Below are 57,671 nucleotides of genomic sequence, written 5' to 3' on the forward strand. Positions count from 1 at the left end.
AACCGTTGCCTCATCCCGGCAATCTTTGAAGTAACAATAATGAAAACAGGTCTGACCAAAAGGGCCCTGCCAGAAAAAGGTATCCTCGGTTTCCGCGTCCAGGAGGGGCAGCCGGATATCCTTGATGCGATAACTGTCCTTTCCCTTAAAATTTTTCACCTTTCTCTTATGATAGAAACGTGGATTTTTCCCCAGGAGTGTCGATAGCATACGATCCAGGCAGAACAGGAAAAATTCCCACCACGTATCGACTCCAGATCGCACGCCTTGAAAAGCACCCCGAACGACCTTCAACTTGCGCAACATGACATCGCTCATCCAAACAACGCTCCAGTCCTTAGTCTATTTCTCGATTTGCGTGCTCTTGACAGGCTGCAAAACCCAAGGCTGGTCCAGGGCCAATATGCCCGGGCTCTCTCCAAGGCGATAGGGGGAGGGGTAGAGCCGCCCGGATATCTCGAACGAGAACTCGGGAGGCGTCGCGTGAATGTTAACTATACGCTCCCGATTGAATAAATTGACCTCCATCTTCACATGGTAGTTCCCCACATTCAGTAACGAACAATTCAACGGAACCCGAAGAATGAAATTTCCCTGGAGTGGCGGGAGCTCCTTCTCACCTCCCATTTGGTCCGTCTGATAACCATAACAAACCAACACCCCGTTTACCTCATATAGGCAATACCCAACCTCCAGCGCCGGGTCAGGGACCTCGACAAAGCCCTCGATCTCGACCCAAACCCTGTCCTTGCGCTCCATGGGGCCTGAAATCGCCTTTCCGTCCTCTCCATAGAGGCCGAAGCGCAGCGGCTTGAACCAGGGGTTCTCGAAGAGGTTGCCGGGGTTCCTCCACTCGGCGACGGCACCTGCCTCTTTCGAGACGTTCAGGTATTTCCGTACCCCGACGGAGACGTCCGGCGTGTCCAGCGCCACCCGGCCTCGCTCCAGGCACACCACGCGATTGCAGAGCTGCGAGACGGCCCCCATGTTGTGGCTGACGAACAGGATCGTCCGGCCCTGCTTGTGGCTCACTTCGTCCATCTTGCCCATGCACTTCTTTTGAAACTCCGCGTCACCCACCGCCAAGACCTCGTCGATCATCAGGATCTCCGTGTCCAGGTGTGCGGCCACGGCAAAGGCCAGGCGCACGTACATGCCGCTGGAGTAGCGCTTCACCGGCGTGTCCAGAAACTTCTCCACCCCAGCGAAGTCCACGATGGCATCGAAGTTTCGCCGAATCTCCGCCTTGCTCATCCCCAGGATGGCGCCGTTCAGATAGATGTTCTCCCGCCCCGTCAGCTCGGGGTGAAAGCCCGTCCCGACCTCCAGCAGGCTGGCGACGCGCCCCCTGAGGGATACGCGCCCCGTCGTGGGTTCCGTGATGCGGCTCAGGACCTTGAGCAGCGTGGATTTGCCCGCGCCGTTGCGTCCGATGACCCCGACGCGCTCCCCCTCGTTGACCTCGAAGGAGAGGTTCGACAGCGCCCAGAAGTCCTCGACAGCTGGATTTTCCTCCCTCGCGCTCCTCGCGAAAGGATGGCGGAACCTGCGGCCCAGTCGTTTCGCCCGGTCGACCAGCACGTCCCGCAACGCAATGTAGCGCTGCGGCGACCTGTGCGCCAGCAGGTACTTCTTGCCCAATTCCTCGATCTTGATAACGGTGTTTGGCATGGATAACCCCTTGCGGGCAGCGGTCAATTCCCCGCCACGGATTCAAGGTCCTCGAGGGAGAGATTCGTCAGCTCCCGGATGTCCTGGATGGACATGCCGCGCTCTCGCATCTTTCGAGCGGCCTCCAACATGGCCTCGTGCCGGCCCTTCTCCAGGCCTCTCTCCAGGCCTTTTTCCAGGCCCCTCTCCATACCTTCTTCCCGGCCCCTCTCCAGACCTTCTTTCATCCCTTCGTCCAGGTACAGGTCCCGATAATATTTCTCGATGAACGTCACCACCGGCATCTCGTCCTCTCCCTCCATTCCCCTCAACATCGTCGTAAACTCGCCTCTCAGCGTTTCGTCGTTCAGTGCAATGATACGCGCAAGAAAGAGCAACAGGTCCCTTCGATCCCCCAGGGGCCAGCCCTTGCGGAACAACAGATGCGTCAGCTCCCGAAGATAACGGTACTTCTGACGTTCTTTCCCCCGGCTGAGAACTGCCCGTTTGGCAGCGCAAAGCGCCAGATCGAACGGGTTGTCGCTATCCAAAAGCTCTCCTTCGTTCAACGCGCTTATATCGAGACAATTATAGCAATAGCGAATCGACGTTCCATACAGGGACGACTCGTAAACTCGCGCCTCACCCTGTGGACGGGAACCCGTCAGCAACGCCAGGGCTACCGGTTCCCGCAGATAGTGGTCGAAGATCATGCTGCGATAGTGCGCCATGCGAAAGGGGATATCCCCGCCCCCCGACCCCTGGACCTCTATGTGGAGCAAAACCCACGCATCGCCGCCGTTTTTCAAGGGAACATCCAGAAGATAATCGGCAAAACGAGGGGAACGGTGGAGTTCCAGGTCCGAGGTCTGCAAAAGATCGCGAAACTCCTTATCCAGAAACCTCGGTTCCTGAGAGAGGTCCGCGTCGGCATAGAGCTCCGGAAGCGCCCTCGACAGAAACGGGCCAAAGAAACGTTCGATCAAGTCCTTCCAGAACCCATCGTAATCAAAGTGTTCCATCGCTCAAACCTCGCTCGTTTGTCGCCGCAACTTCCCCCGGCTCCTCCGACGGACCCCGTCTCAGATGAAGTCCGCAAAGAAGCGTTCCGTGCGGCGGAAGAACCAAACTCCGCTGACAAAGGCCAGGACGGAAACCGCCGCGGAGATCAAGAAACCCGGCAGGTAGAGCGAGCTTGCCGTCCCCTGAACGCACCAGCGAAACCCGTCGATCACCCCGACCATGGGGTTGAGGCTGTAGAGCAGGCGCCAGCGGTCCGGCACCACGGAGCTGGAGAACCCCACGGGCGAGACGTAGAGGCCGAACTGAACCAGGAACGGGACGATGTAGCGAAAGTCCCGGTACTTCACGTTCAGGGCCGAGAGCCAGTAGCCCACGCCAAGCGCCGAGAGCGTCGCCAGGAGGAAGAAGAACGGCATCAACAGGATGGCGGGGGAAGGAGCGAAGCCGTACCACAACATCAAAAGGCCCAGAAGGGCCAGCGAGATCAGGAAGTCCACCGCGCTCACGATGACCGAACTGGTCGGCACGATCAAGCGCGGAAAGTACACCTTGCTGATCAGGCGGGACTCCGCTATCAGGGAGTTTGAGCTCTCCTGCATCGCGTTGGCAAAGTACTGCCACGGCAGCATCGCGGAGAACACCAGGATGGGATAGGGCACGCCCTCGCTGGGCAACCTGGCCAGCCTGCCGAACACCACGGTGAACACCACCATGGTCAGGAGGGGCCGGATCACGCTCCAGGCGACGCCGATGACCGTCTGCTTGTAGCGCACCAGGATATCGCGCCAGGCCAGAAAATAGAACAGTTCCCGATAGCGCAGAAGCTCCCGGAAAAAGGCTCCCGTCGTTCGATTGGGCTCGATGATCAGGTCGAAACCGGCATCCGTGGACTTGTCAGTCATGTTACCCCGCATCCCTCACTTGCTTCTGCAGAACTCCATCCTGCTCGCCCCAGACGAACAGGGACTCCTCGGGACGCAGGGTCCCGCGCAGGGTCTCGTACTCTTCCGGGGTCAGGACGAGTGCCCGAACCTTCCGTGAGATCAGGCTCTCCACCTTCTCCACAAGCTCGCCAAGATACGCCCGATCGACCGTCCCCACCAGGATCAGGTCGATGATCCCGCTGTCGATCCCATGGGCGTAGTCGCCCGTGATCAACGCTGCACGCACGGAGCCCATGCGCCGGACGATCCCCTCCACCACCTGATCGATCCCCAGCACCTTGCGCACGATCCGATGCAGCTCCGGAAAGAGCGGGTGGCTCCGGCAGGCTCGGTAGGTGCGCTTGCGCCCCTCGGCAGGGACCTCCTCCAGGAACCCCGCAGAGCACAGCCGATTCAACTCCACCCGCACGGCGTTGGTGGACTCTCCAAACTCCTCGGCCAGCCCACGAAGGTAGGACGTGACATCCGGGTTCAGGAAGAACTTCACAAGGAGCTTTATTCTCGTCTTGGATGGAATCAAAGAATCGATCATCATGTGAGCAATTTTATTACTCAAGAATAGTCTATGTAAATAGGCCTTAATGCCTAATCAAAGGGACGCCTTGCGGCGTCCCCTCACGTCTACCCGTCTACCAACCCTTTGTCGGCGCGTTAAAGTCCGGCAGCCTTGCGAAGCTCCTCTGCCCTGTCCGTCTTCTCCCAGCAGGGCAGGTGCGGCAGGTCGATGCGGCCCATGTGCCCATAGGCGGCGAGGGCCCGATACTGGGGCCTGCGAAGGTCCAGGTCCCGAATGATCGCGGCGGGGCGGAAGTCGAAGCGTTCGCGGATGAGCTCGACGATCTTCTCGTGGCTGATCCTGCTCGTGCCGAAGGTCTCCACGTTCAGGGAGACGGGTTCCGCCACGCCGATGGCGTAGGCCACCTGGATCTGGCACTTGTCTGCAATGCCGGCGGCCACGACGTTCTTCGCCGCATAGCGCGTCATGTACGCGGCGCTGCGGTCAACCTTCGTGGGGTCCTTGCCTGAGAAGGCGCCACCGCCGTGGGGAATCCATCCGCCGTAGGTGTCCACGATGATCTTGCGCCCCGTCAACCCCGTGTCGGCCATCGGGCCGCCCTTTACGAAGCGCCCCGTCGGGTTGACGAAGATGCGGGTGTCCGTGTCGAGAAGGGCGTCGGGAACGATGGGGTTGATGACGTGCTCGATGATGTCCGCGCGAATCTCCTTGAGGCCGGCCTCTGGGTGGTGCTGTGCGGAGACGACGATCGTGTCCGCGTGAACGGCCTTGTGCCCCTCGTAGCGGAGGGAAACCTGGGTCTTGCCGTCCGGGCGGAGGTAGGGGATCGTCCCGTCGCGCCGAACCTTGGTCAGCTGACGCGCCAGGTTGTGGGCCAGGGCGATGGGCATGGGCATGAACTCCTTCGTCTCGTTGCACGCATAGCCGAACATCATCCCCTGGTCGCCCGCTCCGATCTTGGAGATGTCCTCGTTGGAGAGCTTGTCGCGGACCTCGATCGCGTTGTCCACGCCCTGGGCGATGTCGCCGGACTGCTCGTCGATGGCGGTCAGCACTGCGCAGGTCTCGCCGTCAAAGCCGTACTTGGCCCGGGTGTAGCCAATCTCCTTGACGATCTCGCGGGCCAGCTTCGGAATGTCCACGTACGTGGAGGTCGTGATCTCGCCGGAGACCATCACCAATCCCGTGGTGCAGAGCGTCTCGCAGGCGACGCGGCCGTTGGGGTCGTCCTTCAGGATCGCGTCCAGAACGCCGTCCGATATCTGATCCGCAACCTTGTCGGGATGTCCCTCCGTCACGGACTCCGAGGAAAAAATGAACCTGTCCTTATCTGTCATGTTTCTGCCTCCCTATCGAAAATCAGGGCCGCCTCGCGGCACAAAAAAGCGCCCTCCCTCACGCAAAACAAGGAAGAGCGCGTTAAAAACTATTCTCTTCCTCTCATCATCCAGCCCTGCGGGCTGCTGGTATTGGCACCTGATTCGACAGGTTGCCGGGCTTCATCGGGCCAGTCCCTCCACCTCTCTTGATAAGAGTGTTCTCAATAAAGTTTAAAGCCAATAACTGGGCGTATTATACCGCCTCGTGCCGCCATGTCAAGAAATTCCATAGATCGCAAAACCGGGAGTGCGGCACCCCTCCGATCGACGGGCTACTTCGAGTACAACTCCACCGCCAGAATCTCGTTGACCTCAATGGGGAGCTCCTCTCGCATAGGCTCCCGGATCAGCTTGGCGCTGAACTGGTTCTTGTCCTTCTCAAGGTAGGGCACGCTGAAGGAGGCCAGCCCCTGGAAGTTGTTCTGGAAGGTCTCGTTCGTGCGGGACTTCTCCTTCAGGCTGATCACGTCGTTCACCTTGACGTTGCAGGACGGGATGTCCACCTTGACGCCGTTCAGGAGAATGTGGCCATGGCTCACCATCTGGCGCGCCTGACGGATGGAACGGGCAAAGCCGATGCGGTAGACCAAGTTATCCAGGCGGCACTCCAGGTTCTTCAGGAGGGCAACGCCGGTCATCTCCGTGCTCTTCTTCGCGATCTTAAAGTAACGGGCAAACTGACGCTCCAGGATGCCGTAGTAGGCCTTGATCTTCTGCTTCTCCATCAGCTGGAGGGCGTACTGCGACACCTTCTGACCGCCGCGGGCGGGCTTCTTGGTGTCCACCCTCTTCATCGCCTTGGGGTGGCCGCAGACGTTGACGCCCAGGTGGCGGGACAGCTTGAAACGGGGTTCTCTCCGAGTTGCCATAAAGACACTCCCTCACTCAAATTTTATCTAAAACTTCAGCGGGCCCCAAGGCCCTGTTCACACCCAAACCAAGTTGTTAGATCATCAACAACTTTTTGAGTTTATCACCTGTCCACGAAAATGTAAAGGTCAAAAACGTCTTCCCTTCGCGATTCCTGCCCTGTAAGCCCACACTAGATGCTGCTGTCCTCGATGAACGCAGGCCAGAAGTTTTCTATCGCCTCTTCGTAGGCTTCGAAGGGGGGCAACTCGACGACCTCATCGATGAGGACGTACTGCTCAAAGCCGCCCAGTTCCAGTTCTCCAACCCAGTTCTCCGCGTCACACACCTTGTTGTGCGAGTAGACGCCCGCCACGCCGTTCACCGTCCTTCAGGTCCTCTGCGTTCCATCATTATACCAGAATGCTCAAGAACCTCCGTTCAGGCGCGCACAGCACGCCTCCTTCCCCATGGCGAACAGCACCAGCGGCAGTGGCGGCCCCTTGTCGGCGCCCGTCAAAAAAAGGCGCAGCGGGTGGAAGAACTCGCGCCCCTTAAGACCCTGTCCCTTCATGAAGGCGCCCAGGGCGGACTTCAGGGCCTCCGGGCTCCAGTCCTCCGCCCCCGCAAGGGCTGCGGCGAGGGCCGGCATCCAGGGAGAGCGCTCCCCTTCGGGAGGTTGGGTCAAAAAGGCAAGGGCGTCGCGCAGGTCGGGCAGGAAGGGCGTCTCCTCAAGCATGTCCTCGATCAGCGGCGCGAGGCGATCGGCGCAGGGGCAGAGAGTCGGCGTCGCGGCGGCGAGGTCCAGGGCCAGCCGGGCTCCACCCCGCCGCTCCATGGCCCGCCTCTGCCAGTAGAGCAGGTGCCCTTCGTCGTGGACCGGCGAGGATCGGACGATCGCCGAGAGAGAGAAGGACGCCGGCAGACGGCTCAGGTCCAACAGCGGCGCGCCCTCCGGCGGCGTCCAGCTCAGCGTCGCCAGGTAGGCGATCAAGGCCTCGGGCAGGAACCCCCGTTCGCGGTACTCGCGAATGGGGGTCGAGCCCGTCCGCTTGCTCAGCTTCTGCCGGTCCGGCGAGAGGACCATGGGGATGTGGGCAAAGGCCGGATGCGGCCATCCCATCCGGTCCAGGATCGCGAGTTGGCGCGCCGTGTTGGGGACGTGTTCATCCCCCCGGATGACGTGGGTGATACCCATCAGGTGATCGTCCACGGCGGAGGCGAACAGGTAGGTCACGGTGCCGTCGTTCCGCTCAAGGACGAAGTCACCGATCGAACCGGCGGGAAAGGACTGCCGCCCACGGACGAGGTCGTCGAAGGCGAGGTTCTGGTCCGGCAGCGCCAGGCGCCAGCAGGGCCGCTCTCCGCCGGCAACGCGGCGGGCGACCTCCTCAGGGGTGAGCCTGCGGCACCGCCCGTCGTACCGCGGCGGTTCTCCCCGCGCCAACTGGTCCCGTCGCAGGGCGGACAGCCGCTCCTCCGAGCAGAAACAGGGGTAGACTGCCCCGATCGCCCTCAGACGATCCATCCCGCGGCGATAGAGGGCCCCGCGTTCGCTCTGCCGGCAACTCGTGTTTGAGGGCACGCCCGGCCCCTCGTCCCAATCGAGCCCCAGCCAGCGCAGGTCGTCGATCAGCGCGGCCTCGAACTCCGGCCGCGAGCGCTCCGCGTCCGTGTCGTCGATGCGGAGGATGAAGCGCCCTTCTTCCCCTGCGGAGCGGGCACACAGGAAGTTAAAGAGCGCGGTACGCGCACCGCCGATGTGCAGCTCTCCCGTCGGGGAGGGGGCAAAGCGCGTACGGATCACCTTGTCCCGTCCCCGTACAGCGTGGCGGAGGCCCAGCAGGTCATGGAGCCTCCAAGGCCGGGGTCCCCCGTCCCCTCGGCGGACTTCGCCTTGAGGCTGACGCAGTTGGGCAGATCCGGGTTCAAGATCGCGGAGAGTCGCTTTCGCATCTCCACAAGGTGGGGGCTGAGGCGCGGGACCTGCGCCTGGACCACGGCATCCACCCAGGCGATCGTCCACCCCGCCTCGACGACGAGGTCCACGGCCGTCTTGAGGAGCTCCATGCTGTCCGCATCCCGGTACTCCTCGCTGCTGGCGGGAAAGAGCGTCCCGACGTCGGGCAAGCCAGCCGCTCCCAGGATCGCGTCGGCGACGGCGTGGGCCAGCAGGTCGGCATCGGAATGTCCCAGGAGCCCCAAGGGGGAGTCCTCGATCAGGACGCCGCCCAGGATCAACGGGCGTTCCGGGACCAGGCGGTGGACGTCGTACCCCAGCCCCGTCCGGACGGTGGGGGCGCGCCGCCCCTCCGCGATCCTCTCCGCGATGTGCAGGTCGTCGGGCCAGGTCACCTTGAAGTTCAGGCGCTCCCCCTCCACGCAGTGCAGCTCCAGGCCTGAGGCCAGCCACGCCTCGGCCTCGTCCTTCGCGGCGGGGCCGCGTTCCCGCAAAGCGGCCATCAGGGTCGGCCTGTAGAAGGATTGAGGCGTTTGGGTCATGTAGAGGCCATCGCGATCGACCGCCTCCACCCGCTCCCCGTCGATTCGCTTGATGGCGTCCGATGCCGGAAGGACGGGGACGGCCCCAACGCCCTCGCTGGTCTCCTCCATGAGGCGGCGCATCAGGGAGATGCTGATGAAGGGACGGGCCGCGTCGTGGACCATGACGTAGTCGAAGGACGCCGCGTTAAGGCCGCTGAGGACGGACTCGGCCCGCGAGGCGCCGCCGCCCGCCAGGCGCAGCGGGATGCGGGCGCTCTGGCGCCAGGGCGGCGGGGTCACCTCGCCCCTGGGAAGGACCAGAACGATCTCCCCGATGCCCTCCTCCGCCATGGAGGCCGCCATCTCCGCGCTCCACCGCCACATCGGCCGTCCCCCCAGGAGGCGGAACTGCTTTCGCTCCCCCCCCATGCGGCTGCCGCTGCCCCCTGCCACGATGACGAACGAAAACCTCTTCATTTTTCCTCTCCGCTCCCATTCCCTGTGGACACGGCCGTGCGCGACTCGAGCGCCGTGTGCAGCGTCATCCTGTCGGCAAACTCGATGGAGCCGCCGACAGGCAGGCCAAAGGCCAGGCGCGAGATCTTCATCCCCTCGCGCATCCCCGGAGCCCCCCTCAACGCATCGAGGAGGGTGTAGTACGTCAGGTCTCCCTCCATGCGGGGGTTGGTGGCGATGATGACCTCCTTCGCGTCGAGCTCCCGAATGTGCGACAGGAGGGAATCCACGCTCTCCGGGCTCAGGTCCTCGTCGTCGAAGGGGGAAACGCGGTTGTCCAGCACGTGGTAGAGGCCGTTGTAGATCCCCGCCTGCTCAAAGGAAACCAGATCGTCGATGTCCTCCACGACGCAGAGCGTTTCCCGGTCCCGCAGCGCGTCGCTGCAGATCGGACAGGGGTCCCCGCTCGATACGTTGCCGCACCTGCTGCAGACGCAAAGCTCATCCTTCAGGGTGGCGATGCGCCTCCCCAGGTCCTGAAGCTCTGCAGAATCCCTCTTTAAAAGGTAAAAGACCATCCGCCTCGCGCTCTTGTTTCCGACGCCGGGGAACTTCGTGAAGGACAGGATCAGGTCCGCGATAGGGTCCAAGGCCGCCGCCTACATTCCGAGCCCCATGGCGCCGAGGGCACCGGTCACGCTGCCCATCCTCTGGGCGGCCAGCTCCTTGCTCTGCTTCAGCCCCTCGTTGACCGCAGCCGTGACGAGGTCCTCCAGCATCTCCCGGTCGTCGGGCTTGATGACCTCAGGGTCGATGTGTATCCCCACCAGGTCCCCGCTCCCGGTGAACACGGCCTTCACCATGCCGCCGCCCACGCTGGCCTCCACGGTTTCCTCCGCCAGCTTTTCCTGTATCTGCATCATCTGCGCCTGCATCTTCTGGGCCTGCTTCATGATATTGTTCAGCTTCATCGAACCAACCTCCAAGGCAAAATGTCGAGCCGGAAAACCTGAAAGCATTTTGAAAGTATAGCGTCTTTTTCTGTTCCACGCACCATAAAATACAACGAGTCCTGAAAAGTAACCCTGCGCCCGCTATAATACGACCGAACGACGCCCCGCAAGCGAAGGGCGCGGGCGTTCGAGAAGGGAGAGGGGGCCATGAAGTTCCTGGCTGGGGAAAGGATATTGTGGGACGGCGCGATGCTGGAGGGGCACGCCCTGCTCTTCGACGACAGGGTCCTTGCGTGCCTTCCTGAGGACCGGACCGACGGGATCGAGGCGGAGCGCGTCGAGGCCGGGGGACGGTACGTCCTGCCGGGCTTCGTCAACGTACACGTTCACGGGGCCATGGGGTACGACGCCATGGATGCGACGGATGAGGCCCTAGACGCCCTGAGCCTGGCCATGGCAAAGGAGGGCGTCACGGCCTTCCTGCCCACCTCCGTCACCGCTCCGATGGGAGAGATCGACGCCGCGGTGCGCGCCGTGCGCCGGGGCATGGGGCGCACCCTGCCCGGCGCGGCCATCCTGGGGATGCACCTCGAAGGACCGTGGATCGACGAGGCCATGCGGGGCGCGCACCCTGCGGCCTTCATCGGCCGCTCTCCGGACGTCCCATGGGTGGCGGAGCGCGCGGACGTCCTGCGCATCGTCACGTTCTCGCCGACGCTGGACCCACAGCACTCCTTCACGCGCAGCCTCAGGGGGCTGGGCATCGTCCCCTCCCTGGGGCACACCACGGCGGACTTCGACCTGGCGCTCTCCGCCGTGCGGGCGGGGGCGCGTTCCATCACGCACCTGTTCAACGCGCAGCGCGGCCTCCACCACCGAAGACCGGGGATGGTCGGGGCCGCGGCGGTCTCCGACGCCATGTGCGAGTTCATCGCGGACGGACGGCACGTCGTGCCGGAGCTCTTTGAGCCCGTCTGCCGGCTCATCGGGACGGACCGCCTCATCCTGATCACGGACTCCATGCGCGCGGCGGGCCTGCCCGACGGGGACTATCGCTTCGCAGGCGGCGTCGTGATGGTCCGGGACGGCCTGCCCGTCAACGGCGACGGGACGATCGCGGGGAGCGTCCTCACGATGAATCGCGCCCTCAAAAACTTCCATCAGGCCACGCGGCGCCCCCTGTCCGAGCTCTCGGCAACGGTCTCGCGGAACCCGGCCCGCCTCCTGGGCCTGACGCGCAAGGGGGAGCTTGCAGCCGGAATGGACGCGGACATCGTCTGTCTCGACGACGATTTCAACGTCAGGGCGACCTTCGTCGAGGGCCGTCAGGTCTTCGGCGCATTCGGCGCATAAAAAGGCCTCCCGTCCACTCCGGAGCGTCAAGCGCCGGAGGGACGGGAGGCTTGAGGACCGTCAGCGGCGAGGCGGAAGGACCTCCAGCCAGTACCCGTCCGGGTCCTGAATGAAGTAGACCCCCATGGCCTCGTTCTCAAAACAGACCCAGCCCTTTTCGCGATGAAAGGCGAGGGCCTTGTCGTAGTCCTCCACTCGGAAGGCCAGGTGAAACTCCTCCTCGCCCAGGTCGTAGGGCTCCCTGCGCTCCCTCATCCACGTGAGCTCCAGCGTGAAGTCGGTCGTCCCATCGCCCATGTAGACGAGGACGAAGTCCCGCCCCTCCTTGCGTCGGACCTCGCGCAGGCCAAGGGCCTCCTCGTAGAAGGCCACGCTCCGCTCCAGGTCCAGGACGTTGAAGTTGACGTGACAAAATTCTGCCCTCAAAGCCGTTCCCTCCCTCAGCCTGAGATTTGCCGAACGCCCTTATTCCGCCTCGGGGGGCACGACGGCGATCCGAAGCTCGTCGAGCCGGGATTGCTCCACGACGTCCGGGGCCTGAGAGAGCAGGCATTGAGCCCGCTGGGTCTTGGGGAACGTCATGACGTCCCGGATGGACTGCCCGCCGCAGAGGAGCATCACCAGACGGTCCACGCCCAGGGCGATGCCGCCGTGGGGGGGCGTCCCGTAGGAAAGCGCGTTCAGGAAGAACCCGAATCGACGTTTGGCCTCCTCAGGCGAGATGCCGAGGCACTTGAAGAGCCGGGCCTGCACCTCCGGATCGTGGATGCGGATGGAGCCTCCCCCCACCTCGTTGCCGTTCAGGACGCAGTCGTAGGCGCGGGCGAGGGCCTTCGACGGGTCGCGCTCCATCAGGTCTCCCTCTTCAAGGACGGGGGAGGTGAAGGGATGGTGCATCGCCACCCAGCGCTTCTCCTCGTCGCTCCACTCGAAGAGCGGGAACTTCGTCACCCAGAGGAAGCGCCACTCCTTTTCGTTCATGAAGCCGCGGGATCGGCCCAGGTCGAGGCGCAGAACGCCCAGGATGGTGCAGGCCCTGGCGCGGGAGGCATCCGCCAGCACGAACAGAGCGTCCCCGTCCTTCAGGTTCGCGATCCGGCAGAGCTCCTCCAACTCCCCTTCGGTGAGAAACTTAACCAGAGGGCCCTTCAGAGCTCCCTCCTTCATCTGAAACGCCGCAAGCCCCGATGCGCCGAACTTCCTGGCGCGGTCCTCGAGGTCCATCAGCTCCTTGCGCGAGAGCGCCGCCCCGCCCGGCAGAGGCAGCGCCCTCACCACACCGCCGCCGTCCAGCACCTGTTTGAAGGGCTCGAAGGAAGCCTTTGCAAAGACGGAGGCCACGTCGCAGAGCTCAAGGGTGACGCGCAGGTCCGGCTTGTCGCTCCCGTAGCGGTCCATGGCGTCCCAGTAGAGCATACGTCCAAAGGGCGTCGGAACGTCCACACCAAGGACCTCCTTGAAGAGCCCCTTCATGTAGCCTTCGATGAGCTCCATGACGTCGTCCTCGACGACGTAGCTCATCTCGATGTCCACCTGCGTGAACTCGGGCTGGCGGTCCGCCCGGAGGTCCTCGTCCCGGAAGCAGCGCGCGATCTGGTAATAGCGGTCGAAGCCGCTGACCATCAGGATCTGCTTGAAGAGCTGGGGGGACTGGGGCAGCGCGTAGAACGTCCCGGGGGTGACGCGGCTGGGGACGAGGTAGTCGCGGGCCCCTTCGGGGGTGGCCTTCGTCAGGATGGGCGTCTCCAGCTCAACGAACCCCTGCCCCTCCAGGTAGCGCCGCGTGAAGGCGTTGATTCGGCTGCGGGTGCGCAGGTTGTTCTGCATCCTCTCGCGCCTCAGGTCCAGGTAGCGGTAGGTCAGGCGCAGGTTCTCGTCCACGTCGTCCGTCGCCTCCCCCACCTCGAAGGGGATGGGCGACGCCTTGGACAGGATCAGGAGGTCCTGGGCGACGATCTCCACCGCGCCCGTCTTCAGCCCCGGATTCTCCGTGCCCTCGGGCCGTATCCGGAGCTTGCCCCGCACCGCGACGCAGTACTCGCTCCTCAGCCCGCCCGCGGCCCCGTGCACGTCTCCCGCCTCAGGGTTGAACACCACCTGGACGGACCCCGTATGATCCCACAACTCGATGAAGATGATGCCGCCCAGGTCACGCCGCCGGCGCACCCATCCGTTGGCCCGAACCTCTCTGCCCGCGTCTTCCCTGGAGAAATCGCCGCACAGCTTCGTCCGCTGCCACGACCTGTCAAAAAAATCCCCTCTTGCCGTCTCGCTCCCGCTGGAACTCGCCATCGCATAAGCTCTCCTCTATGACAAAACTATAACCACTGCAAAAGAACAATCCGCTTGGGTCCCTATTATACTATATCCGCTGCCCTACGCCCTTCCCCTGGCCAGGAGGTCCCATAGCTCCTCGTGCATGTCCAGCCGATCCTCCGCGCCGTCGCCCTTCGTCGTGCCAAATTGTCCTATAATGCTTGAAGGGATACGCTTCTGAAGGAGGGCGGCCTGAGCAGCCCCCACCCCTTCCTCCGAGACGGCGGCGATCAGCATCCCCGACGAGATCAGGCGCATGGGATCGAAGCCCAGGGAGGCCGCGGCCCGTCGCGTGATGGGAGAGATGGGGACGGCGTCGCGGTCGAGCGTCAGCGGAAGCCCGGCAGCCTTGCAGACCTCCAGGAGGGCTCCCTCCAGGCCGCCCTCCGTGGGGTCGTGCATGTAGTGCGAAAAGTCCCGAAGGGCCCTGGCCGCGGGGACGACGGAGAGGTCCTTCCTCCAGGCGCGGACCGTCGCCAGCTCCTCCGCGCTGAGGCAGCCCAGGAGGTCCGGCCTGTCGTGCGCCAGGATGGACATCCCCTCAAGCCCGGCGTGACCGGTCACGAGGAGCCTGTCGCCCGGCCGTATCCGGCTGATCCCCAGCCGACAGTTGGCGGGCCCCATCATCGTCCCCACGATGACGGGCCAGTCGTAGCGGTCCGACAGTTCCGTGTGCCCGCCCACCACGGCGATTCCCATGGCGGCACAGGCCTCATGCACCTCCCGCATGATCCGGCCGACCATGGCAACCCCCTCTCCCGCCGGAACGATCAGCGTCACGATGAGCCAGGACGGCTCGCCGCCCTTGCAGACGACGTCGTTGGCGTTCACGTGGACCAGGAGCTCCCCCGCGCCCTCCGAGGCCCCCACGATGGGATCGGACGCCACGACGAGGAAGCGCTCGGCGTCCGGCCACCGGATCAGCGCAGCGTCCTCGCCGAGTCCGCCTCCGACGATCAGGTCCTTCCGGGGCGCTCCCGCATAGCGCAGCACGTTCCGGCGGAGCTCGTCCGGCGGCAGCTTGCCCAGCATGACGCCTTCTTCAAACTGACTCATGGAACAATCCCTCCCCATCCTGAAAAACTTTTTGAGAGCCGCGCAGCCCCCACTTCTCATGTCTTTTCGGCCCGCTGCCGGGCGCAGGCTCCAGGGCCTGCGGTGGGTCAACGCGGGTTGGTATTGTAGCAGAGGAACGCAAACCCGCATAGCCGCACGCAGGGGTCTTGCCATGAGCAAAGCCGCCCCCCAGGGGGCGGCCTGCGTTCGCTTCCTCAACAAAGAGTTTGGACGGCGGGTTCCCTACTTGGAGAGCAACGTCAGCATGACGCCCGCCGCCACCGCGGTGCCGATGACGCCCGCCACGTTGGGCCCCATAGCGTGCATCAGCAGGAAGTGGCCGGGGTACTCCTCCTGGACAACCCGCTGCACGACGCGCGCTGCCATTGGGACGGCCGAAACGCCTGCGGAGCCGATCATCGGGTTGATCTTGCCGCCCGAGAGCACCTTCATGAGCTGACCGAAGAGGACCCCACCAACCGTGCTGAAGATGAAGGCGATCAGGCCGAGCAGGACGATGATGAGCGTGCGGGCCTGCAGGAACTTGTCGGCCTCCATCGTGGAGCCGACGGCGAGGCCCAGGAAGATCGTGGTGATGTTCAGGAGCTCGTTCTGGGCCGTCTGGCTCAGGCGTTCCGTGGCTCCGCACTCGCGCAGCAGGTTGCCGAACATCAACGTACCAACCAGAGGCACGCAGGCCGGAAGCACCAGGCCGGCCACGATGGTGCAGATGATGGGGAACAGGATCTTCTCGCGCTTGCTGACGGGGCGGAGCTCGCTCATCACGATGCCGCGGTCCTTCTTCGACGTGAACATCCGAATGAACGGAGGCTGGATCAGCGGGACGAGGGACATGTAGCTGTAGGCCGCAACGGCGATGGCGCCCAGAATCTCCTCCTGTCCCAGCTTCATGGTCAGGTAGATGCTCGTGGGTCCGTCCGCGCCGCCGATGATGCCGATGCTCGCGGCCTGCTTGATGTTGAAGGCCACGTCGAGGCCGAAGCTTTTGGCGATGGGGCCGACCCAGTTGGCCCCGATGAAGGAGACGAACACGCCGAACTGCGCGGCAGCGCCCAGCAGGAACGTGATCGGGTTCGCGATGAGGGGGCCGAAATCCGTCAGGGCGCCTATCCCAAGGAAGATGATGATGGGGTATATCTCGTACTGCGCGCCGAAGTAAACGGCCCGCAGGAACCCAAGCGAGGGGTTTTCCGCCGTGGGCAGGTCCATGATGCCGGACAGGGGCAGGTTGACCAGCAGGCAGCTGAAGGCGATGGGAACGAGGAGCAGGGGCTCAAACCCCTTGCCGATAGCCAGGTAGAGCAGGACGAAGGCGACGATGATCATGACGAGGTTGCCCGTCCCCGCGGGGGAGAACAAGACCGCGAACCCTGATGAGTCAAAGAGCTCGCGCAGCGCTGTGACGTACATTTCCATGCTCCGCATTCCCTCCTGTATTAAGGGCCCTCGGACGCTTTGCCCGAAGGTCCCGTTCGACAAAGAACCGCACTCGAATCCATCGCTTGAAGCAGCATGAATTAAAATAACATAAAAGGACAAAAAATGCACGCAGAAACGGCGCTGAACATCGAAACGAAACTCCGGCGCGCCCTTTGAGCGCGTCGATCGAGAACTGATCGAGAACTTATATTTCCCTGTCTTATATGCTAGAATGTTTGATTTAGGATTCCTTGTCCTGGCTTCTTTATCAGCGTTGCGGCCCTGGACCGCCGCTTTGTCACGACAGCGCGAGGCAAATTTTTTGGGGGACGGAGTGTCGATTGTAATGAAGAGGAACCGAGAGCTCGCCAAGGGCTATTCACCCGATGCCATCGAGGAGAAGTGGTATGCGTTCTGGCTGGAGAAGGGGCTGTTCAATGCGGAGCCCGACGCCTCCAAAGAGGCCTTTTCCATTGTGATCCCCCCCCCGAACGTCACGGGGTCGCTCCACATGGGGCACGCCTTCAACAACACCTTTCAGGACATCCTGTGCCGGACGAAGCGCATGCAGGGATACAGCGTCCTCTGGCTCCCCGGGACGGACCACGCGGGCATCGCGACGCAGAACGTCGTGGAGAAGGACCTGGCCAAAAAAGGCCTGACCCGCCACGACCTCGGGCGCGAGGCCTTCGTGAAGAAGGTCTGGGAGTGGAAGGAGGTCTACGGCGACCGCATCATCAAGCAGATGAAGCGGCTGGGGAACTCCTGCGACTGGCGGCGCGAGCGCTTTACGTTCGACGAGGGGCTGTCCCGCGCCGTTCGGGCGGTGTTTGTGCGCCTGTACAAAAAGGACCTGATCTACAAGGGCAAGTACATCATCAACTGGTGCTCCCGCTGCCACACCGCCCTCTCCGACCTGGAGGTGGAGTACCGGGAGATGCCCGGAAAGTTCTATTACGTGCGCTACCCCTTCGTCGGCGAGGAGGGATCGCTCCTCGTGGCGACGACGCGCCCGGAGACGATCCTGGGAGACGTGGCCATCGCGGTGCATCCGCGATCGGAGCAGTACCGCGGCATGATCGGAAAAAGGGTCCGCGTCCCCCTGACGGATCGCGAGATCCCCATCATCGAGGACAACATGGTGGACCCGGAGTTCGGGACGGGCTGCGTCAAGATCACGCCGGCCCACGACCCCAACGACTTCCTGGTGGGACAGAGGCACGACCTGGAGCAGATTCAGGTCATCGATTCCGAGGGCGTCATGAACGAGAACGCCGGCAGGTATCGGGGTATGACCCTGGAGCAGGCGCGCGAGGCCGCGGCGAAGGACCTCGACGCGCTGAGGCTGCTGGAGAGGACCGAGGAGATTAAGCACTCCGTCGGTCACTGCCAGAGGTGCGGGACCACCGTGGAGCCCTACCTTTCCGAACAGTGGTTCGTCCGGACGAAGCCCCTTGCGGAGCGCGGCGTTCAGGCCGTCAAGGACGGCCGCATCACGTGGACGCCGGAGCAGTGGGAGAAGACGTACTTTCACTGGATGGAGAACATACGGGACTGGTGCATCTCCCGCCAGCTGTGGTGGGGACACCGCATCCCGGCCTGGACCTGCGCCGACTGCAGGCACGTCACCGTCGCCGAGACGGACCCCGCGGAGTGCGAGAAGTGCGGCAGCCGAAACATCGCGCAGGACGAGGACGTGCTGGACACCTGGTTCAGCAGCGCGCTCTGGCCCTTCTCCACGATGGGCTGGCCCGAAAGGACCCCGACGCTCGACTACTTTTACCCCACGTCGCTCATGGTGACGGGGTTTGACATCATCTTCTTCTGGGTGGCCCGGATGATCATGATGGGGCTTGAGTTCATGGACGAAGTCCCCTTCAAGGACGTCTACATCCACTCCCTGATCCGGGACGAGAAGGGCGACAAGATGAGCAAGTCGAAGGGCAACGTCATCGACCCCCTCGTCATGATCGACCAGTACGGCGCCGACGCGCTGCGCATGGCCCTGGCGGCGCTCTCCACTCAGGGGCGGGACATCCTGCTCTCCTCCGACAAGATAGAGACCTACAGGCACTTCATGAACAAGCTGTGGAACGCGGCGCGGTTTGCCCTGATGAACCTCGACGACGAGCCCCAGCCCATCGACCGGGCACGGCTGCGCCTCCAGGACCGCTGGATACTCACCCGCTGCCAGGAGGTGACCCAAAAGATCACGAAGTGCATCGACGGCTACGACATCGGCGAAGCTGCCCGAAGCCTCTACGACTTCACCTGGGGCGACGTCTGCGACTGGTACATCGAGATGTCGAAGCCCGCGCTGCGCGGCGACGAGGGGCCGGAGCGCAGGCGAACGGCACAGGGCGTGCTGGATGAGGTCTTCAAGACGCTCCTTCCGCTGCTCCACCCCTTCATCCCCTTCGTGACGGAGGAGCTGTGGGCCGCGTTCGGCTGGGGCGACACCTCCATCATGAGGGCTCCGTGGCCCCGGCCTCAGGAAGCGCTCTGCTTTGCCGACGCCCGGACCTCCATGCGCGCGCTGCAGGATACGGTGTCCGCGCTGCGCAACCTGCGGGCGGAGGCGCACGTCGCTCCCCAGCAGTGGATGAGCCGCGCGGTGATCCGGGTGGACAACCCCGCCGTCGCGGAGATGCTGCGCGACAACCTGGGGCAGCTCTCAGGCCTCTGCCGCGTTCACGAGGTCGCGATCACTCCGCTCTCTGAGCCGCGGCCCGCGGCCTCGCTGGCCTCCGTCGTGGGGGACGCCGAGATCGGCCTGCCCGTGGGAGACGTGCTGGACATCCCGTCGGAGATCGCCCGCTTGACCCAGGAGATCGCCTCCATCGAGAAGAACGTGGCGGCCAGTCGGGCCAGGCTCGACAAGCCCAGCTTCGTCTCCAGGGCTCCCCAGGAGGTGGTGGAGAAGGAGCGTGCGCGGGTGGCCGAGGGCACGGCGCAGATCGCCCGCTTAAAGGAGAACCTCGACAGCATCAGCCACTGAGCGCTGGACGCAGCGCGCCCCCCACAGGCCGTGGGGGGCGCTTTTCAGTCCGAGGCGGGAATCAGCTCTCGATCCCGGCGCCGTCGCCGATGAGCTGCTCCATCGTCTCCGGGCTCATCTGGGCGAAGCCCAGCTTCCAGGCGAGGATGGCCGCCTGAGTTCGGTCGCGCAGCTCCAGTTTCTTCAGCATGTGGCTGACGTGGTTCTTCACCGTCTTCTCGGAGAGGACGGTCTTCTGCGCCACCTCCTGGTTGCTCATCCCCTGGGACAGCCAGTACAGGACCACCTTCTCACGGGGGGAGAGGTCGTCCAGAAGGCTGTTCTCGTTCTTCCTCCTGGAGAAGCTGGTCATCAGCTTCCCCGCCACCTTGGGGTCCACGTAGGGCTCACCGCGACAGGCTGCGCGAATGGCCGCGATCAACTCCGACCTTCCGGAGGACTTGAGGACGAAACCCTTCACTCCCTCGGCGGAAAGGGTGGCCAGGCAGTCCTCGTCGTCGTAGGCGCTGACGGCTACGGAGGCGGCCTTGATTCCTCTGGCCTTGATCTCCCGCGCCAGCTGCACCCCGTCCATCTGCGGCATGTTGATGTCGAAGAGGATGACGTCGGGACGGTGCTGGCGAAGCAGCTCCAGCGCCTCCTCGCCGTCGGCCCCCTCCCCCACGACCTTGATGTCCGGCTCCAGCTCCAGGATCTTGCGCAGACCATCCCTGAAGAGCTTGTGATCGTCCGCTACGACTATTTTGATCATGATCCCCGCACCTCGTCTCAAATGTTTCGGGCCTTGACTCCAGATCGGTCTTCTCGGAAGTCGAGTGAAAATCCTTCAGGAATTTTACCGAGAATCTGGATTTGCACCTTCATTTTTCGTCAAAATATGCTATAGTTACTGGCGTTGACCTGACGCGCGCCTGTAGCTCAGTGGATAGAGTGACGGCCTCCGGAGCCGTAGGTCGGGCGTTCGAATCGCCCCAGGCGCGCCAATGTCTTCCCCGCTTCATCGCCGTTGTCCCTCCACAAGAATGGTACAAGTACGCAAGTAACGGAGAGAAGGCTGGCGCCGTTCCCGTTCAATCGTTTCGCTCAAGAAAAGACCGAATGAACGACCTCAACTCCTCGACGCCGACCCGCTTCTCCGCGGACGTCACGATGGGGAGGTCAACGGAGTGCAGTCCCCTGGCGACGTACTGTCTGACCCTGTCCTTCCATCGTCCTCGCGCCAGCTTGTCCGCCTTCGTAAAGACCACCAGAATATCCCTGCCGCAACGGACGAGCCACTCCTGAAGCTCGAGGTCGTTGGCCAGGAGCCCGTGCCTGAAGTCCACGAGGTGGCACACGAGGCGGAGGGCGGCACGGCCCTCGACGTAGGCCGAGATCAGTCGGAGCCAGGCGTCCTTCTCGGCCTTGCTCCGCGAGGCGTACCCGTATCCCGGCAGGTCCACGAGCCGGAAGGGACGCTCATCCTCCTCGACCCGATAAAAATTGATGCTGCGCGTCTTGCCGGGTGTGGCCCCGACGTGCGCCAACCTGATGCCCAGAAACGCATTGATCAGGCTGGACTTCCCCACGTTGGATCGTCCGGCGATCACGACCTCCGGACACTCCTCCGGGGGCAGCTGCTGCGGAGTGAAGCACGTGGCCTCAAGCGAGACGCGCATTACTTCTCAAGAGCCCTTTCAAAGACCGACAGGACGTCTTCGACGTAACTGAAGGTCATTCCCCTGGTGTACTCCTGCGGGACCTCCTCGACGTCGGCCCGGTTGGGAAGGGGAAGGAGGATGTGAGACACGCCGTGGCGGCGGGCGGCCAGGATCTTCTCCCGGATCCCGCCGACGGGCAGGACCTTGCCGCGGAGGGATATCTCCCCCGTCATGGCGATGCCCTGCCGGACCCTGCGACCGCTCACCGCGGAGAGGATCGCCGTCGCCATCGTGACGCCGGCGGACGGCCCGTCCTTGGGGACGGCACCTTCCGGCACGTGCAGGTGGATGTCGAGGGCCTTCCAGTCCACGTCCTCCAGGTCGAGGGCCGCGCTCTCAGACCTCAGGTAGCTGACGGCGGCCTTGGCGGACTCCTGCATCACATCGCCCAACTGTCCCGTCAGAAGCAGCTCTCCCTTCCCCTTCATGATCACAGCTTCGATGATCAGGACGTCCCCGCCCGCCTCGGTCCAGGCGAGCCCCACGACGCTGCCCCTCTCCGGGGCGGTGGGGACCGCCAGGTCGTAGAGCTTGGGGGACCCCAGGTACTCCTTCAGGTCCGCCACCTTGACGGAGGCCGGCAGGGAGAGGGGCGCGCCCTTGTCCTCCCCCTCCACGACCTGCCGCGTGACCTTCCGCACGATCGTCGAGAGGCATCGCTCCAGCCCGCGGACCCCAGCCTCCTGGGTGTAGGAGCTGATGATCTTCTTCAGGGCGGGGACCGGAACCTTGAGCTCCATCCGCTTGAAACCGTGTTCCTTCAGGCTGCGGGGCAGGAGGTAGCGCGAGGCGATCTGCACCTTTTCCTCGGCGATGTACCCCGGAAGGGAGATGAGCTCCATGCGGTCGAGCAAGGGCCTGGGGATGGAATGGGTGACGTTCGCCGTCGTGATGAAGAGGACCTCGCTGAGGTCGAAGGAGACTTCGAGGTAGTGGTCGGCAAAGTGCGAGTTTTGGCGGGGGTCCAGGACCTCCAGCAGAGCGGAGGCCGGGTCGCCTCGAAAGTCGTTGCCCAACTTGTCGATCTCGTCCAGGAGCATGACGGGGTTGCAGCTGCCCGCCCGCACCAGCGTCTGAATGATGCGTCCCGGCAGGGAGCCGATGTACGTCCGTCGGTGTCCGCGTATCTCCGCCTCGTCCCGAACGCCGCCCAGCGATACGTTGATGAACTTTCGGTTCAGCGCGTCGGCGATCGACCGGCCCAGGGAAGTCTTGCCGACTCCGGGAGGGCCCACGAAGCAGATGATCTGCCCCTTCATGTCCGCACCCGCATGGCGGCGCACGGCCAGGAACTCCAATATCCTGTCCTTCACCTTGCGCAGGCCGTAGTGATCGCGGTCCAGCACCTTCTCCGCCTGCGAGATATTGTCGTTCTCCTCCGTCCGCACCCCCCAGGGGAGGTCCAGGAGCCAATCCAGGTAGCTTCGGATGACGGCAGCCTCCGGGGAGATGAAGGGCATCTTGCGGAGGCGGGAGAGCTCCTTCTGGGCCTTTGTCCTGGCCTCCTCGCTCATGCCGGACCCCTCGATCCTCTCCGTGTAGGCGCTCCACTCCTCCTCCTCGCTTTCGCCCTGTCCCAGCTCGTTCTGGATGACGCGCAGCTGTTCCCGAAGGTAGTACTCCTTCTGGTTCTTGTCCACGGCGGAGCGCACCCGGTCCTGGATGTCGCGCTCGAGCTCCAGGATGTCGTTCTCCTCGGTCAGGAGGCGCAGGAGGAACACGAAGGCCTCCCGCATGTCCTGGATTTCGAGCAGCGCCTGTCGGTCCTCCAGTTTGATGGAGATGTGGGAGCCGATCAGATTGATCAGCTGCTCCAGGTCGTCCAGGGCCGCGATGGAGGCCATGACCTCGCCCGGTATCCTGGGCTGAAGGGCGTTGTAGCGCTCAAAGCACTCCAACACCCGCCGCCGCCAGGGCTCAAGGGCCTTGCGGTCCGCGTTCCTCCACGCGACCGGTGTAATGTGGGCGACGAACATCTCGTTGTCCAGCCGGTACTCCTCCGTCTGCATCCTGGTCGCACCCTCGATCAGGAGCTTGGTCGTCCCGTCGGGCAGGCGGAGCATCTGCATGAGGCTGCACAGGGTCCCCACCTTGTACAGGTCCGACGCCTCCGGGTCCTCCACGGCGTTGTTGGACTGAGCGACGACGAAGAGCTTCTTGTCCTGGAGGAAGGCGGACTCCACCGCCCGCAGGGAGCGGGGCCGTCCCACGAAGAGGGGCATGATGACCCCGGGAAAGACCACGGTGTCCCGCACCGGGAGCGTGGGGCAGTCCCTCTCCTCCACGTCGGCCGGGTCCTTCTCCCCCGTTATCAGAATCTTCGTCGGCACTTCAGGCGACCTCCCTGGCCTCGGCCAGGAGCCTTTCAAGGGACGTCTTGTGGTTCACGAAGTCCTCCGTTATCACCAGTTTCTTGAAGTTCTTCTCCATGGAGGGGAGCTCGAAGAGGAGGTCCAGCATCAGGTTCTCCATGATGGCCCTCAGCCCGCGGGCGCCCGTCTTCTTCTGCACCGCAAGCTCCGCGATGCGCTTCAGGGCATCCCGGGTGAACTCCAGGTCCACGCCCTCCATGGCGAGTATCTTCTTGTACTGCTTGACCAGCGCGTTGCGCGGCTCCTGAAGGATGCGGACGAAGGCGGCGGTGTCCAGCTCCTCGAGGGCCACCAGCACGGGGATGCGTCCCACGAGCTCCGGGATGAAGCCGAAGGTCACCAGGTCCTCCGGCTGGATCTTGCTCAGGACGTTGTAGCGGTCGTCCGCGCTGCGCGCGGCCAACTCTCCGCCAAAGCCCAGGGAGCGCTGAAACTCGCGCCGTGCCACGATGTGCTCGATCCCCTCAAAGGCGCCGCCGCAGATGAACAGGATGTTCTCGGTGTTCATCTGAATGAAGTCCTGGTGCGGGTGCTTGCGTCCGCCCTTTGGGGGGATGTTGGCGATGGTCCCCTCCAGGATCTTGAGCAGCGCCTGCTGGACGCCCTCGCCGGAGACGTCCCGCGTGATGGACACGGACTCGGACTTGCGCGCTATCTTGTCGATCTCGTCCAGGTAGATGATTCCCCGCTCCGCGGCCGACAGGTCGTAGTCGGCGGCCTGGAGGAGGCGAAGCAGGATGTTCTCGACGTCCTCCCCCACATACCCCGCCTCCGTGAGCGTCGTGGCATCCGCGATGGCAAAGGGCACGTTCAGCCTGTGGGCCAGCGTCTGGGCGATCAGGGTCTTGCCCGACCCGGTGGGCCCGACCAGAAGGACGTTGCTCTTCTGGAGCTCGATGTCGGAGTTCTTCAGCTCAAGGTTGTTGCGGACCCTCTGATAGTGGTTGTAAACCGCGACGGAGACGACGCGCTTCGCCCTGGACTGCCCGATGACGTACTGGTCCAGGAACGCGTTGAGCTCGCGCGGCTTCACTGCCTCGAGCTCGGCAAAGGGCAGGGGGCCTTCCTGCGGGACCGCGGTGCCCTTCGCGCCCTCCGGCCGCCCCCTCCCTCCTCGGCCAGGATCATGTTGCAGAGCTCGACGCACTCGTCGCAGATCCAAACCCCAGACCCAGCCATCAGGCGGTGAACCTCGTCCTGGGACTTCCCGCAGAACGAGCAGTGAACGTCATTGAAACCGATATCAGTTCTTTTCATCTTCTTCAACTGTAAAAAGACCTCCGGGGAGCGTCCCCCTGCGGCAGACGGAACGGGTGTCCGTCCTCTGCCAAGCCATGCGGCCCCGCATTAAAAAGGGACCGCCAGGCACCGTGCCTCGAAAGCTCGCCCGCGCTGCAGCGGTCACGGCGCGCTGTTACAATAATTTCCTCAGTTTACAGACACAACGAAGGGGACGGAAAGGCATCCTATCCCCTCAAGCGAACCTCTGTGCGGGCCCGTTCGGGCGTCAGCGCGATTCGATGATGCGGTCGATCAGGCCGTAGTCCAGCGCCTCCTGAGCCGTCATGAAGTTGTCCCGATCGGTGTCCTGGGCCACCTTCTCCACGTCCTGTCCCGTGTGCCGGGCCAGGATCGCGTTCATACGCTTTCTGGTGTTCAGGATGTTGCGCGCGTGGATCTCAATGTCGCTCGCCTGCCCACTCGTGCCGCCCAGGGGCTGATGGATCATGACCTCCGCGTTGGGGAGCGCCAGGCGCTTCCCCCTGGCTCCCCCGGACAGGAGGATGGCGGCCATGCTGGCGGCCATCCCGACGCAGATCGTCGATACCGGACTCTTGATGTACTGCATCGTGTCGTAGATGGCCATCCCCGCCGTGACGCTCCCGCCAGGGCTGTTGATGTAGAGGTGGATGTCCTTATCCGGATCCTCGCTCTCCAGAAACAGGAGCTGCGCGACGATAGAGTTCGCCACGTCGTCCATCACCTGGGTGCCCAAAAACACGATGCGGTCCTTAAGGAGCCGGCTGTAGATGTCGTAGCTGCGCTCGCCGCGCCCCGTCTGCTCGATAACGTAAGGGATGTAATAGGTGCTCATCAGGACCTCCTCCTTACCGTTGCTCCTGGGGCTGTCCTTCCTTGATTTCCTTCTGCGGGACGGAGAGCTCGGCGACTTCCCTGACCTTCACCAGCGACAGGACCTGCCTGAGCACCTTGTCCTGGTACACCTCGTTCGTCAGCTGCTCCATCGCCTTCTCGTTCTTGTAGAAGTAGGCGGCCAGGCTGTTTCGGTCGATCCCATAGAGGGAGGCACGCCGCTTAAGCTCCGCCTCCACGTCCTCCTGTTCGATCCCGACATCGTACTTCTTTGCCACAGCGTTCAGGACCAGGGTGCGGCGCACGAGGTTCTCCGCCCTCGTGTCCAGGATCTTCAGGTAGTCCTGCTCCCAGTGGTCGTTCTTCGGGCCCAGGACCTGGTGCAGCTCCATGCCGTAGCGCTCCTTCGCCTCCTGTTCGTCCCTGCGGCGCAACGTCGCGGCCTCCCTCTTGATCATGGAGACCGGAACCTCCAGCTCGGAGCGACGGACGAGTTCCTCCAACGCACGGAGGGCTGCGTCATCACCGTTCTCCCTTTCGAGGCTGGCCGCGAGGTCGCTCCGCATCTTGCTGCGGAACGCCTCCTCGGTGAGGACCTCCGTCTCGTCGCCGAACAGCTTTTTATAAAACGCCTCCCCCAGCTCCGGGAGGACGCGCTCCACGGCGCTCTCCAGGGTCATCGTGTAGTGAATGCGCTTGCCCGCGACCTTCTTATCCTGATAATCGGGTTCAACGTCAAACTCCGTCTCGACGACGTCCCCAATGGAATGCCCCAGAAGCGCCTCGCGGATTGCAGGGCGCACGTTCTCGTCGGCGAGGTCGATCTCGTTCTTCCGCGGCGCGGTCTCCTCCGCGCCCTCCTCCAGGACCCGGACCCGAAAGGTGACGGTCACGACGTCGTTCACCTCCACAGGGCGCTCCACCGGGTTCAGGCTCGATCGGTCCCTGCGCAGGCGGTCGATGAGCTTCTCCAGCATGTCGTCCGTGACGTCGGTCCTCACCTTTTCGACCTCGATCTCCCCGATCTCCGGCAGCTTGACCTCCGGCATCACCTCAAAGCTCAGTTCGCAGGAGACGGGCTGGCCCTCACGAATATCGCCCGCGCTCAGCAGAGAGGGCTGATCGATCGTCTCCAGGTCGTAGTCCTCCAGGATCTGCGGCACCGCGTTTGAAAGGAGCTTTTCAAGGGTCTCGTTGTAAAGCGCGTCGCGCCCGACGCGCATCTCGATGACCTTCCGGGGAGCGTGTCCCCGGCGGAACCCAGGGATGTTAAGATCGCGAGACAGCTCGCGCAGCGCCTTCTTGAGGCCGTCCACGAACTCGTCCGCTTCAAAGTTCACCTTGATCTTGACGACGTTTTTATCCTGTCCCAGCAACTCTGTATTCATTCCTCAGGCTCCTTTCGACCTTGCAAACGCGCGTATTATACCATTAAAAACGAACAAAAGCGCGGAGGCTCCCGATCGCCCCGTCTCTTTTTCGCCAGCGACGGCACGCGCTCCGTAGAGCCCTCCGTCTGTGCTAGAATGAACGTTGTTGCGTCATCGGCGGCACGGTCGCCGCACTTTATTTTTTGGAGGAATTTTATCATGCCGATGCAGATAGGTCTCGACGAGTTGATCTCCATGCTGCTCGCCAGGATGGACGGCCTGACGATGGACTCGGAAAACCAGAAGAGCCGCTTCAACATCATGTTCCGCATCCTGTACAGGAAGGGGTTCTTCGACGAGAGCGACGTGCTGGACGCCGTTCGGGAGGAACACGGCATCCTCCACTCCCTGGGGATGCTGAAGGAAATGCCGGACGAGAAGGCCCTGAAGGCCGTGGCGGACGGGCTGATGCTGTGGATCAAGGGGGACGTGGAGGCCATCAAAAAGTCCATCGAGGACTACGACAAGCGCTTGAAAGAGGCCATGTCGCACCAGAAGTCGAAGATCGACGTCGCCCCGGCCGCCGTGCTGGACCAGCTGGATCGTCTGGGCGGCGGCAGTCAGGGCGGCGGAAAGAAGCTAATCCTCTAGGGTCACCAGGGGACGCAAGGGCATCATGAGGCGTCTTTTGCTGGCGACGCTCCGCCTGTGGAACCGGGCGGCCAACAGCGGCCTTATCGTGGCGCTGCTCGACCTCCTGCTCCTCGCCCTCGCCTGCTACCTGGGGTACGCCATACGGCTCAGCCTCTTCATCCCCGCACTCTACGCGAGGGACTGCATCGTCACGGCGATCGCCTTTCCGGCGCTGGCGTCGGCCATCTTCACGGTCTTCGGCCAGTACAAAATTCTGTGGACCCAGGCCAGCCTCGAGGACTACGTGCGCTTCAGCGAGCTCTACCTCCTCGCCTCCCTGCTCTTTGTCCTCGTGAACGGCGTCTGGCGCCTCGTCCTCCTCCCGCGCACGTCCCTGGCCATCATGCTCTCCGCCGGCGTCCTCTTCAGCGGGGCGCTCCGCGTGTCCTGGCGCCTCCACGCTCAGCCGGCCAGGGAAGGGGAACGACTGAAGGCCCTCATCGTCGGGGCCGGCGAGGCGGGCGCCCTCCTGGCCCGCGACCTCATGCGCAACGCCAGCAGCCTCGTTCCGAAAGCCTTCGTGGACGACGACCCCCAAAAGGCGGGCAAGCGGATCGCGGGGCTGAAGGTCGTCGGCGACACGTCGCGGCTGGCGGAGGTCGTCCGGGAGGAGGGGATCCGGGTCGTCCTGATCGCCATTCCTTCAGCGCACGGCCGCAAGATTCGCTCCCTCTACAAGCAGCTCGCTCCCCTTGGGGTGGAGGTTCGCCTCCTGCCCAGCCTGCGGGAGCTGGCGGGCGGTGCGGTGTCCGTCACGAGGCTGCGCAGCGTCAAGCTCGAGGACCTGCTGGGGCGCGATCCCATCAGGATCGACCTGGACGAGGACTCGAACTACATCCGGCGCCGGCGCGTCCTGGTGACCGGGGCGGGCGGTTCCATCGGCAGCGAGATCGTTCGGCAGGTCATCCAAAACAAGCCCGCGGAGCTCCTCGTCCTGGGGCACGGAGAACAGTCCATCTACCTCCTGACCGAGTCTTTGAGCAGGGCGAAGCCGGACGTCCCCATACGCCCCATCATCGCGGACGTCGCGGACGAGATCGCCATGGGGGACGTCTTCGACCGTTACCAACCCCAGTTAGTCTTCCACGCCGCCGCGCACAAGCACGTCCCCCTGATGGAGTTCTCCCCCAGGGAGGCGCTGCGCGTCAACGGGCTGGGGACGCGCACCTTGGCGCGCGCCGCCGGTGAACACGGCGCGGAGCGGATGGTGCTGATCTCCACGGACAAGGCCGTCAACCCATCGAGCGTCATGGGGGCCACGAAGCGGGTCGCCGAGCGGGCACTGGAGCAGGAGCAAGAGAGCCACCCGGGGACGGCCTACATGGCCGTGCGCTTCGGCAACGTGCTGGGCAGCCGGGGGAGCGTGATCCCGAAGTTCGAGAGGCAGATCGCGTCGGGGGGGCCCGTCACGGTCACCGACCCGCAGATGAAGCGCTACTTCATGCTGATCCCGGAGGCCGTCAGCCTGGTGATCCAGGCCGGCGCCCTGGGGAAAGGGGGCGAGCTCTTCGTCCTGGACATGGGGGAGCCCGTCGTCATCACGGAGATGGCCGAGCTGCTGATCCGCCTTTACGGGTACGAACCCTACCGCGACATCCCCATCGTCTTCACCGGCGTTCGCCCCGGAGAGAAGCTCGAGGAGGAGCTCTTCTACGACCCAGGGTCCGTACACCCGACCCGACACCCGAAGATCTTCACGAGCCCCCTGGGCGGGGCGATGGACGCCCGATCCTTCAACTCCCTCCTCGACGAGGCCGTCCGCCGTCCGCAGGAGGCGCTGACGCTGCTCCATCGCCTGGTCCCGGAGTACGCGGAGTGGGAGAGGGCCTGACGGCCCCTCCCCCACCCTTCAGGACGCGTCAATTTCCCTCAGGCGTCCGCCTTCCCTTCGATCAAGGTCAGTTTCATCCCACGGCTCATCCGTTTGATCTCGTCCTCGCGCCTCATCGCGTCCGAGCGCGACGCGCACTCCTCCTGATAGACGAGCTCAAGGGGCAGGTGCGAACGCGTGTACCGCCCTCCCCGTCCCGCGCGGTGACGGCTCAGGCGGCGTGCGACGTCCACGGTCCAGCCCGTGTAGAGCGATCCGTCCCCGCAGCGCAGCACGTAGACGTAGAAGCCCACGAGGCTAGCCCAGGGAGGGGGGCAGGACCGACGCCGTACCCATCCTCCACTCCTCCATCAGGTGCGTCGCCAGGATGTTGAGGCCGATGAGGATAAGCAGGACTCCACCCAGGAGCTCCATCTTTCGTCCGAGGCCCGCCCCCGCCGTGCGGCCCAGCCAGGTCCCCGCGGCACATGCCCCCGCCGTCACCCCGCCGGCAACGGCAGCGAGGGGCATGACGGGCAGTCGGGTGAGGCCGAACCCCGCCCCGACGGCCAGGGCGTCGATCGACGTGGCCAGCGCGACCGTGAGCAACAGCCTGAGAGACCGGGTGACGTCGCGGCACTCCTCCTCTCCGCCGCGGAGGAAGTCGCACACCATTCCCCCTCCGACAAAGGCCAGGAGCCCGAAGGCCAGCCAGTGATCCCAGAAGGAGAACCACCTTGCGGAAGCCATGCCAAGCTTCCACCCCAAAAGCGGCATGAAGAACTGAAACGTCCCGCAGGCCAGCCCGAGGCGGGAGGCGGGGCGCCATGGACTGCCCACGGTGCAGGCCCCCACGCAGATGGACATGGCGAAGGCGTCCATCGCAAGCGAGCACCCCGATACGACGGCGGCCCAGCTCATCGATCCCTGATCCTCATCCGGCAGACGGCGAACACGATCGGCCTCACGCCTCCGGGCGCTATCGGCCCCGGGCGTCCTCCTCCGCGTTCAGGAGCATCCGGCTGCCGTCGATGAGGTACTCCATTCCGGACCATACCGTCAGGATCATGGCGACCCACATGAGGGCCATTCCCCCCGGCAGCTTCAGGATCAGCATGGCGAGGGCCACGATCTGAAAGACCGTCTTCAGCTTGCCGCCCTTCGAGGCGGCGATGACGACGCCCTCCGCCGCCGCCACCAGGCGCAGCCCGGTCACGACGAACTCGCGTGTGATGATGACCAGCACGATCCATCCGGGGATGCGCTGGAGCTCCACGAGGGCGATCATCGCTGCGATGACCAGCACCTTATCCGCCAGGGGGTCGATGAACTTCCCCAGCGTCGTGATCAGGTGGTGCTTGCGCGCGATGTAGCCGTCCATGGAATCCGTGATGGCCGCGATGATGAACACCACGGCCGCCAGGAGGTCCCCCAGCGTCAGGGGCTCGGCGCCGTCGAGGGAGAGGAACGGGACGGGAGCGCTGATCCTCAGGGAGAGGAACAGCAGGACAAGAGGGGCCAGGAACACGCGCACAAGGCTCAGGGTGTTCGGTACGTTCAATATTTTCGGGCTCAAAACAACTCCACCTCCAGGGCGTCCGCCCCATCAGCACGACGGGAAATGAGCGATAGACGATGCGCCGTGAACTTCCACGCCATGATTATAGCTCAAAACCCATGGAAGGGGGCGTTTGCGCCGCCTGCAACTTTCAGCGGGCCGAATAAAAGCCGAACGAAAGGGGGTATCATGCACTATAATGGAAGCGGAACGTTTTGGTTTGACGCCGCTGCAATTTTTTCTGAAGGGAAGCTGCGATCGGCATGAGTGACACCAACACGCATTACGAGTCACTTGAACGACTAATTCCAGTACACCTGAAGGACAACCCGGCCCCCTATTATATCGCGAACATCCTGAGGGAGGCGATCTATCGGGGGACCCTTCCGGAGGGAGAGTCCCTGCATCAGAGCCAGCTGGCGGAACGCCTGAAGGTCAGCCCCATCCCCCTTAGAGAGGCCCTGCGCCTGCTCGAGATGGAGGGGCTCGTGGACTTTCGCGGGCGGCGCGGCGCCGTGGTCACGGGCCTGACCCTTGCGGAGATGCAGGAGATCTACGAGATGATCACGGCGCTCGAAGTCTCCGTCCTGCGCATCGCCTTCCCCAACATCCAACCTTCTGCGATCCTGGAGGCCGGGGCCATGCTGGACAAGATGGAGCGGGAGATGGACTGCATCTTCTGGCGGGAGCAGAACCTCGTCTTCCACAACCTGCTGTACGACGCCGCCAACCGCCCCAAGACCCTGGACCAGATCGCCCTCCTGCGCCAGCAGGTGGACCGCTACATCAGGATTCACATGTCCCTCATCCGGGAGGAGTCCCAAAAACAGCACCGGCAGATCCTGGAAGCGGTGAAGGCCCACGACGTCGAGGGGGCGCTGGCGGCGTTGACGCGCCACCTCGAGTACACGTCGCGCACCCTGCGGGCCTGCGTCCGAAGGACGAAGAGCAGAAATCACGGCAAGGAAAAGCCATGACGGGAGAGGAAGTGCGAACCGTGGACGAGAAGAGGGAGCCGGGAACGGGCCGACCGAAGGTCCTCATCACGCTGATCGAAAAGCGGGGGCCGTGCGGCTGCCATCGAGGGCACAAGGTGGGAGACGCCTTCGATTTCGACCGGGATCGGGGAAAGCTCTGCCCCATGGCCCTGCACGCGGGCTTCCCCTACATCGACATCCTGCGCTACGGCGGGAAGCTCCCCCCCTGCAGGAGCACTGGAGGCGTCGCCTTCTGTTGTCCGGACCCCGACGTGGTCAACGTGTTCAGCATCTCGGTGAAGCAGGCCGATGAGCTCGCCCCGAAGGCCTGACCCTGAAGGGGAGAGCGGCTCTCGGCCCCACGTTAAAATTTCAGGGAAGCGCTGAATCCTCGATCGCTTTCAACAACTTTTCAAGACGAATCAACGCTTCCCTGGCTGATGGAGGAACGACGTAGATGAAACGACCCGTTGAACAAAAGGACCTTTTGGACTTCCGCTTTCTCGCGGCGCCGACGTTCTCGCCGGACGGCGGGAAGATCGCCTTCAAGGTCAGCCGCGCGGACGCGGAGAGCAATGGCTACATCAAGGACATCTGGCTCCTCAGCCTGCCGTCGGGGGAGGCGCGCCGCCTCACCTCATCGGGCTGCGAGGAGTGCTTCTGCTGGAGCGAGGACGGCGCGTCCATCGTCTTCGCGTCCAAGCGCCCTTCGGCCGCCGATCGCGAGGAGGGAAAGGCCGTCACGCGCTTTTACTCCATCGGCATCGACGGCGGCGAGGCGACGCCGCTCTTCGAGGTCCCCCACGCGGTGTCGGCCATCCGCGCCCTGAAGGCCGGCCGATACCTCCTCACGGCAAACTTCGACCCCGTCCACGACAATCCGGAGGATGCGGACTTCATGATCTTTGAGCAGGTCCCCTTCATGGCAAACGGCAAGGGGTACATCGGCCAGAGGCGCGTCGGCCTGGCAGCCTGCGACGCCTCGGGCAAGCTCTCCCGCCTGACCCCTCCCACGATGGACGTGGCCCGCGTCGAGTTGAGCGCGGACGGCGACAGAGCACTCGTCGTAGCCTGCGACTACAAGGACGTAAAGCCCCTTGAGAACAGCGTCTATGTGCTGGACCTCAGCACGGGGGCCCTCCGCCTCCTCTCAGGGACCCTGCCCTTTACCTTCAAGTGCGCCGTCTGGAGCGGGGAATCCATCGTCCTCACCGCGACGGACCACAAGGCGATGGGCGTGAACGAGAACCCGAAGATCTGGCTTCTGGAGGACGGGGAGATGCGCTGTCTGACGCCGGAGCTGGACGTCAGCTTCGGGCACGCCATCGTCGCCGATACGAGCTATGGCTGTCGGGACCACGAGGGTGCGATCGCCCCTTCAAAGTCCCTCGGCGTGATCGCCTGCTCCACGGACGCCTTCAAATCGCGGCTCTACGCGCTGGCGCAGGACGGCCGGCTGAAGGTGCTGACCCCTTCCGTCTCCTCCGTGATCGACTGGGACGTTCACGACGACAGGATCGCCTACGTCGCCTACGAGGGACTGCACCTGCCGGAGCTCTACCTCTATCAGGAGGGGAAGGAGAGGCGGCTGACCTCCTTCAACGACGCCTTTTTTGAGGAGCACAGGCTGTCGCAGCCCATCCACATCACCTTCAAGGCGGGCGACGGATGGGACCTGGACGGCTGGTACATGCGCCCGGTCGATGCGCGCGAGGGGGAGCGCTGCCCTGCCATCCTCAACATCCATGGCGGCCCCAAAGCGGCCTTTGGGGACATCTACAACCACGAGATGCAGTGCTGGGCCGCAAGGGGGTACGCGGTCATCTACTGCAACCCCAGGGGTGGCGACGGGCGCGGCGGCGAGTTCAGCGACATCCGGGGTCGGTATGGCGACATCGACTACCGCAACCTGATGGACTTCGCGGACTGGTGCGTCAAGAACCTGGACTTCATCGACGCATCGCGCATGGGGGTGACCGGGGGGTCCTACGGCGGCTACATGACGAACTGGATCATCACGCAGACGAATCGCTTCAAGGCGGCCGTCTCCCAGCGGAGCATTGCAAATTGGATCTCGAAGTTCGGCGGCTGTGACATCGGCTATTATTACGTCGAGGATCAGCACCTGGGGACTCCCTGGCGGACCCCGGAGACCGCCTGGCGCGAGTCCCCCGTCGCCCATGCCGACAAGGCGGACACGCCGACGCTCTTCATCCACTCGACGGAAGATTTTCGCTGCGAGCTGAACCAGGGCTTCCAGATGTTCACGGCGCTCAAGGTCAACGGCATCGAAGCACGCATGTGCGTCTTCAAGGGTGAGAACCACGAGCTCAGCCGCTCCGGCAGGCCCAGGAACCGACTGGCCCGGCTGCGCGAGATCGCGGGCTGGTTTGACCGGCACCTCAAGGTGTGACGCGCGCCTCGCGACGACGCCCTTAACGACGTGGCTTCCCGTGAAGCCGCGTCGTTTTTTATTGTACAATGTACAAAGCACCCTGGCTCCACAGGGTTGAGGGGTGCGTTCGGATCGTTCGTTGCAGGGATTTCCGGAAAGAGGGGCTTTTTAATGTACAAGGCGATACCGGTCAATAAGGACACGTGGTGGGTTGGCGTCAACGATTGCTCGACGGACCGCTTCGAGGCGTTGTGGTCGTTGCCGAATGGGGTTGCGTACAACGCCTACGTCGTCCTGGGGGAGAGGACGGCGGCCATCGACACCGTCAAGGGCCCGTGGGGCGACGAGTACGCGCACAAGCTGGGGGAGGCGCTGGGCGGCCGGGACCTCGACTACCTCGTGGTCAACCACATGGAGCCGGACCACTCCGGGCTGATCCTGGAGCTTCGCAGGCGCTGGCCCAACCTTCAGATCGTGGGCAACGCGAAGACCCTGCCCCTCCTGAAGGGGTATTACGGCGTGGATGCCCAAACCCTTGTCGTGGCGGACGGCGACACGCTGGACCTGGGGGGACACGTCCTGAAGTTTACGACGATCCCCATGGTGCACTGGCCGGAGAGCATGGTGACCTTCGACGCATCGACGGGGGTGCTCTTCTCCAACGACGCCTTTGGCGGCTTCGGCGCCCACGAGGGCGGGCTCTTTGACGACCAGCGGGAGCGCCCCCGCTGGGAGGACGACATGCTGCGCTACTACGCGGCGATCCTGGGGCGGTATTCGAGCGGCGTTCAGGTGGCCCTGAAGAAGCTGGGAGGGCTTCCCATCAAGAACATATTCCCTGCTCACGGCACCCTGTTTCGTGCCAACCCTCAACAGGTGGTCGACCTCTACGACCGTTGGAGCCGATGCGATACCGAGCGCGGCGCGGTGGTCGTCTACGGCTCCATGTACGGCAACACGCGGCGCATGGCCGAGGCCGTGTGTACGGGCATCTCGGAAAGCGGCGTCAAGGAGATTCGCCTCTGCGACGCATCCCGCACGGAAGCGGGGTTCATCCTCAGGGACATCTGGCGCTACCGTGGCCTGGCGCTCCTGAGCTGCACCTACAACATGCTGCTCTTCCCTCCCATCGAGGCCCTCTGCTCCAAGCTGCTCAACCGGATGCCGAAGAACCACGTCCTGGGGATCGCGGGCAGCTACAGCTGGGCCAGCGGCGCGTTCCCTGCGCTGCGGGCGTTTGCGGAGAAGGCCAAGCTCGATCGCGCGGAACCCGACGTCGAGGTCTTCACCTCCCCCACCGCGGAGGACCTTGCGCGGTGCGAGGCGATGGGGAGGGACCTGGGGACAAAGGTCATCGCTCAGACGGAAGATCGGTGAAGCGGGCTGCGTTCGATGCGCCTCAAACGCCTTCTCATGGAGCTCCTGCGCTTCGGGGTTTCCATCCTCTGCCTGGTCTGCGCCTTCAGGGGCGTTCCGCTGTCAGACCTCTGGGACCTTCTGCGCCAACTCCCGCCGCTCCCGATCGCTGCGGCGATCCTGACGTCGTTCCTGGCCTACGCCGCCATGGGCGTCCGGCTCATGGGAATGCGCCGTCCGCGCCTCGCCTTTCGCTCGACCTTCCCCGCCTCCCTCGTGGGGCTGGCGGTCAACAACGTGCTGCCGGCCAAGGCGGGCGAGGCGGCCAAGGCGGCGTGGATCGGACGCGGCGCGGGCATGAAGCTGGACGAGGCCATGGGGCTCATCTTCTTTGAGCGGTTCTTCGACGTCAACATGCTGACGCTGCTCAGCCTCTGGTTCATGGTGAAGGCGGAGCAGCAGCGTTACGCCCTTCCGCTCGTCGCCTGTCTCGCGGCAGGGTGGCTGTTCCTCCTGGCGCTCCGGGCCCGTCCGGCCTGGTGGCGGCGCCTGGAGCGTCTCCCGCTCCCCGGAGGACTGTCCGCGTTCCTGGCGCGCTTCCTGGGCGCGGTCACGGCACAGATGACGCCTGGGCGCATCCTCTGGATGCTGTGCAGTTCCGCCGCGCTGTGGGCCCTCTACGCGCTGCAGGTCGGCATCGTCCTGAACGGAGCCGCAGGGCTGGGGCTCCGCTGGACCGACGCGCTGGGCGTCTTTGCGTTGAGCAGCCTGGGGATGCTCCTTCCCTCCTCCCCCGGAGCCCTTGGCGTCTACGAGGCCGTTGCCGTTGCGGCCCTGACGTCCTACGGAGTGCCCAGGGACCAGGCCCTGGCCGCGGCACTGGCGGATCACATGGTGCAGTTTATCCCCGTCACGGCAGCGGGGGGGCTGGTCCTGCTCCTCTGCCCGTTGAGGGGGAAAGGACAGGCGCGGGCCTAATGTTTAAAGAAGGGCAAGAAAGGCCCCCCTGCAAGGGGGGCTGCCCCGAAGGGGCTGGGGGGTGTTGAGTAGGCTAAGAGCAAACCCCTCCGCCGCCCTTGGCGGCACCTCCCCTTTCAGGGGAGGCAATCCACATTAGACACGATTTGGTATAAGCCCGCGCCGCGCCTCAGACGTCCCTTCCCCTGCACTGGAGCTTCCCTTAAAGGGCTCCCTTTACGAGGTTCAGGACGACGTCCCGTAGAGATGGGTCCTCCAGGGCGAGCTGCACGTTGGCCGCCAGCCATCCTGCCTGAGTGCCGCAGTCGAAGCGGCGCCCCTCATACGCGACGCCCCAAACCGGCTCCACGGCAGCCAGCCGGCGCAGGGCGTCGGTCAGCTGGATCTCGCCGCCCGCTCCGACCTGCCCCTCCGCCAGGAGGGGGAAGATCGAGGGCGAGAGGACGTAACGCCCCATGATGGCGTAGCGCCCCGGCGCGTCGGCCAGAGTGGGCTTCTCCACCATGTCGTGAATGCGATGCAGCCCGTTGCCCAGATCCTCCGAACTGACGATGCCGTAACGGGACACGTCCTTCGGCGGCACGAGCTCCAGCGCCACGACGCTTCCCCCGAGGCGCTGATGCACCTCGATCAGCTGAGCCATGACGGGCCGTTCGCTGATAAAGACGTCATCCGGCAGGAGGACGCCGAAGTACCCATCGCGGCAGAAGGATTCCCCGCAGAGCACGGCATGCCCAAGCCCCAGGGGTTCCCGCTGGCGAACGTAGAGGATGTCCGCGAGGTTCGATATCTTCAGCATCATCTCGTAGAGGGCTTCCTTGCCTCTGGACTTCAGGAGCTGCTCCAGCTCAAAGGAGCGGTCGAAGTAGTCCTCGATGGATCGCTTCGCGCGTCCCGTGATCATGATGATGCCGGGGCAGCCCGAGGCAAGCGCCTCCTCAACGCCGTAGGAGATGATCGGGCGGTTGACCAGCGGCAGCATCTCCTTGGCGATCTCCTTGGTGACGGGCAGAAATCGCGTCCCCAATCCCGCTACGGGGAACAGGCACTTCGTCACATTGGACCTCTGATCTATGATCCTTCCCCCTCCTTTCGTTCCGCTCGTTCCGCCTCGGTGGGGCTGACGGGATGCCGCGTTCAGCAGACGCCCCGCAGCCGCTCGATCAGCAGGTTCGACATCTCCTCGACCAGCGACAGCTCGCTGGCCTCAACGAGGATCCGCAGGAGTGGCTCCGTGCCGGAGGGGCGGATGAAGATGCGTCCCCTGCCCTCCATGCGGGCCTGGGCCTCCGCGGCGATGTCGTTGATGCGGTCCAGGTCCAGCCGATCGCGGGACCTCAGGGTCAGGTTGGAGAGCTTTTGAGGGTATCGGCCGAAGCGGTCCACCAGGGTGTCCACGTCCTCGCCCAGCGCACGGACCGCGTTCAGGAACAGGAGTGCGGTGCAGAGGCCGTCCCCCGTGCTGGTGAAGGCATCTGCGATGATGTGTCCGGACTGTTCCCCGCCCAGGCGGGCCCCCTCCCGCAGCATCGTCTCCAGCACGTACCGGTCCCCCACGGGGCACCGAAAGACCCCGACGCCCTCGCGCTTCAGGTGCTCCTCAAGGGCTATGTTGCTCATCACTGTCATGGCGACGCCGCTGCCCAACAGCCCCTCCCCAGCAAGCCAGCGCGCCAGCACCCAGAGGATGATATCGCCGTCGATCACGCGGCCCCGCGAGTCCACAGCCAGCGCCCGGTCGGCGTCCCCGTCGAAGGCGAACCCGATCCGGCACCCGAAGTCCGTGACGCAGTTTCCAATGTGGCGCATGTGCATCACGCCCACGCCCTCGTTGATGTTCATCCCGTCGGGGTCCGCTCCGATCAGCCGCCACGCGGCGTTCAGGCGTTCGATGAGCGTCGGCATCACCGTCCCCGCCGCGCCGTGCGCGCAGTCGAACACGATGCCGGACTTCGTTGCCTCGTGGTCCTTCAGCATGGAGGCGAGGTGCTCCGCGTAGCTGTGGACGATGTGCGGGATCTGACGGACCTCGCCGACGGAGGCGCCCGTCGGGCGCCAGTCGTCCGTGAGGTTGTCCCCGATGTACTCCTCGATGCTCAGCTCGGAGTCGTCGGACAGCTTCCTGCCGTCGCGATCCAGGAACTTGATGCCGTTGTACTCCGCCGGATTGTGCGAGGCGCTGATCACCGCCCCGCCGTCCACCGTCAGCCGGCGGACCGCGTAGCTGACGCCGGGCGTCGGGATAATGCCCAGGGAGAGCACCTCCGCGCCCGCGGAGGTCATGCCCGCGGCCAGAGCCCCTTCCAGCATCATGCCGCTGCGCCGCGTGTCGCGCCCCAGGACGATGCGCGGCTTGGGAGTGCCCCGTTCCGCCATGAACAGGATGAAGGCCCGGCCCAGCCTCAACGCCATCTCCGGCGTCATCCCCCCTTTATTGGCGACGTCGCGGACGCCATCCGTGCCAAACAACACTCTCTTGCTCTTCATAAAGGACGACCTCACCATCTTTTCAGATTCTCAGCCGCGTTGACGGTCACCGTGGAAGGTTCGATTTTTATCACGCGAAAATCGGCGGAAGCGACCTCGGCCCTGAGGGCCAGGTCCGCCGGAGTTATAAAGATACTTGAAAGATCGACGTACAGGTTCAGCCCCACGCTTTCCGGCGTGACCTCCTCCACTCGTGAGGGCGTCCCCTCGATGACGACGGAGGCGGAGGACGGCGAGACGACCCACTGGTCGGCCTCCGAGCCGCGGATTTGGACGGGGACGTTGGTCAGCTGCTTTCCGGCCTTCAACTCGCCGAGCGTCACCGTGAGGCGCACGGACTTCACCCCGGACAACTCCGCCCCCTTCGGAGCGCGCAGGGGGACGATGAGCGTCTGATCCGCCGAGAGCAGCGAGATGTCCACCGTCTCCGTATCCACCGCCGTAATCTTCGCCAGGACGGAAGAGCGCCCTTCCACCTGGGCCTCCAGGGGGTCCGTCAGGACGGACTTGACCTCGTGGTCCCGGTCCGGGTTGCCGCTGAGCCTCGCATTGATCGGCACCATCTTCTTTGGAAGGCCGCGCACCAGGGCTCCCCGGACCCTCGCCTGAGAGGGGTCCAGGGCAACGCTGTCCTCGAAGGGCTCCGATTGGACGAACTTGACGGGCAGGAGCAGCTCCTTCCCCAGCTGCAGCTCGGCGACGGTCGGCATCACCTGAAGGGCCCCCACCTTCGCGATGTCCCCCTCGGACCCGCGGACGGTAACCTCTTTGGGAAGCACCTCGACCCCCTCCAGGTACTGCCCCTCCGGTATATCCTGCGGCAGGACGACCTCGACGGACATGCGCCGCGAGGCCTGGCGCACGGGCTCCACCACGACCTGAGAGGGCACGCAGGAGACCAGCGTGATGTCGGGGGGAAGGCTCACGTTGACGTTCTGCGTGTAGCGGATGCCGCCGACGAGGTTCTTGGCGTCCACGAAGCAGGATACGAGGCCGTAGTCGAGCCTGGCCATCGCCTTCTCCGGGCCCCTGATCTCCACGTCCACCTCGGCGACCCTGCTGCGGAGCATCAGCTGGGAATCCAGGAAGCGGTATTCAAGGGGGGAGGAGAACTTCTGCGTCACGTAGACGCCCTCATCGTTTTCCGTAACGTAAAACCACATCAAAAGGGCCGTGGCGACGGATATGGTCCACAGCGCCCAGGGTGAGGTCAAAATTTCATCGATTCTTCTAGCCGATTTCATGATATGCCGTCCATCCTGTATCCGTTCTGCCTAAGACCGGTCACCGTGGTCCTCGTGCAGCTGCCGGGTGCTGGGGTCCCAGAGCAGCTGCTGGAAGCTCTGCAGCCTGTCCCTCCAGCTGCGGAACGTCGGTTCGCCCACGAAGTAGTGCATCAGGAGCTTCTCCACCTGTGCGTCCTTGAGGTTCTTTGAGAGGCGGCCCTTGAAGGCAAGGGATATCTCTCCCCTCTCCTCGGAGACCACGAGGACGATGGCGTCGGATATCTCCGACAGCCCCAGCGCCGCCCTGTGGCGCGTCCCGTACCAGCGGGATATCTCCGGGGCGTCGATCAGCGGCAGGTAGCACCCTCCGGCGATGAGGGAATAGCGGTTCATGATCAGGGCGCCGTCGTGCAGCGGGTTGTCCTTCCAGAAGATGGAGATGATGAGCTCCTGGGTTATGTTGGCGTCGAGATGCACCGCCGTATTGTAGTACTCGCCAAGCCCCGTCTCCTCCTGCAGCACCAGAAGCGCCCCGATGCGGTGCAGCTTCATGTAGCCGAGGGCCCCCATGATGTGGCGGACGCGCTGCTCCGCCACGTCCCTCGGAAGCTGGCGCTGCCAAAGGTTGCCGCGCCCGATCTCCTCCAGCATCTTGCGCAGCTCCGGCTGGAAGACGATGGGGATGGCGAAGCTCAGCGCCCAGAGCGATTGGCCGATCAGCCACGAGACGAGACGAAACCGGAGCATCGACGCCAGAGCCGAAAAGAGGACGAGGATCAGCACGCCCTTCAAAAGCTGCACCGCCCTCGTCCCCACGATCAGCACCAACAGCCGATAGATGATCAGGGAGACGATAAAAATGTCGAGAAACGTCCTGGCATCGGACCATATTGAACTCATCTTCTCAGCTCAATTCTCTCTCAATGCTCTTTCAACCCTGATTCTTAGATGACGAGCCGGACCTTGCCGCGATAGATCAGCCCCTTCGTCCCGTCCACCGTGACGACGTCCCCGTCGGCAAGCGTGGCGAAGGCGTCCATCACCCGGATGACGCAGGGCAGGTTGTAATCGACGGCGAGGAAGTTGCCGTCCGCGACGAGCATACCGCTCTCGGAGATCAGAGCCCCCACCTTCTCCAGGACGGGGCGATAGTCCTCGGTGATCTGCCGAACGACAAGGACGCAGCCCGGTGTGGCCTTCTCAAGGGCCTCCTGCGGCGTCGTGGCGATGCATACGGGGCCCGACGTGTTCTTGTTCAGCAGAGGGATGCCTGAGAGCAGGACCGTCCCCGTCGTCAGGACCTCCACCATGTTCGTGAAGCCGGGCTGCCCCAGGGGGACGCCGGCCGTGATGACCACCAGCTCCCCCTCCGTCAGAAGGCCGTCCTGAAGGCACTTGTTGATGGCCTCGCGGGCGGCCACGTTGACGTCGTTCTGCTCCACCAGGCGCACCGGCTGTATCCCCCACCACAGGGCCAGTTCGCGCCATGTCTGCTGCAGCGGCGTCAGCCCCAGGATGGGGCACATCGGTCGGTGTTTGCTGATCATCTTGGCCGTCGAGCCGCTCTTCGTCAGGGAGAGGATGGCGGAGGCCTGCACCCGTTTGGAGATCAGGACCGCGGCATCGCTGACGGCATCCGGCACTCCCATCACGGACGCCTCGTCATGGAAGGGCACCCCCCACATTCCCAGCTCCCGCTCGGTCCGATCGACGATATGGCGCATCGTGGCAACGGCCTGCACCGGGTAGCTGCCGGAGGCCGTCTCGCCGGAGAGCATCACGGCATCCGTCCCGTCCAGGACGGCGTTGGCCACGTCGCTGGCCTCGGCCCGCGTCGGGCGCGGGTTCCGGATCATGGAGTCCAGCATCTGCGTGGCGACGATCACCACCTTGCCCTTTGAACGGCACAGGGCGATGAGCCGCTTCTGGACGAGCGGCACGTCCTCCGTGGGAATCTCCACGCCCAGGTCGCCGCGGGCCACCATCACGCCGTCCACGACGTCGATGATCTCCTCGATGTTCTGCACGGCCTGATACGTCTCGATCTTGGCCAACAGCTTCATGGCCCCGCCGCAGCTCTTCACCAGCTTCCGCACGTCGAGGACGTCCTGGCGGGTCTTGACGAAGGAGACCGCCAGGTACTCCATCCCGTGCTGGATGCCCCAGGCGATGTCCTCACGGTCCTTCTCCGACAGGGCAGGCAGGGAGATGTCCGCCCCTGGGATGTTGACGCCCTTCGTGTCCTTCAGGATCCCTCCGACGATCACCTTGCAGACGACGTCGTCACCGTCCACCCTCTCCACCTCAAGGCGCAGGGAACCGTCGTCGATGAAGACGCTCTGTCCCGGCGTCACCTCGTCGGCAAGCAGCGGGTACTTCACGTGAATGCGCTTGGGCGTGCCAACGCACTCCTCCTTGCCCGTCAGGACGATCTGGCTGCCCTGCTCCAGGGGGATCGCGCCGTCCTGCATCCTGCCCGTCCGAATCTCCGGCCCCTTCGTGTCCAACAGGGCCGCGATGGGCTTTTTGACGTCGCGCTCCACCTGCCGGACCAGCTTCAGCTTTTTCTCGTGTCCCTCGTAATCGCCATGGCTGAAGTTCAGGCGGGCCACGTTCATCCCCGCATCGGCCATAGCCTTTAGCGTGTCGTAGTTCTCGCTGGCAGGACCTATCGTACAGACGATTTTCACAAACATGTTCCATTCACCTCAAAAGATGCTCAGATGCTCGAAAGAACTGGACGTCCCGCGCAAGCTCAATCTGCGCTCAAACACACCTCGAGCGCCTCGGCCGGGACAGCCTCGAGGAGGCGCTCGTGCAGGCGTTCCGGCGACCGCGCGTCAACCCGAAAATCGTTCAGATACAGGACGCAGGCGTCGTGATCGTCCCGCAGCTCCAGGAGGATGGGCGAGGCCCCCCGGCATCCCCGCAGGGCGCGGGCAAAGTTTTTCACGTCGAACTGAGGGACCAGGTTCACCCGCAGCCTGATGCGCACGATCTGGGGGTCCTGTTCCGAGAAGTCGGACAGCGGCGTCAGCTTATCCAGGAGCAGCTGTTCGCGGTCGTCCATCTTCCCCTCGGCGACGCAGGGGACCCCCACCCTGGCGCTCTCCTTTACCTTCGCCCACGTCCTGGGGAAGGCCACCATGGAGACGCTGCTCTCGGAGTCCTCCAGAAGCAGCACGCCCATGAGGTCCCCCTTCTTCGTCGTCTTCTCCGAGACCGAGAGAATGAGCCCGCCCACCTTCGGCGCCGTCTTCCCCCTCCACAGAGGAAGGTCCGCGATCGAGCAGTTGGCGTACTTGCGGACCTGCGCCTCGCAGCTGTCGAAGGGGTGTCCTGAGATGTAGAGCCCCGTAACCTCTTTTTCGTAATCCAGCTTATCATAGATTCCATACTCCTCAACGTCGGGGAGGTCCGGCTCAGGATCACTTCCCGAGTCGTCCCCGATGGCGTCGAAGAGCGAGAGCTGGTCCCCGCCCGCGGCCATCTTCTGCGCGGCCAGGATGAAATCCGGCAGCGCCGCCACAAGGCGGGCCCGGTTTGGGGTGATCTCGTCAAAGGCCCCCGCCTTGATGAGGTTCTCGATCATCGCCCGGTTCATGTCGTGCAGGTCCACGCGGCGAAGGAAATCCCACAGGGACTTGAAGGGCCCCTCCTCCCGCGCCTTGACGATGGCCTCCACCGCGTTATGCCCGACCCTCAGGACGGCCCCAAGCCCGAAGCGAATCACGTCGCCCACGGCGGTGAAGCTTTCCATAGAGGAGTTGACGTCCGGCGGCAGGACCGAGATGCCGCTTTGACGCACCTCGCGCACGTAGTGCCCCAGGACGTCCTTCTTGGACTTCATCTGGCTCGACAGGTAGGACGCCATGAACTCCGCCTTGTAGTTCGCCTTCAGGTACGCCGTCTGGTAGGACACGAGGGCGTAGGCCGCGCTGTGGGACTTGTTGAAGCCGTATCCGGCGAACTTCTCGATCAGGTCGAAGATGCCCGAAGCCGTCTTCTCGTCGATGCCCTTTTGGCGGGCGCCATCGAGGAACTTGGCCCTCTGCTCCTGCATGACCTCGACCTTCTTCTTCCCCATGGCGCGGCGCAGCAGGTCCGCCTCGCCAAGGGTATACCCGGCCAGCACGGAGGCGGACTGCATCACCTGCTCCTGGTAGAGGATGACGCCGTAGGTGTCCTTCAGCACATCCTCCAGCAGGGGGTGCGGGTACTCCAGCTTCGCCTGGCCGTGCTTGCACTTGATGTACTGGTCCACCATGCCGCTGTCGAGGGGCCCGGGGCGGTACATGGCCAGCGCCGCCACCAGGTCGTCGAAGCAGTCGATCCGAAGCTTGCGAAGCATTCCCCGGATGCCGTCCGATTCCAACTGGAAGACCCCCATGGTGTCCGCCTCCTGAAGGAGCTTGTAGGTGGCCGGGTCGTCCATCGGGAGGCTCAGCAGGTCGGGCGGGTTTTTGCCGTTGAGCCTGATGTTCTCCACCGCTTCCTCAAGGATGGAGAGCGTCTGAAGTCCGAGGAAGTCCATCTTCACCAGGCCGAGCTTCTCGACGGGCTCCATCGTGAACTGGGTCACCGTCTGGGTGACGTCCAGCTCCCCGTCCGGAGCCGACGGGGCCGTGGATTTGATGCGGCGAATGGGCACCAGGTCCGTGATGGGAACGGGCGTGATGACGACGCCCGCCGCGTGCTGGGAGGCGTGACGCGCCAACCCCTCAATGTGCTCCGCCGTCCTCAGCACGTTTTTGATCCGCGGGTCCTCCTCCGCAAGCTCCGTCAGCTCCGGCGTTCGCTCAAGGGCTTCGCGGATGCTCCTGGCGTCGGCAGGGATCAGCTTTGCGACCCTGTCCATCAAAGCGTACTCCATCCCCACGGCACGCCCCACATCCTTCACCGCCTGGCGGCTCTTCATGCGGCCGAAGGTGATGATCTGGGACACCCGGTCGCTCCCATAGCGCTCCACGATGTGCTTCAGGAGCTGCTCGCGCCCGCGGTCCGATACGTCGGTGTCGATGTCGGGCATGCTGATGCGCTCCGGGTTCAGAAAGCGCTCAAACAGCAGGTTGTACTTCAAGGGGTCCAGCTCCGTGATGCGCAGGCTCCAGGCCACGAGGGACCCCGCCGCTGAGCCGCGTCCTGGCCCAATGGGAATCCCCCGCTCCTTCGCCGCCTGAATGATCCCGGCCACGATCAGGAAGTAGGCGGAAAAGCCCATCCGGGTGATGACGTTCAGTTCGTACTCCAGGCGTTCCGCATACTCTGCGGGCGGCGTGTCCGCGTTCAGGCGCATTCTGAGCCCCGCCCTCGCCTCATCCTCGAGGTGGGAGTCCAGCGTCATCCCCTCCTGGAGTTCGAGGCTCGGCAGCATGTAGTGCCCTGTCTTGAGCTTCATCTCCACGCCGCACCGCTCGGCGATCGCCACCGTGTTGTCCAGCGCCTCGGGCACCTCGGCGCCGAAGATGGCGTCCATCTCCTCTGGAGAGCGCAGGTAAAAATCGTTGACGCTGAAGCCGAAGGCGTCGTCCGTATCGTCCGCATGGGTATTGATGCGGAGCAGGATCTTGTGCCATTCGTAGTCCTCCGCGTTGAGGTAATGGGCGTCGCTCGTGGCGATCAGGGGAATGCCCGTGTCTTTAGCGATGCGAATCAAAGCCTTGTTCACCACGGCCTGTTCGGGAAGGGTGTTGGACATGATCTCAAGGAAGTAGTTTCCCTTCCCCATGATGTCCTGGTAGAGCAGCGCCCGTTTGGCGGCCTCATCCTCCCGGCCCTGCAGGACCAGCTGGGGCACCTCCCCCGCCAGACAGGCGGAGGAGGCGATGATCCCCCTGGCGCAGCTGGCCAGAAGGTCGTGATCGATGCGCGGCTTGTAGTAGAAGCCGTCCGTGTTGGCGATGGAGACGAGCTTGACGAGGTTGCGATACCCTTCTTCGTTCTCGGCGAGGAGGATGAGGTGGTTGTTCTTCCCCTTCTTTTCCCTTGAGCGATGGCCGTCGGGGTCCACGTAGATCTCGCACCCCAGGATCGGCTTCACTCCGGCGGCGCGGCAGTTCTCATAAAACTCGACGGCGCCGTACATGACGCCGTGGTCCGTCATGGCGACCGCCGGCACGCTCCAGTCCGCCACCTTCGCGGCAAGCTGCTTCGTCCTGATGGCTCCGTCCAGCAGGCTGTATTCCGTGTGGACGTGCAGGTGTACAAAAGGCCGGGTCATTGATCATTCATCGTCCTCTCCAGCTTCTTCCATCCTCTCCCTGGCCGCCTCATCCGCCTCGCGGCGTACCAGCACGACCTCGCCCTTCATCAGCACCGACAAATCGTGGACCAGTCCGTCAAAGGGCAGGTCGGATGAAAGCCTTTCATCCTTGAGCGACGCGTTTTCAACCGGGTGTACCGGTCGCCTCGCCTCTTCCTCCGGGGAGGTGGGGTGCTGTGTTTCCTCCTTTTCTTGAGGCTGCGGCACCGCCCCTTTCCGTCCTGCGCCGGCAGCCTCCTCAACGCGCGGCCCGCCGCCGGCACAGGCGAACACCTCGTCCCGGTAGCGGAGGAACACGCCGTCGGCTGCCCCCTCCAGCAGCTCCAGGAGGCCGGAGCGCCAGCGTTCGAGGCACAGCGTCTCGTAGGGATAGCGATCCCTCATGTCCAGGAGCACGGAGCTCCCGCTCTGCTTCATATCGGCGTCCAAAAGGGCACAATAGAGGACGAAGTCCGCCTGACGGGCAGCGGCCATCAGCTTGACGAAGGCCTCCTTCGAGGCGGGCTTCCAGTCCGCATTCAAAGGCCCCTCAGCTCGATCCGTTCCCCTTTCGTCAGGGGGCTGTGGGATCGGGACTCGTTCTTCCTCCCCTTTCGCCGGCTCCTCCACAGGCTCCGCTGCGGGGCCGGCGGATAGAGGCTGCGGGCTGGGGCTCGCCGTTCCCTGGGGCCGCCTCGTCGCGGCCCCGTCCGGTTCGAGGATACGGGAAAGCTCCAGCATCAGAAGTCCGGTCAGGATATCGATCCTGACGCCGAGGCGGACCTGCACAAGTAGGTTGGCGACGGCCTCCAGCAGGGTGCGCAGCTCCTCCGCGGACCACCGCGGCGCCTCCTCCGCAAGAAATTTCTTCTCCTGCTCGGAGACGTCAAGTTCTCTCGTCACGTTTGGCCAGCGCACGGCAAGCCACAGGTTCTTCACGAGGGAGAACAGCTCCTCAAAGACGTGCTGCGGCGATCCCCCTTCCATCATCTTGGTGAACTCCACATAGGAGGAACTGCCCTCGCCCTTCAGGGCAGAGAGCCAACGTTCAACGGCAGGGCGGCTACCCGCACCCAGGGCGGACTCGACGTCCTCCAGGGTGACCTCGCCTGCGGCGCGGTTGATGATCTGTTCCAGCATGGAAAGGGCGTCGCGCAGAGCGCCGTCCGCCTGTCGGGCGACCTCCCAGAGCGCCTCCGGCTGAGCGGCAGTCCTTTCCCATTCGCAGACGTGCGTGAGGTGCTCAAAGATCTTCCGGGCCCCGATGCTGTGAAACGGGATGTGCTGGCAGCGGGAACGGATGGTGACGGGCACCTTGTAGGGTTCCGTTGTGGCCAGGATGAAGACCACGTAGGAGGGGGGCTCCTCCAACGTCTTCAGGAGCGCGTTAAAGGCTGCGGCGGAGAGCATGTGGACTTCGTCAATGATGTAGACCTTGTACTTTGAAGCGAAGGGCACCAGTGGCACCTGACTCTTCAGTTGACGCACCTCGTCTACGCTGTTGTTGGAAGCTTCGTCGATCTCCACAACGTCAGGGCTGCTGCCCGCCGTGATCGCCATGCAGTTGACGCAGGAACCGCAGGGTTCGACGCCAAGGGGAGCACGGCAGTTCAAGGCTTTCGCCAAAATCCGCGCTATGGAGGTCTTTCCACAGCCCCTCGGTCCGGAAAACAGGTAGGCGTGACCGATGCGCGAGTTTTCGAGAGCGTGCATCAGGACATCCCGTGCCGCCTCCTGGGCCACGACGTCGGCAAACCTCTGGGGACGATACTGCCGATATAAGGAATTGCTCACGTTATCGCCCCCTCGATCCCCTTCAGGAGATAGTCCTTCGATCGTTTTTGACCCTTCAGCCTTTTTATTGTACCATTCCAACCGGTTTCTTGAGCATGAATCTCTGGTGACCCGGGGAAGAGCGGATTCACTGACAAAGCCTCCGTAAAGGCTCTGGACTCCGACAGGCGCTAACGGCTCGCTGCGAGAGAGCGGCGGCGGCAGCCCCCCCATTGCAGCTTCCCTTGGTGGGATGGAAAGCCCCCCATGCGGCGACGGGCTCCGATTCAGCTTGGCGTTTCCCGGAGCCGGACGCAGGTTTGCAACATTCGACGCGGTTAAGCTATAATAAGGCCGAATGGTCTTGAAACTTTGTTTGAAGGCCGCAACAAGCAACAGCAGGGGGGAATCTTTATGAAGAAGTACGTGTGCAAGGTCTGCGGGTATGTCTATGACCCGGAGGCTGGCGATCCGGATAACGGCGTCGCACCAGGCACTGCCTTTGAGGACCTTCCGGAGGGTTGGGTGTGCCCGCTCTGCGCCGTGGGCAAGGACGAGTTTGAACCGGCCTGAGACGACCGGCAGAGTGCATCGGCAAGAACGATTGACCCAGGTCAATCGTTCTTTTTTGATCCTTCTTTGCTCCTTCAGCGATGGCCCCGGCGCGTCACCTGCCCCTCAGGGCCGTCTTCGCCGTCAGACAACCGCAGGAGCCACCCATGTCCCCGTCGTTGCGAAAGTGTTTTGCAGTTTTGTGCCTCTGTACCGAAAGGAGATACGCGCTTGGAAATCAGGAAAATGCTCGTTGCTGACTATGACGAAGTGTATGCCCTGTGGACGTCCTGCTCAGGGATGGGGTTGAACGACCTGGACGACTCAAGGGAGGGGATCGCGAAATTTTTGACCAGAAATCCCGACACCTGCTTTGTGGCGATCGAGCAGGAGAGCGTCGTGGGCGTGATCCTGTCCGGACACGACGGACGCAGAGGGTACATCTACCACACGTCCATCCACCCGGATTACAGAAAACGAGGCATCGCGACAAAGCTGGTGAACGCGGCAATGGAAGCACTGAAGGGCTGCAGCATCAACAAGGTTGCGCTGGTCGTGTTCGCCAGGAACCAGGGGGGAAATTCGTTCTGGGAAAGGAGCGGCTTCACGATCAGGGACGACCTGATTTACAGGAACAAAACGATCCGGGAGATGCGCCGAATCGACACGTAAACGACCGCGCGTAGAGCGGGGTCATTTTGCCAGAGGGTTTCCGTGGAGGTCGTCGTGCTGGATTACCCCAGCCCCTACGGGTGCCCCTCTTGCAGGGGTCAATTTGTGGGCATAAAAAAGGGCGGAGGAAGCTGACGTATGTCAGCTTCCTCCGCCTTTAAATCAGTTTTCTGGCAGCGACCTACTCTCCCGTGTGTACCCCACACAGTACCATCAGCGCTTGCAGGCTTAACTTCCGGGTTCGACATGGGTCCGGGTGTTCCCCTGCCGCCATGGCCACCAGAAAACAATTCTTTACCCTGCATATACCAACAACCAAAATAGAAAACATCAATGATTTGGAGTGCAAAGTTTCGACGTATTAGTACCGGTCAGCTCAACGCCTCTCAACGCTTACACTTCCGGCCTATCTACCCGCTCGTCTTGCGGACGTCTTATCTCTTATAGAGTCAGGTATCTCATCTTGGAGGGGGCTTCCCACTTAGATGCTTTCAGCGGTTATCCCGGCCGAACATAGCTACCCGGCTTTTGCAGCTGGCGCCACAACCGATACACTAGCGGTTCGTCCATTCCGGTCCTCTCGTACTAGGAACAGCTCTCCTCAAATACCTTACGCCCATGGTGGATAGGGACCGAACTGTCTCACGACGTTCTAAACCCAGCTCACGTACCGCTTTAATGGGCGAACAGACCAACCCTTGGGACCTGCTTCAGCCCCAGGATGCGATGAGCCGACATCGAGGTGCCAAACCACGCCGTCGATTGGAACTCTCGGGCGAGATCAGCCTGTTATCCCCAGGGTAGCTTTTATCCGTTGAGCGATGGCCCTTCCATTCGGCACCACCGGATCACTAGCACCAACTTTCGTTCCTGTTCGACACGTCCGTCTCACAGTCAAGCCACCTTATACGCTTACGCTCTCATAGGGCGGTTTCCATTCGCCCTGAGGTGACCTTTGCGCGCCTCCGTTACTCTTTGGGAGGCGACCGCCCCAGTCAAACTGCCCGCCTAGCAATGTCCCCGCGCGTGTTTCAACGCCTCCGGGTTAGAATTTCATCATACAAAGGGTGGTATCCCAACGGCGGCTCAAATGGAACCAAAATCCCACTCTCAATGCCTCCCACCTATCCTGTGCATCGTAGGACAAAATTCAATACTAAGTTACAGTAAAGCTCCATGGGGTCTTTCCGTCCCACCACGGGTACCTGGCGTCTTTACCAGGACCACAATTTCACCGGGCCTACCGTCGAGACAGCGCACAGATCGTTACACCTTTCGTGCAGGTCGGAACTTACCCGACAAGGAATTTCGCTACCTTAGGACCGTTATAGTTACGGCCGCCGTTTACTGGGGCTTCATTTCAGAGCTTCGCACATCACTGTACTAACCCCTCCATTTAACCTTCCAGCACCGGGCAGGTGTCAGACCCTATACTTCGGCTTGCGCCTTATGCAGAGTCCTGTGTTTTTAGTAAACAGTCGCCTGTGCCTGGTTTCTGCGACCACCCTCAGCTTGCACCAAGCGTGGCACCCCTTCTCCCTAAGTTACGGGGTCAATTTGCAGAGTTCCTTAACGATAGTTCTCCCGCTCACCTTAGCCTCCTCAGCCAGTCCACCTGTGTCGGTTTCGGGTACGGGCGCTATGAGTTCTCCTTAGAAGCTTTTCCTGGCAGCCTGGCTTCAATACCTTCGCTCACCTCGCGGCTCGCTCCCCATCAGGTCTAACCTTTAACAAGGGGGATTTACCTCCCTCGTCAGGCCGCTCCCTTAGACCGGGATCCATCACCCGGCGCACCTAGCCTCCTGCGTCACTCCATCGTCGTAACGAACTCATCGCGGGACAGGATTAGCAACCTGTTGTCCATCAGCTACGCCTTTCGGCCTGACCTTAGGTCCCGCCTTACCCTGGGCGGATCAACCTTCCCCAGGAACCCTTGGACTTCCGGTGAGTGTGATTCTCACACACTTCGCGTTACTCATGCCGGCATTCTCTCTTGTATGCAGTCCACACGTCCTTCCGGGCGTACTTCACCCCGCATACAACGCTCCCCTACCGATTCGACTCCTTAAAGTCAATCTCCAGGCTTCGGTGTCATGCTTAGCCCCCAGTATTTTCGGCGCAACAATCCTCGACCAGTGAGCTATTACGCACTCTTTAAAGGATGGCTGCTTCTGAGCCAACCTCCTGGCTGTCCGGGCATCGTCACATCCTTGCCACACTTAGCATGTCTTTGGGACCTTAGCCGTGGATCTGGGCTCTTTCCCTCTCGACCACGAAACTTCTCTCCCGCAGTCTCACTCCGGAACTCTTAAGTAGCGGTATTCGCAGTTTGATTGAATTTGGTACGGTTACAACCGCCCGCGTCCATTCAGTGCTCTACCCCCGCCACTAAACATTCCGGGCTGCACCCAAATGCATTTCGGGGAGAACCAGCTATCACCCAACTCGATTAGCTTTTCACTCCTATCCACACCTCATCCGAGACTTTTTCAACAGGCTTCGGTTCGGTCCTCCACCCCGCTTCACCGGAGCTTCAACCTGGACATGGATAGATCGTCGGGCTTCGGGTCTATTATGCAAAACTAAGCGCCCTATTCAGACTCGGTTTCCCTCCGGCTCCGGAGCTCCTGCTCCTTAACCTCGCTATGCACAATAACTCGCCGGCTCATTTTACAAAAGGCATACCGTCACACACCCGTACACCCGAAGACGTACGTCATGCTCCGATCGCTTGTAAGCATACGAATTCAGGTCTCTTTCACTCCCCGCCAGGGGTGCTTTTCACCTTTCCCTCTCGGTACTCTTCGCTATCGGTCATCTGACATATTTAGCCTTGGACCATGGTCGGCCCGAATTCAACCGGAATTCCTCGTGCTCCGGCCTACTCAGGGTCCGTGCTCAGACAGGCTCAATCCTTTCGCTTACGGGGCTCTCACCCTCTCAGGCTGGCTTTCCCAACACCATTCAACTAGACTTGAACTTGGTAACTGTCCGAGGGCTCTGCAGTGCCCTCCAGCACGTCCCTATTACACCGCCCTGCGCAACGCCTGCAGGCTTACACGCAGTCGGTTTAGGCTCTTCCCCGTTCGCTCACCACTACTTAGGGTATCTCTTCGATTTCTTCTCTATCCGGCTACTGAGATGTTTCACTTCGCCGACTTCGCCCCCGCTCTTGCGGGTCCCTGGCCTGCGCCAGGGGGGTTCCCCCATTCGGACACCTCCGGATCAACGATCGCTTGCCTCTCCCCGGAGCATTTCGCCGCTAGCCGCGTCCTTCCTCGCTGTCAGATGCCTTGGCATCCTTCGTATGCCCTTATTCCTTTGCTCTCCAATTCATCTTTGCCTTCTATTCCGTTGTCAATATACACAGGGAAATCATAACTCAACAAGCATGGTGGAGATGATCGGATTCGAACCGACGACCCATGGCTTGCAAAGCCATTGCTCTCCCACTGAGCTACATCCCCTTGAATTGAACATGGTGGGCCGAGGGGGATTCGAACCTCCGACCTCGCGGTTATCAGCCGCGTGCTCTAACCAACTGAGCTATCGGCCCATCATAAAAAAACACAGCGCGTAAATACCAGCAGGTTTAAAACCATTAAGACTCGTGTCAGCTGGACTTGTCCAACTCACCTGGTCTCCTTAGAAAGGAGGTGATCCAGCCGCACGTTCCCGTACGGCTACCTTGTTACGACTTCACCCCCCTCACCAGACACACCTTCGACGGCTCCTTCCTTTCGGTTAGGCCACCGGCTTCGGGTACACCCGGCTCGGGTGGTGTGACGGGCGGTGTGTACAAGGCCCGGGAACGGATTCACCGCAGCTTGGCTGATCTGCGATTACTAGCGATTCCAACTTCATGAAGTCGAATTGCAGACTTCAATCCGAACTGAGAGCGGCTTTATGGGATCCGCTTCACCTCGCAGTGTCGCTTCCCTCTGTACCGCCCATTGTAGCACGTGTGTCGCCCTGGACATATGGGCCATGATGACTTGACGTCATCCCCACCTTCCTCCATCTTGTCGATGGCAGTCCTGCCAGAGTGCCCGGCCTAACCGCTGGCAACTGGCCGCAGGGGTTGCGCTCGTTGCGGGACTTAACCCAACATCTCACGACACGAGCTGACGACAGCCATGCAGCACCTGTGTATGCTCGTACCCGAAAGTACGTCGTCGCCCTTTCAGACTCCTACCACATACATGTCAAACCCAGGTAAGGTTCTTCGGTTTGCATCGAATTAAACCACGTGCTCCACCGCTTGTGCGGGCCCCCGTCAATTCCTTTGAGTTTCAATCTTGCGACCGTACTCCCCAGGCGGAATGCTTATCGCGTTAACTGCGGCACACCAACATCTCTGCTCGCACACCTAGCATTCATCGTTTACAGCCAGGACTACCGGGGTATCTAATCCCGTTTGCTACCCTGGCTTTCGCACCTCAGCGTCAGTTACTGGCCAGCAAGTCGCCTTCGCCACCGATGTTCTTCCCAATATCTACGCATTTCACCGCTACACTGGGAATTCCACTTGCCTCTCCAGCACTCCAGTCATCCAGTTTCAACTGCTAAACACGGTTAAGCCGCATCCTTTTACAGCTGACTTGAATCACAGCCTGCGTGCCCTTTACGCCCAGTAATTCCGGACAACGCTCGCCCCCTACGTATTACCGCGGCTGCTGGCACGTAGTTAGCCGGGGCTTATTCATGTGGTACCGTCACTTCCTTCTTCCCACATAAAAGAACTTTACAACCCTAAGGCCTTCATCGTTCACGCGGCGTCGCTGGGTCAGGATTCCTCCCATTGCCCAATATTCCCCACTGCTGCCTCCCGTAGGAGTCTGGACCGTATCTCAGTTCCAGTGTGGCCGTTCACCCTCTCAGGCCGGCTACCCGTCGTCGCCTTGGTGAGCCATTACCTCACCAACTAGCTGATAGGGCACGAGCACCTCCTCCAGCGCATCTCTGCTTTAACCTCTCGGCCTATGGGGTATTAGCGTCCGCTTCCAGACGTTGTCCCCCACTGAAGGACAGCTTCTCATGTTGTACTCACCCGTCCGCTACTCCGTATGCCATTCCGTGTTACCACTTCATGACACCGTCGTCCAACTTGCATGTGTTACGCACGCCGCCAGCGTTCATCCTGAGCCAGGATCAAACTCTCAGTGAAAACTGACTTCATCCTGCATGATATTTACACGCTGTATTCTTTTGTCAAGTTTCTCGCGGGCTCTCGCCCCTGCCGCTCTTCTGAGCAACGAAGGATATTGTATCACGGCTTTTTGAACAATGCAAGCGAGAAATTTCAACCCAAATCCACGGGAACGCAAAGCGCGGGCAAAGTAAAGGGCCAGGCAGAGGAAAAGTTTTAAAAAATGGGCTGTTCACCCCTCCGCTGCCTTCAAATACGGAAATATCTTCCCGTTCTCACAATAACCCCGTCAGCGTGAGCTCGCACCCACACCCCCTCTCGGCTATTGGCCCAGCGTTCTCCCGCTCATTCCAGCGAGATAGCCAATTTCTTGAGCTTCCGGTACGCTCCCAGAAACCAACTCCCGACAACTCCCCCTTTCACCTGCAGCACAATGCGGCGCGCATGGCGCACCATACGCCCTATGCTCGTGTAAAACAAAAATCGCAGCGTCCTGGGACGGTAACTCCTCAACGCTTCAGGCAGAAGCAGACGCTTTAACAAACTGTGCAGCGACAGAGACAGCACCGACACATTCCACCAAAACGCGTTCGACCCAAATCGGTGCGAGATGACGTGCCCGCCGGCCAGGTCCTCCTTCAGGATACGGTGCACTTCCTCTGACTGGCCGCACCGCTCACGATACCAACGGATTACCGCTCCTCCCTCCCAATCCAACAGGTTCGTCACGATACCAAACACCTTGTATACGTGGCCGCCAAGCTCCGTCAGATGCAGCTTCTTCACCCTGGCGTTCTCAGACTCCAGGTCGTCGATCAGCTCCGGTATGAACAGCTGCCGTGAGTCCTGCAGCTCCTGAGACAGTCGGAGCTTCTTTCCCGATCCCTCCAACTCGAATGCCTCGCGAATGGCAAGAAAACGGTACGTCGGACCGTTCTTGTCGATACTCAAAGACTGTGGCGCATAGATGACCTCCGCCCATTCCTGGCCGTTGCCCAAAGGGCGCCAATCCTTCTCACAAACTGCCTCCACCGCCTCCCTGAAATCCCTGTATACAGGACACGAGATCGCAAACTCGATCACCCCGAAACGCGCATCCTGACCCTCTGCCAGATAGCGCAAAAGACGCGTCTGGTAACCCGCACTGTCCGAACGGTACCTCACCTTCCTCACTCCCGCAGGAAGATGCGCCAATACCCCCTGCAGCTGCTCCAGCTGTCCGTGCCCAGGCTTCACATTCCCGTCCCGGTATTCCGTCGCCACAGGCAGGTCGTACTCCGGACAGTACACGTTCAACGCCTCGTAACTCCGTTTCCCCTGGTAGTTGTACAACGCCCCGCTCATCTCCGTCTCGATGAACGTCGCGTCCTGGTCCAGCGTCAACTCCTCCTGCGCAGACGCCTCGAACGCGCACCTCAGAAGATGGCGGTGCACCTCCTCAAATCCCCTCAGCGCCTCATTCGATGCCGGGACAAAGGAACGGCCATGACCCCGCTCCCGGTCCTCCGATTCGTTATGAAAACAGCTGGCGTAGTCCCGGGCCGACGTCGGAGATGGAAACGGCAGGGAGACTTTCTTCAGCCCCGCCTGCTCCTTCAAAAACTTCAGGTGTTCCACGGCTCTGCCGCCGCTGAGGTTCAGCAGGACCATCGACAGAAGCTGCTCGGAGTCCCGGTACCCTTTGTCCTTCCTGATTCCTATGAAAGTATCGATGATTTCGTCAAGATGGAGCCGATTCCAAAGTTCGATAACGGGGAAAAGGCCGGCAAAAGGGGTGATGTCCTGCATCTTGTCCGTCGTCTTAACCTCGATTTTTGGTCGTTTGTATGGCATAATGGTCTTCGCACCTCGCAGGTGATGGCTTATTGTTTGGTGACTTAAGCTTAACACTGTTTTTGCAAACAGTCCCTGCAAGGTGCTATTTTTTTGCCCGCGGGTTGGGGTTCAACCCAAATCCACAGGTTGCGATGGCCTTTATGAAGGATAAAATGCGTTGTTGCATAGATTGAGACAATTCCCCTTTTGCGTCCGCCAAGTGCAGCGGCGAACGTGCAAAACCGGTTTCCGACGCACGTTAAAAACTTTGCCCGTGGATTTGGGTTCAACCCAAATCCACGGGAACGCAAAGTGCGGGCAAAGTAAAGGGCCAGGCAGAGGAAAAGTTTTAAAAAATGGGCTGTTCACCCCTCCGCTGCCTTTAAATACGGAAATATCTTCCCGTTCTCACAATAACCCCGTCAGCGTGAGCTCGCACCCACACCCCCTCTCGGCTATTGGCCCAGCGTTCTCCTGCTCATTCCAGCGAGATAGCCAATTTCTCAAGCTTCCGGTACGCTCCCAGAAACCAACTCCCCACAACCCCTCCTTTCACCTGCAGCACAATGCGGCGCGCATGGCGCACCATACGCCCTATGCTCGTGTAAAACAAAAATCGCAGCGTCCTGGGACGGTAACTCCTCAACGCTTCAGGCAGAAGCAGACGCTTTAACAAACTGTGCAGCGACAGAGACAGCACCGACACATTCCACCAAAACGCGTTCGACCCAAATCGGTGCGAGATGACGTGCCCGCCGGCCAGGTCCTCCTTCAGGATACGGTGCACTTCCTCTGACTTGCCGCACCGCTCACGATACCAACGGATTACCGCTCCTCCCTCCCAATCCAACAGGTTCGTCACGATACCAAACACCTTGTATACGTGGCCGCCAAGCTCCGTCAGATGCAGCTTCTTCACCTTGGCGTTCTCAGACTCCAGGTCGTCGATCAGCTCCGGTATGAACAGCTGCCGTGAGTCCTGCAGCTCCTGAGACAGTCGAAGCTTCTTTCCCGATCCCTCCAACTCGAATGCCT

44 protein-coding genes, 3 tRNA genes, 3 rRNA genes, 1 pseudogene and 1 riboswitch (2 of these 52 only partly in view) are annotated in these 57,671 nt (G+C 62.5%); of the genes and pseudogenes, 12 read left to right on the top strand and 39 right to left on the bottom strand.

The genetic code is table 11. The features are described 5' to 3' along the window. From ACK28C_RS10075 to ACK28C_RS10130, 12 genes are all read right to left on the bottom strand, one after another. Window positions 1-318: the 5' portion of a hypothetical protein gene (locus ACK28C_RS10075; protein WP_409152122.1), read on the bottom strand. Its footprint begins 219 nt before the window's first position; the window shows 318 of its 537 coding nt (coding positions 1-318); the start codon lies at window positions 316-318; its stop codon lies off the left edge, out of view. Between the two features lie 24 nt (window positions 319-342). Beyond that, a complete protein-coding gene (locus ACK28C_RS10080) occupies window positions 343-1,671 on the bottom strand; it encodes an ABC transporter ATP-binding protein (RefSeq protein WP_015557026.1) in 1,329 nt (442 codons plus the stop codon). Window positions 1,672-1,694: 23 nt separating this feature from the next. Then, the gene (locus ACK28C_RS10085) at window positions 1,695-2,672 is read right to left on the bottom strand and encodes an Rpn family recombination-promoting nuclease/putative transposase (RefSeq protein ID WP_409152123.1); all 978 of its coding nucleotides are present in this window, start codon (window positions 2,670-2,672) and stop codon (window positions 1,695-1,697) included. A gap of 60 nt (window positions 2,673-2,732) precedes the next feature. Next, complete coding sequence (locus ACK28C_RS10090) at window positions 2,733-3,575, bottom strand: ABC transporter permease (protein WP_409152124.1); 843 nt, start codon at window positions 3,573-3,575, stop codon at window positions 2,733-2,735. A gap of 1 nt (window position 3,576) precedes the next feature. After that, window positions 3,577-4,173 (bottom strand): ArsR family transcriptional regulator, encoded by a 597-nt coding sequence (locus ACK28C_RS10095; protein ID WP_341524062.1) that lies wholly within the window; start codon window positions 4,171-4,173, stop codon window positions 3,577-3,579. 95 nt (window positions 4,174-4,268) lie between these two features. After that, on the bottom strand, window positions 4,269-5,471 hold the full coding sequence (gene metK, locus ACK28C_RS10100; RefSeq protein WP_015557024.1) for a methionine adenosyltransferase: 1,203 nt from the start codon (window positions 5,469-5,471) through the stop codon (window positions 4,269-4,271). A gap of 100 nt (window positions 5,472-5,571) precedes the next feature. Continuing rightward, window positions 5,572-5,669: riboswitch (SAM riboswitch) on the bottom strand. Window positions 5,670-5,785: 116 nt separating this feature from the next. After that, complete coding sequence (gene rpsD, locus ACK28C_RS10105; RefSeq protein ID WP_015557023.1) at window positions 5,786-6,382, bottom strand: 30S ribosomal protein S4; 597 nt, start codon at window positions 6,380-6,382, stop codon at window positions 5,786-5,788. Window positions 6,383-6,555: 173 nt separating this feature from the next. Next, window positions 6,556-6,747: a hypothetical protein gene (locus ACK28C_RS10110; RefSeq protein WP_409152125.1), complete on the bottom strand. Its 192-nt coding sequence runs from the start codon at window positions 6,745-6,747 to the stop codon at window positions 6,556-6,558. A 42-nt stretch (window positions 6,748-6,789) separates the two neighbouring features. Continuing rightward, the gene (gene gltX, locus ACK28C_RS10115; RefSeq protein WP_208873770.1) at window positions 6,790-8,169 is read right to left on the bottom strand and encodes a glutamate--tRNA ligase; all 1,380 of its coding nucleotides are present in this window, start codon (window positions 8,167-8,169) and stop codon (window positions 6,790-6,792) included. After that, the gene (ispF, locus tag ACK28C_RS10120; protein ID WP_015557022.1) at window positions 8,166-9,323 is read right to left on the bottom strand and encodes a 2-C-methyl-D-erythritol 2,4-cyclodiphosphate synthase; all 1,158 of its coding nucleotides are present in this window, start codon (window positions 9,321-9,323) and stop codon (window positions 8,166-8,168) included. Before ispF ends, gltX begins: the two co-directional genes overlap by 4 nt. Further along, entirely contained in the window at window positions 9,320-9,952 is a 633-nt protein-coding gene (gene recR, locus ACK28C_RS10125; RefSeq protein WP_208873769.1) for a recombination mediator RecR, read from the bottom strand. Before recR ends, ispF begins: the two co-directional genes overlap by 4 nt. Window positions 9,953-9,961: 9 nt before the next feature. After that, complete coding sequence (locus ACK28C_RS10130; protein ID WP_015557021.1) at window positions 9,962-10,273, bottom strand: YbaB/EbfC family nucleoid-associated protein; 312 nt, start codon at window positions 10,271-10,273, stop codon at window positions 9,962-9,964. A 189-nt stretch (window positions 10,274-10,462) separates the two neighbouring features. Here ACK28C_RS10130 and nagA point away from each other — a divergent pair, with 189 nt between their 5' ends. Beyond that, window positions 10,463-11,608 carry an N-acetylglucosamine-6-phosphate deacetylase gene (nagA, locus tag ACK28C_RS10135; protein WP_409152126.1) on the top strand — a complete coding sequence of 382 codons (1,146 nt, stop codon included), beginning with the start codon at window positions 10,463-10,465 and terminating at the stop codon, window positions 11,606-11,608. A 60-nt stretch (window positions 11,609-11,668) separates the two neighbouring features. On the opposite strand, the gene ACK28C_RS10140 is transcribed toward nagA, so the two are convergent. The 4 genes from ACK28C_RS10140 to ACK28C_RS10155 form a co-directional block, all read right to left on the bottom strand. Continuing rightward, entirely contained in the window at window positions 11,669-12,034 is a 366-nt protein-coding gene (locus ACK28C_RS10140; protein WP_208873765.1) for a VOC family protein, read from the bottom strand. Window positions 12,035-12,073: 39 nt separating this feature from the next. Next, on the bottom strand, window positions 12,074-13,900 hold the full coding sequence (gene aspS, locus ACK28C_RS10145) for an aspartate--tRNA ligase (RefSeq protein ID WP_015557020.1): 1,827 nt from the start codon (window positions 13,898-13,900) through the stop codon (window positions 12,074-12,076). An 84-nt stretch (window positions 13,901-13,984) separates the two neighbouring features. Next, window positions 13,985-14,980, bottom strand: a complete 996-nt coding sequence (locus tag ACK28C_RS10150) for an AIR synthase family protein (RefSeq protein ID WP_015557019.1) — start codon at window positions 14,978-14,980, stop codon at window positions 13,985-13,987. Between the two features lie 243 nt (window positions 14,981-15,223). Then, the gene (locus tag ACK28C_RS10155; RefSeq protein ID WP_015557018.1) at window positions 15,224-16,417 is read right to left on the bottom strand and encodes a sodium ion-translocating decarboxylase subunit beta; all 1,194 of its coding nucleotides are present in this window, start codon (window positions 16,415-16,417) and stop codon (window positions 15,224-15,226) included. A 349-nt stretch (window positions 16,418-16,766) separates the two neighbouring features. Here ACK28C_RS10155 and ACK28C_RS10160 point away from each other — a divergent pair, with 349 nt between their 5' ends. Then, window positions 16,767-19,418, top strand: a complete 2,652-nt coding sequence (locus tag ACK28C_RS10160; protein WP_015557017.1) for a valine--tRNA ligase — start codon at window positions 16,767-16,769, stop codon at window positions 19,416-19,418. Between the two features lie 61 nt (window positions 19,419-19,479). Here the strand turns inward: ACK28C_RS10160 and ACK28C_RS10165 are convergent, their stop codons facing one another. Further along, entirely contained in the window at window positions 19,480-20,169 is a 690-nt protein-coding gene (locus ACK28C_RS10165; RefSeq protein ID WP_015557016.1) for a response regulator transcription factor, read from the bottom strand. 156 nt (window positions 20,170-20,325) lie between these two features. Between ACK28C_RS10165 and ACK28C_RS10170 the strand changes: the two genes are divergently transcribed. After that, a tRNA-Arg gene (locus tag ACK28C_RS10170) sits at window positions 20,326-20,401 on the top strand. An 87-nt stretch (window positions 20,402-20,488) separates the two neighbouring features. Here ACK28C_RS10170 and yihA read toward each other — a convergent pair. The 5 genes and pseudogenes from yihA to tig all read right to left on the bottom strand — a co-directional run bounded on the left by yihA (window position 20,489) and on the right by tig (window position 26,972). After that, window positions 20,489-21,076, bottom strand: a complete 588-nt coding sequence (gene yihA, locus ACK28C_RS10175) for a ribosome biogenesis GTP-binding protein YihA/YsxC (protein WP_015557015.1) — start codon at window positions 21,074-21,076, stop codon at window positions 20,489-20,491. Then, on the bottom strand, window positions 21,076-23,448 hold the full coding sequence (lon, locus tag ACK28C_RS10180; RefSeq protein WP_243440674.1) for an endopeptidase La: 2,373 nt from the start codon (window positions 23,446-23,448) through the stop codon (window positions 21,076-21,078). The genes yihA and lon overlap by 1 nt, the downstream gene beginning before the upstream one ends. A 1-nt stretch (window position 23,449) precedes the next feature. Further along, window positions 23,450-24,747, bottom strand: a pseudogene (gene clpX, locus ACK28C_RS10185) (ATP-dependent Clp protease ATP-binding subunit ClpX). 250 nt (window positions 24,748-24,997) lie between these two features. Then, window positions 24,998-25,585 carry an ATP-dependent Clp endopeptidase proteolytic subunit ClpP gene (gene clpP, locus ACK28C_RS10190; protein WP_015557014.1) on the bottom strand — a complete coding sequence of 196 codons (588 nt, stop codon included), beginning with the start codon at window positions 25,583-25,585 and terminating at the stop codon, window positions 24,998-25,000. A 13-nt stretch (window positions 25,586-25,598) separates the two neighbouring features. Next, window positions 25,599-26,972 (bottom strand): trigger factor, encoded by a 1,374-nt coding sequence (tig, locus tag ACK28C_RS10195; protein ID WP_208873764.1) that lies wholly within the window; start codon window positions 26,970-26,972, stop codon window positions 25,599-25,601. 201 nt (window positions 26,973-27,173) lie between these two features. Here tig and ACK28C_RS10200 point away from each other — a divergent pair, with 201 nt between their 5' ends. Further along, window positions 27,174-27,605, top strand: coding sequence for a hypothetical protein (locus tag ACK28C_RS10200; protein ID WP_015557013.1), 432 nt, complete (start codon window positions 27,174-27,176; stop codon window positions 27,603-27,605). Window positions 27,606-27,630: 25 nt separating this feature from the next. Next, complete coding sequence (locus ACK28C_RS10205; RefSeq protein WP_409152127.1) at window positions 27,631-29,478, top strand: polysaccharide biosynthesis protein; 1,848 nt, start codon at window positions 27,631-27,633, stop codon at window positions 29,476-29,478. Between the two features lie 38 nt (window positions 29,479-29,516). On the opposite strand, the gene ACK28C_RS10210 is transcribed toward ACK28C_RS10205, so the two are convergent. Genes ACK28C_RS10210 through pgsA form a run of 3 tightly spaced genes read right to left on the bottom strand, consistent with a single transcriptional unit; the run spans window position 29,517 to window position 31,033 of the window. Then, a complete protein-coding gene (locus ACK28C_RS10210; protein WP_208873763.1) occupies window positions 29,517-29,771 on the bottom strand; it encodes a GIY-YIG nuclease family protein in 255 nt (84 codons plus the stop codon). Between the two features lie 4 nt (window positions 29,772-29,775). Next, window positions 29,776-30,378: a manganese efflux pump MntP family protein gene (locus tag ACK28C_RS10215; RefSeq protein ID WP_015557011.1), complete on the bottom strand. Its 603-nt coding sequence runs from the start codon at window positions 30,376-30,378 to the stop codon at window positions 29,776-29,778. Window positions 30,379-30,436: 58 nt separating this feature from the next. Further along, the gene (pgsA, locus tag ACK28C_RS10220) at window positions 30,437-31,033 is read right to left on the bottom strand and encodes a CDP-diacylglycerol--glycerol-3-phosphate 3-phosphatidyltransferase (protein ID WP_409152128.1); all 597 of its coding nucleotides are present in this window, start codon (window positions 31,031-31,033) and stop codon (window positions 30,437-30,439) included. A 245-nt stretch (window positions 31,034-31,278) separates the two neighbouring features. Between pgsA and ACK28C_RS10225 the strand changes: the two genes are divergently transcribed. From ACK28C_RS10225 to ACK28C_RS10245, 5 genes are all read left to right on the top strand, one after another. After that, on the top strand, window positions 31,279-31,992 hold the full coding sequence (locus ACK28C_RS10225) for a GntR family transcriptional regulator (RefSeq protein ID WP_015557010.1): 714 nt from the start codon (window positions 31,279-31,281) through the stop codon (window positions 31,990-31,992). A 20-nt stretch (window positions 31,993-32,012) separates the two neighbouring features. After that, window positions 32,013-32,324, top strand: coding sequence for a TIGR04076 family protein (locus ACK28C_RS10230; RefSeq protein ID WP_243440671.1), 312 nt, complete (start codon window positions 32,013-32,015; stop codon window positions 32,322-32,324). 125 nt (window positions 32,325-32,449) lie between these two features. Beyond that, window positions 32,450-34,405 (top strand): S9 family peptidase, encoded by a 1,956-nt coding sequence (locus ACK28C_RS10235; protein ID WP_015557009.1) that lies wholly within the window; start codon window positions 32,450-32,452, stop codon window positions 34,403-34,405. Window positions 34,406-34,558: 153 nt separating this feature from the next. After that, complete coding sequence (locus ACK28C_RS10240) at window positions 34,559-35,764, top strand: FprA family A-type flavoprotein (protein ID WP_015557008.1); 1,206 nt, start codon at window positions 34,559-34,561, stop codon at window positions 35,762-35,764. A 15-nt stretch (window positions 35,765-35,779) separates the two neighbouring features. Then, a complete protein-coding gene (locus tag ACK28C_RS10245; RefSeq protein ID WP_015557007.1) occupies window positions 35,780-36,721 on the top strand; it encodes a lysylphosphatidylglycerol synthase transmembrane domain-containing protein in 942 nt (313 codons plus the stop codon). A gap of 202 nt (window positions 36,722-36,923) precedes the next feature. On the opposite strand, the gene galU is transcribed toward ACK28C_RS10245, so the two are convergent. The 7 genes from galU to dnaX form a co-directional block, all read right to left on the bottom strand. Continuing rightward, a complete protein-coding gene (galU, locus tag ACK28C_RS10250) occupies window positions 36,924-37,778 on the bottom strand; it encodes a UTP--glucose-1-phosphate uridylyltransferase GalU (RefSeq protein ID WP_243440670.1) in 855 nt (284 codons plus the stop codon). 80 nt (window positions 37,779-37,858) lie between these two features. Further along, window positions 37,859-39,208: a phosphoglucosamine mutase gene (glmM, locus tag ACK28C_RS10255; RefSeq protein WP_015557006.1), complete on the bottom strand. Its 1,350-nt coding sequence runs from the start codon at window positions 39,206-39,208 to the stop codon at window positions 37,859-37,861. An 11-nt stretch (window positions 39,209-39,219) separates the two neighbouring features. Further along, complete coding sequence (locus tag ACK28C_RS10260) at window positions 39,220-40,371, bottom strand: YbbR-like domain-containing protein (protein WP_208873760.1); 1,152 nt, start codon at window positions 40,369-40,371, stop codon at window positions 39,220-39,222. 111 nt (window positions 40,372-40,482) lie between these two features. Further along, window positions 40,483-41,334 carry a diadenylate cyclase CdaA gene (cdaA, locus tag ACK28C_RS10265; RefSeq protein ID WP_015557005.1) on the bottom strand — a complete coding sequence of 284 codons (852 nt, stop codon included), beginning with the start codon at window positions 41,332-41,334 and terminating at the stop codon, window positions 40,483-40,485. A gap of 44 nt (window positions 41,335-41,378) precedes the next feature. Continuing rightward, window positions 41,379-43,130, bottom strand: coding sequence for a pyruvate kinase (pyk, locus tag ACK28C_RS10270; RefSeq protein WP_015557004.1), 1,752 nt, complete (start codon window positions 43,128-43,130; stop codon window positions 41,379-41,381). Between the two features lie 59 nt (window positions 43,131-43,189). Further along, window positions 43,190-46,654: a DNA polymerase III subunit alpha gene (gene dnaE / locus ACK28C_RS10275; RefSeq protein ID WP_015557003.1), complete on the bottom strand. Its 3,465-nt coding sequence runs from the start codon at window positions 46,652-46,654 to the stop codon at window positions 43,190-43,192. A gap of 3 nt (window positions 46,655-46,657) precedes the next feature. Next, window positions 46,658-48,469, bottom strand: coding sequence for a DNA polymerase III subunit gamma/tau (gene dnaX / locus ACK28C_RS10280; protein ID WP_409152129.1), 1,812 nt, complete (start codon window positions 48,467-48,469; stop codon window positions 46,658-46,660). Between the two features lie 393 nt (window positions 48,470-48,862). Between dnaX and rd the strand changes: the two genes are divergently transcribed. Further along, on the top strand, window positions 48,863-49,021 hold the full coding sequence (gene rd, locus ACK28C_RS10285) for a rubredoxin (RefSeq protein ID WP_015557001.1): 159 nt from the start codon (window positions 48,863-48,865) through the stop codon (window positions 49,019-49,021). Between the two features lie 210 nt (window positions 49,022-49,231). Beyond that, a complete protein-coding gene (locus ACK28C_RS10290) occupies window positions 49,232-49,672 on the top strand; it encodes a GNAT family N-acetyltransferase (RefSeq protein WP_243440669.1) in 441 nt (146 codons plus the stop codon). 168 nt (window positions 49,673-49,840) lie between these two features. On the opposite strand, the gene rrf is transcribed toward ACK28C_RS10290, so the two are convergent. From rrf to ACK28C_RS10325, 7 genes are all read right to left on the bottom strand, one after another. Beyond that, window positions 49,841-49,956: ribosomal RNA gene (gene rrf, locus ACK28C_RS10295) — 5S ribosomal RNA — on the bottom strand. Window positions 49,957-50,013: 57 nt separating this feature from the next. Next, window positions 50,014-52,999, bottom strand: a 23S ribosomal RNA gene (locus tag ACK28C_RS10300). Between the two features lie 65 nt (window positions 53,000-53,064). Further along, window positions 53,065-53,139 (bottom strand) — tRNA-Ala (locus ACK28C_RS10305). 12 nt (window positions 53,140-53,151) lie between these two features. Further along, window positions 53,152-53,228, bottom strand: a tRNA-Ile gene (locus ACK28C_RS10310). A 93-nt stretch (window positions 53,229-53,321) separates the two neighbouring features. Further along, window positions 53,322-54,839 (bottom strand): 16S ribosomal RNA (locus ACK28C_RS10315). Together the 16S, 23S and 5S rRNA genes with 2 tRNA genes alongside form the textbook arrangement of a ribosomal RNA operon. Window positions 54,840-55,166: 327 nt before the next feature. Then, on the bottom strand, window positions 55,167-56,654 hold the full coding sequence (locus ACK28C_RS10320; protein WP_409152130.1) for a transposase: 1,488 nt from the start codon (window positions 56,652-56,654) through the stop codon (window positions 55,167-55,169). Window positions 56,655-57,114: 460 nt separating this feature from the next. Further along, window positions 57,115-57,671: the 3' portion of a transposase gene (locus tag ACK28C_RS10325; RefSeq protein ID WP_409152131.1), read on the bottom strand. Its footprint extends 100 nt past the window's final position; only the last 557 of its 657 coding nucleotides appear in the window; the start codon falls outside the window, past its right edge; the stop codon is at window positions 57,115-57,117.

Source organism: Fretibacterium fastidiosum (assembly GCF_964642095.1).
Taxonomy (GTDB): domain Bacteria; phylum Synergistota; class Synergistia; order Synergistales; family Aminobacteriaceae; genus Fretibacterium; species Fretibacterium fastidiosum.

Bases quoted from the DNA above. Each gene is read 5' to 3' on its own strand.
- ACK28C_RS10080 (WP_015557026.1), bottom strand. From the start codon at position 1,671: ATGCCAAACACCGTTATCAAGATCGAGGAATTGGGCAAGAAGTACCTG.
- ACK28C_RS10085 (WP_409152123.1), bottom strand. From the start codon at position 2,672: ATGGAACACTTTGATTACGATGGGTTCTGGAAGGACTTGATCGAACGT.
- ACK28C_RS10090 (WP_409152124.1), bottom strand. From the start codon at position 3,575: ATGACTGACAAGTCCACGGATGCCGGTTTCGACCTGATCATCGAGCCC.
- metK (WP_015557024.1), bottom strand. From the start codon at position 5,471: ATGACAGATAAGGACAGGTTCATTTTTTCCTCGGAGTCCGTGACGGAG.
- rpsD (WP_015557023.1), bottom strand. From the start codon at position 6,382: ATGGCAACTCGGAGAGAACCCCGTTTCAAGCTGTCCCGCCACCTGGGC.
- ispF (WP_015557022.1), bottom strand. From the start codon at position 9,323: ATGAAGAGGTTTTCGTTCGTCATCGTGGCAGGGGGCAGCGGCAGCCGC.
- ACK28C_RS10130 (WP_015557021.1), bottom strand. From the start codon at position 10,273: ATGAAGCTGAACAATATCATGAAGCAGGCCCAGAAGATGCAGGCGCAG.
- nagA (WP_409152126.1), top strand. From the start codon at position 10,463: ATGAAGTTCCTGGCTGGGGAAAGGATATTGTGGGACGGCGCGATGCTG.
- aspS (WP_015557020.1), bottom strand. From the start codon at position 13,900: ATGGCGAGTTCCAGCGGGAGCGAGACGGCAAGAGGGGATTTTTTTGAC.
- ACK28C_RS10150 (WP_015557019.1), bottom strand. From the start codon at position 14,980: ATGAGTCAGTTTGAAGAAGGCGTCATGCTGGGCAAGCTGCCGCCGGAC.
- ACK28C_RS10155 (WP_015557018.1), bottom strand. From the start codon at position 16,417: ATGGAAATGTACGTCACAGCGCTGCGCGAGCTCTTTGACTCATCAGGG.
- ACK28C_RS10160 (WP_015557017.1), top strand. From the start codon at position 16,767: ATGAAGAGGAACCGAGAGCTCGCCAAGGGCTATTCACCCGATGCCATC.
- ACK28C_RS10165 (WP_015557016.1), bottom strand. From the start codon at position 20,169: ATGATCAAAATAGTCGTAGCGGACGATCACAAGCTCTTCAGGGATGGT.
- yihA (WP_015557015.1), bottom strand. From the start codon at position 21,076: ATGCGCGTCTCGCTTGAGGCCACGTGCTTCACTCCGCAGCAGCTGCCC.
- clpP (WP_015557014.1), bottom strand. From the start codon at position 25,585: ATGAGCACCTATTACATCCCTTACGTTATCGAGCAGACGGGGCGCGGC.
- tig (WP_208873764.1), bottom strand. From the start codon at position 26,972: ATGAATACAGAGTTGCTGGGACAGGATAAAAACGTCGTCAAGATCAAG.
- ACK28C_RS10200 (WP_015557013.1), top strand. From the start codon at position 27,174: ATGCCGATGCAGATAGGTCTCGACGAGTTGATCTCCATGCTGCTCGCC.
- ACK28C_RS10205 (WP_409152127.1), top strand. From the start codon at position 27,631: ATGAGGCGTCTTTTGCTGGCGACGCTCCGCCTGTGGAACCGGGCGGCC.
- ACK28C_RS10215 (WP_015557011.1), bottom strand. From the start codon at position 30,378: ATGAGCTGGGCCGCCGTCGTATCGGGGTGCTCGCTTGCGATGGACGCC.
- ACK28C_RS10225 (WP_015557010.1), top strand. From the start codon at position 31,279: ATGAGTGACACCAACACGCATTACGAGTCACTTGAACGACTAATTCCA.
- ACK28C_RS10235 (WP_015557009.1), top strand. From the start codon at position 32,450: ATGAAACGACCCGTTGAACAAAAGGACCTTTTGGACTTCCGCTTTCTC.
- ACK28C_RS10240 (WP_015557008.1), top strand. From the start codon at position 34,559: ATGTACAAGGCGATACCGGTCAATAAGGACACGTGGTGGGTTGGCGTC.
- ACK28C_RS10245 (WP_015557007.1), top strand. From the start codon at position 35,780: ATGCGCCTCAAACGCCTTCTCATGGAGCTCCTGCGCTTCGGGGTTTCC.
- glmM (WP_015557006.1), bottom strand. From the start codon at position 39,208: ATGAAGAGCAAGAGAGTGTTGTTTGGCACGGATGGCGTCCGCGACGTC.
- ACK28C_RS10260 (WP_208873760.1), bottom strand. From the start codon at position 40,371: ATGTGGTTTTACGTTACGGAAAACGATGAGGGCGTCTACGTGACGCAG.
- cdaA (WP_015557005.1), bottom strand. From the start codon at position 41,334: ATGAGTTCAATATGGTCCGATGCCAGGACGTTTCTCGACATTTTTATC.
- pyk (WP_015557004.1), bottom strand. From the start codon at position 43,130: ATGTTTGTGAAAATCGTCTGTACGATAGGTCCTGCCAGCGAGAACTAC.
- dnaE (WP_015557003.1), bottom strand. From the start codon at position 46,654: ATGACCCGGCCTTTTGTACACCTGCACGTCCACACGGAATACAGCCTG.
- rd (WP_015557001.1), top strand. From the start codon at position 48,863: ATGAAGAAGTACGTGTGCAAGGTCTGCGGGTATGTCTATGACCCGGAG.
- ACK28C_RS10320 (WP_409152130.1), bottom strand. From the start codon at position 56,654: ATGCCATACAAACGACCAAAAATCGAGGTTAAGACGACGGACAAGATG.